Genomic DNA, 57,671 nt, shown 5'->3' with positions numbered 1-57,671 from the left:
ACTAACACGACGTGCATGGCGAACAACAACACTGTCGAACCAACCAACACGTCTTGGTCGTCCTGTCGTTGTCCCATATTCACGACCAACTTCACGGATTTGATTGCCTATATCGTCATGTAATTCGGTAGGGAATGGACCATCTCCTACACGAGAAGTATATGCTTTTGCTACACCGACTACATGATTAATTTTTGTCGGACCAACACCGGAACCGATTGTTACTCCACCGGCAATTGGATTGGATGATGTAACAAACGGATATGTACCTTGGTCAATATCCAACATAACTCCTTGTGCCCCTTCAAATAGAACACGGCGCCCTTCATCTAAAGCATCATTTAAAACAACAGACGTATCACAAACATATTGCTTAATTTGTTGTCCGTACTCATAGTATTCATCCAAAATTTCCTCTAATGAAAATCCATTCGTTTCATAGAAACGTTCCAATAAACGGTTTTTCTCTTCTAAATTACGAGCCAATTTCTCTTCAAATATTTCTCGATCAAGAAGATCAGCCATACGAATACCAACACGAGCAGCTTTATCCATATAGGCTGGTCCAATTCCTTTTTTCGTCGTACCTATTTTATTCGCACCTTTTCGTTCCTCATCCATCTCATCAATTTTCAAATGATAAGGAAGTATTACATGTGCACGATTACTAATTCGTAAATTATCTGTGGAAATTCCTCTTTCGTGCAATCCTTTTAATTCTTGAACAAGCGCTTTCGGATCAACCACCAAACCATTTCCGATAACACTGATCTTTTCTTTATAAAAAATCCCAGATGGAATTAAGTGTAATTTATATGTTTCACCATTAAAACGAATCGTGTGACCCGCATTATTTCCGCCTTGGTATCGTGCAATGACTTCTGCATTTTCAGAAAGAAAGTCTGTAATCTTTCCTTTTCCTTCATCGCCCCATTGTGTTCCGACAACAACTACTGATGACATTAATAAGGCACCTCCAAATAATTTTTACGTTCTATATTTTATACCCTACTTATTTTAACAATTTATATAAAAAAGTCAATCCAAACACGAACATTTAGTAGGTGTTTAATCTACTTTATTCGTAATTATGTAAAATATAAAAAAAGAGAACTGGTAAACTCCAATTCTCTTTATCTACTATTATTAATTCAGAAATCTTCTTAAGCTCCCGCCGGAACTTGAGCATCATCAAATCGACGTTCCAAATTAACAAACTTATTATATTCTTTTACAAAAGCTAATGATACGGTTCCAACTGGGCCATTACGCTGTTTAGCAATTATGATTTCGATAATATTTTTGTTTTCACTTTCCTTATCATAATAATCGTCCCGATAAAGGAAGGCAACAATATCCGCGTCTTGCTCAATACTTCCTGATTCACGGATATCTGACATCATCGGACGCTTATCCTGACGTTGTTCAACACCACGAGAAAGCTGAGAGAGGGCGATAACCGGAACTTCTAACTCACGTGCGAGTGCTTTTAACGAACGTGAAATTTCGGAAACTTCCTGTTGTCGGTTTTCACCTGAACGGCCATTCCCTTGGATCAACTGCAAATAATCAATTAATATCATTCCGAGACCATGTTCTTGCTTTAACCTTCGACACTTGGAGCGGATCTCGCTAATCCGAATACCTGGCGTATCATCAATAAAAATACCTGAATTCGAAAGACTTCCCATCGCCATCGTCAGCTTTCGCCAGTCTTCGTCGGTTAATGAACCGGTCCGCAAGTTTTGCGCATTAATATTCCCTTCTGCACAGAGCATACGCATTACTAATTGTTCCGCTCCCATCTCGAGACTAAAAATTGCCACATTTTCGCCAGCCTTTGTTCCGACATTTTGGGCAATGTTTAAAGCAAAAGCCGTTTTACCTACTGAAGGACGTGCAGCGACAATAATTAAATCATTCCGTTGGAAACCTGCCGTCATCCGATCAAGCTCGGTGAAGCCAGTAGGAATCCCAGTAATATCGCCAACACGGTTATGCAGTAATTCAATATTATCATAGGTTCTTACAAGCACATCTTTAATATTATGAAAGGAACCCGCATTTTTCCGTTGGGCAACTTCCATAATGCTTTTTTCAGCCTCATTTAACAATGCATCTACTTCATCTTCACGAGAATAACCTTCCTGGGCAATCGTTGTTGCCGTTCGAATTAATCGGCGCAAGAGAGATTTCTCTTCTACAATTCTCGCATAATATTCAATATTTGCTGCTGTTGGAACAGATGCAGCTACTTCACTTAAATACGATATACCACCAACATCTTCTAATTGTTTAGCAGCAGCTAGTTCTTCAGTAACTGTAACTAGATCAACCGCTTTGCCCTCATCATTTAGCTTTAAAAAAACACTAAATATCTTTTGATGAGCACTGCGATAAAAATCCTCCGGAATCAATGTTTCCGAGGCCAAGATCAATGAAGATGGTTCCAAAAAGATAGCCCCTATAACTGCTTGTTCTGCTTCTATATTTTGAGGCGGCATGCGATCCGCAAATAAATCACTCATTGAAATAAAACCTCCCATTTATGAGCTATACATACTCAAAATAAATCCATAGAAAAAAAGTGATCAATTATATTCGATCACATTTAATTCTTTCTTTATTTCCACTCTTAAAAGAGAGATTGTCATATCAAACATTCACCTTACTTAACTATTTTATCACGAAGTTATTTCTTGTGAAGCTGGCAAATTTAACAAGACGTGTTTTTATTTTTCTTCTTTTACATGGACATTTAATGTTGCTGTTACTTCAGAATGAAGTTTAACAGGTACTTTAGTAACCCCTAGAGTACGAATGGCATCGTCCATTTCTATTTTGCGTTTATCAATTTTAATATCGTGTGCCTTTTTTAATTCCTCTGAAATTTGTTTGCTTGTAATCGAACCGAAAAGGCGACCACCTGTACCAGATTTTGCTTTCAATTCTACAGTAATTTGTTCTAGTTTTTCTTTCAACTTTTTCGCTTCTTGAAGCTCTTCTGCAGCTAATTGCTGTTCCTTTTTCTTTTGTGCATCGAGACCTTTTAAATTTCCTGGAGTTGCCTCTACAGCCAATCCTTGCTTAAGTAAAAAGTTGTGAGCATATCCATCCGCTACATTTTTTGTTTCTCCCTTTTTTCCTTTTCCTTTAACATCTTTTAAAAAAATTACTTTCATGATTGCTGTCTCCCTTCTAAATAATCATCTATTGCTTTCAACAGCGCCTTTTCTGCTTCTGCAATTGTCGTGTTTTGAAGTTGCGTGGCGGCATTCGACAAATGACCACCGCCGCCTAGACTTTCCATTATAATTTGAACATTTACTTTTCCTAATGAACGTGCGCTTATTCCTATCTCTTCTTCTGATCGTTTAGAAATAACGAAAGATGCCTGTACTCCATCCATTGTTAGTAGAGTGTCTGCAGCTTGTGCAATTAATACCGAATTATAAATCTCTTCATCGGTACCTTTTCCAATAGCGATTCCATCACGAGAAAATTTTACACTCTCAATTAATTTTGACCGTTTAATATACGTTTCCAAATCTTCTTTCAAGAACTTCTGGACTAAGATAGTATCTGCACCTTGGGCACGTAAATAGGAAGCAGCATCGAATGTTCTTGAGCCCGTTCTTAACGTGAAGCTTTTTGTATCAACGATTATTCCGGCTAATAGGGCTGTTGCTTCAAGCATATTAATTTTTTCATTTTTTGGTTGGTATTCTAATAACTCAGTGACAAGTTCGGCAGTGGAAGAAGCATATGGTTCCATATACACTAAAAGTGGATTTTTTATAAAATCCTCACCGCGTCGATGATGGTCGATAACAACAATATTATCCATCCTCTTAATGAGTTTTTCTTCGATGACAAAGGACGGCTTATGCGTATCCACAATGACCAGTAGGGACTCTTCCGTCGCCATTTCCATTGCGTCTTCCGGTGAAATAAAGCGAGAATATAAATCCGGATATTGCTTCACTTCATCAATTAATCGCTTTACCCCGGTATCAATCTCAGAAAAATTGATAACAATATAACCTTCTATTTGATTCATTTCCGCTACTTTACGTACACCGATAGCTGATCCAACGGCGTCCATATCAGGAAATTTATGCCCCATTACAAAAACTTTATCGCTCTCAATCATCAATTCTTTTAATGCATGAGAAATCACTCGTGCACGTACTCTTGTACGCTTTTCCATCGGGTTTGTCTTCCCGCCATAAAACTTCACTTTTCCATTCATTTGCTTAATGGCTACTTGATCTCCCCCTCTGCCAAGTGCTATGTCCAAACTTGATTGGGATAAAGTACCTAAATCAGGCAAGGTTGGTCCATCAGCACCAATACCAATACTTAATGTTAGCGGGATATTCTGCTTCGTTGTTGTTTCACGTACTTCATCTAAAATAGAGAATTTATTCTCTTCCAACTCATTAAGAATTTTCTCATTAAAAACACCGATAAATCGTTCAGCGGACACTCTTTTTAGAAAAATCCCGTACTCAGTTGCCCATTTATTCAGAATTGACGTCACTAAACTATTGAGACTACTCCGTGTTTGGTCATCCATTCCTTGTGTCACTTCATCATAATTATCTAAAAAGATGATGGCAATAACTGTTCTTTCCTCATTATACAGTTTTACAACTTCAGCCATTTCTGTAACATCTAAAAAGTAAAGTAATCGTTCCTTATGTTTTAAGGTAACGCGGTATTTTCGCCCATTTAATGATATTAGCTCAGTATCTACTTCTTGCTTAATTAACGGAACTAAATCTTCTGCAACATCATATAATGATTCCCCGACTAGTGTATCTTCATTAAAGCATGAAGCCATATAATGATTTGTCCATTCAATAAAGTAATCATCATTGATCAGCATAATTCCAATTGGCATTTCTAATAATGCCTCTTCACCAACCCTTTTTATTCGGTGGGATAAGGTGGAAATATACTCAAGAGTTGCTTTATTTGACCTTTGTTCAAGAAAAAGGGCTAGATAAAACAAGGTCCCTATCAGTAGAAGCCCAATAACCGTAATCCACCAATGGTAAAAAGCAATGAGTCCTAAAAGGGCTAAAGAAACCGCCAGCAGTCCATATAGTGGATAACGTACCATTCGATTTTTATAATATGAAGGCATGTTTATTCTCTCCCATTTAATTCAAAACTCCCAGTGATTATTCCGTTCCCATCATTCAAAACAGGGGTCATGATGATTTTCGTTTAATTATTTGTCGTAAATTAAACCCTAAATCCATTATACCTAATATTCTTACTAGATATTGAAGAGGGAAGAGTAAAAATGAAAAAATAATAATCAAAACCGGAATTGCTTTTGGCCACTTTTTTTCATAGCTATAAAAATAAAGGAAAGAAAATCCTTGAAGTAACATTAATAATTGTAAAACAAAATTTAAGTTAGCTAATGCTGTGTTTGCAAAACTGCCTTGTTCAGGCTTTAAAATAAGCGTCAATATAATTGTTATTAAATAATACCATAATATGCTTCTTGGTAATTGTAAATCCCCAAATGAATTCCACTTCGGAGTATCGATTTGAAAACGCCTAACTATTGGCAAATTAATCGATAACAATATCCAAATAATAAGGAAGGATGCAGTTACAAGCAGACTCGGCAATAGAATTGTAAACGAATTCAGAACGGTATTGAATTGATCCATCAGTTGATCAGAAGATCCTTTGTCTACTGCTTCAAAAATTTGCATGGACTTATTCATTGATTCACGGACCATTTTGATTGTGTCTTTTAAAATGTCTATCTTAAAAAAGACGACCGAAACAACATATTGACCGATTGTATTTAGTAAAAACATGATACTTGCAGCTATGTATAGAAATGTTTTGGACTTTTTCCTTTGAATGCTGTAACCGATAACCATTCCTGTCGTACCGTAGGCGATTGCTACCGGAATTAATAACAATGTTCCTACTAATGCTGAAATAATAATTCCTCCAATTAATAACACAAACGAATATTTTAAAGGATATTTAGCACTATAGAGGATGAACGGTAACAATAGAAAGGCAACCGCAATTAAAGACAAAAATGGGATATAGTTGAAAATCAAAAGTAAAATCGTGAAAACAGCGAGCATTAAAGCTCCTTCTGTTAACATTTTTGTGTTTTTCATTCTTTCACCTCATGTATCTATTAGGTTTATACTACCATATGAAGGAAGTCTAGACAAAAAAAACAGTGCCCTTCAAAGACACTGTTTATTAGAACAATTAACCTGTTTATTAGCTATTCAACTTAAAATGGCTAATTACATTTTGTAAATCATAGCTTAATTCCGTTAAGTTACTGGCTAATTCCGCAACAGATTGAATGGCTCTTAATTGTTCATCCGTCGAAGCGCCAACTTCTTCACATGCTGCAGCCGTTTGTTCTGACATTGCCGCCATGTTTTGGATAATATTTACGACCTCATCTTTATGAGTAGATACTTCTTGTATCCCATTATATACAGAAGTGATTGATTGCTGCATAACATTCATAAGCTTTGTTATTTCCTCAAAGGTTTGATTCGTTTCATTAACTACTTCTGATTGTTGCATCCACGTTTCCTTTGTTTTCTTCATTTCATCTACTACATGATGTGTTCCTTCTTGTATATTTAGTATCGTTTGCTTTACTTGGTCTGTTGCCTTTACTGACTGTTCTGCCAGCTGCCGAACTTCTTCAGCTACTACCGCAAATCCCTTTCCGTGCTCACCGGCACGTGCCGCTTCGATACTAGCATTTAATGCTAATAAATTCGTTTGAGAGGCAATCGATGTAATTGTTTGAATTACTGTCTCAATTGAGTTAATTTTCATCGATAAATCTAAAACTACTGAAGACATCGATTGGATATATTGATCTGCTGTATTAAAGGAAATCTTTAAATCTTGCATTTTACTTATACCTAAATGATTCATTTCATTTGTTTTTAAGGCAAGATTACTCATTTGTTCAGATTTCTCATGAATATCATTAATTTGTGAACTTAAATTTGTAGAATTAATATTGGCCACTTCAGCATCCTCTGCTGATTTAGATGCGCCTTGGGCAATCTCATTTACAGCTAGTGCCATTTGTTCACTTGACGCATTCGTTTCTTCCGAACTTGCACTTAAGTTTTCAGCTGATTCCCTAACTTTTGAAATGGACTCATTTACAACTATAATTACTTGTTTAATTTTTTCAATCATTGAGTTAAAGCTATTCGCCAACTCTCCAATTTCATCATTTGAATTTACATTAGCGTATGCTTGCAAATCCCCATCTGATAATTGGCCCATTGCCGCTTTTAATTTCTTTATCGGCTTAGTAATACGAATTGAAACATATGCTAACACAATAACTGAAAGGATAAGCGTTGATACACCAATAATGATTAGAATCGTTTGTAAATCTTTTGCCAAAACTAATAAATTACCTTGATTGTATACTGCGCCTATTTTCCAACGGTTCGTTAAATTAGTACTATATACGAGCACTTTGCTATTTTTGCCTTCTTGATAGTTAATAATTCCTCTATCCTTATTTTCCTTCATCATTTGCTTAATAAAAGGAATCGTTGTTAAATCCTCGCCATGTGTATCTTTATATATAATTGACTTTCCATCAGAATTGACGATAAACGGGATCCCTTTGTATCCAAGTTTCATATTAGATATCCGGTTGGTAATTTCAGACATTTTAATATTTGCTCCAATTACACCAACGATCATACCTTTATTTATAACAGCTTTTGAAGCGGTAATAATATATTCATTTGTTGCAGGATCTTTATATGGTTCAGTCCAAACGACTCTCCCTGTGGTGGTAATCGCATTTTTATACCAATTTTGTGTAGTTGGATCCGCATCCGCTGATAAATTAGCTTTTGGTAAAGCAACAATTTTTTTATTTGTTGTTGCGAAGTATGTTGAAGTTGCTTCCTTATATGTATTTAAATAACCTGTTAATATGTCTTTAATTACTTGGTCATCTTGCTTTCCCTTCTCTTTGTTATTAATGGAAAGTCCCTGATAACCATATTCCCCAATCTTTTCATACGTACTAATTTGTTCAATGCTTTTTTCGTATTGATTAAAATACAACTGGATTGAGTAGTTTAGTTCATTAACCATTCTATCTGTTTCAGAAATGACATTTTCTTTTGTTTTTTTACTCGCTTGCCATGTTGTAATTGCAATCATTGCTGTAAACGAAACAATTAACAAAATGGTCACAACAAAAATAAACTTAAATTTTATAGATTTAAACACTATCTTTTTAGCACCTACCTATAAGATTACCCTATAATATTGAAACTACTTTTAATTTCGACATATTTCATCAATAGTTTAGAAAATCGGAATTTGTTGTAATATTCAAATTACCAAAACCTACACAAAGCCATAATAGGCAAAAAAAGAAAGCTACTGGTCAAACAGACCAATAGCTTTCTTTCTTCTTATTATTCACCAGATACGTATGGTAATAAAGCCATAGTACGTGCGCGTTTGATAGCAATCGTTAATTTACGTTGGTATTTTGCGCTTGTTCCAGTTACACGACGTGGAAGAATTTTTCCACGTTCAGAAATAAACTTTTTCAAAAGATCTACATCTTTGTAGTCGATATGTGTGATTCCGTTAGAAGTAAAGTAACACACTTTACGACGTTTACGTCCGCCTCTGCGTCCACCTGCCATGTTATTTCCCTCCATTTCTTAATTAGCTATCGTTAGAATGGAAGATCATCATCTGAGATGTCAATCGGTTGACCATCATTTGAAAATGGATCTTCATCTACTCGTGTATATCCTTGGTTTCGTTGATTCTGATTTTGGTTGAATGGTGTGTTTTGATTTCCTTGACCACCGCCATAAAAATCATTGTTGCCGCCACGATTAGGGTTAGCATTAGCATTTCTTGGTTCTAGGAATTGAACACTTTCTGCCACTACTTCAGTAACATATACGCGTTTTCCATCTTGTCCTTCATAATTACGAGTTTGCAAACGACCGTCAACACCTGCTAGACTTCCCTTTTTCAAGAAGTTCGCAACGTTTTCCGCCGGTTTACGCCATACTACACAATTAATAAAGTCTGCTTCCCTTTCACCTTGTTGATTCGTAAACGTACGATTCACAGCAAGAGTAAAAGTGGCAACAGCAACCCCACTTGGAGTATATCGTAAGTCTGGATCTTTCGTTAATCGACCTACTAATACGACTCGGTTCATCATCAGAATCAACCCCTTCCTTTTTAAAAACTATGTTCCACGTGAAACATAGCTATCATTTATATAATTACTCTTCTTCTTTAATGACGATGTGACGGATAATGTCGCCACTGATCTTAGCAAGACGGTCAAATTCTTGAACCGCTTCTGGGTTAGCATTTACAGTTACGAGACGGTAAAAACCATCACGGAAGTCTTCGATTTCATACGCAAGACGACGCTTACCCCAGTCTTTAGATTCGATGATTTCCGCACCTTGAGTTGTTAAAACGTTATCGAAACGTTCAACGAGAGCTTTTTTAGCTTCATCCTCAATATTTGGACGGATAATGTACATAATTTCGTACTTTTTCATCTTTCTGTCACCTCCTTATGGACTATGCGGCCCTTTTAATAAGGGCAAGGAGCAATGTTTAATATACGTTCATTACTCACAAGTAGTAATTATAGCACATCAACTAGCCATGTGCAACGGATGTCCAATCTTTTATATCAATCTTGTTTCAATTATCATAACACAAACATTTGTTCGCGTAAAGTGTTTATCATACTTTTCCTTTGAAAATATCTTTTACAAAAAAAGGCAGTGCAAAAAGCACCACCTTACTTTTTTATTCTTACACATTAAATCTAAAATGCATAACATCTCCATCTTGTACAAGGTATTCTTTTCCTTCTAGACGAACCTTTCCAGCCTCTTTTGCTGCAGTCATTGAGCCGCCAGCAATTAGATCGTCAAATGAAACTGTTTCCGCACGAATGAAACCTTTTTCAAAATCAGTATGAATAATACCCGCACATTGTGGTGCCTTCATTCCTTTTTTAAATGTCCAGGCACGAACTTCTTGGACTCCGGCTGTAAAATAAGTCGCCAATCCAAGTAAGCTATAAGCAGCTTTAATTAATTGGTCCAACCCTGATTCTTCAATTCCTAGCTCTGAAAGGAACATTTCCTTTTCATCATCGTCTAATTCAGCAATCTCCTCTTCAATTTTTGCACAAATGACTATTACTTCTGCACCTTCATTAGCTGCATAGTCACGTACCTTTTGAAGATTTTTATTACTAGAAGGATCCGCAACCTCATCTTCTCCGACATTAGCAACATAAAGAATTGGTTTGCTCGTTAACAAATGAAGGCCTTTTACAAGTTTTAATTGCTCATCCGTAAATTCAACTGAACGAGCAGGTTTGTCCGATTCAAGTGCCTCTTTTAATTTAGTTAGCACTTCAAACTCTGCCACAGCTTCTTTATCCTTTTGCTTTGCCAATTTTTCAACACGAACAATTCGTTTGTCTACTGTCTCTAAATCAGCTAAAACCAGTTCTAAGTTAATTGTTTCAATATCATCAATCGGATCGACTTTTCCGGATACGTGTGTAATATTTCCGTCCTCAAAGCAGCGAACAACATGACAAATAGCGTCTACTTGACGAATATGAGAAAGAAATTTATTTCCTAGTCCTTCTCCTTTACTTGCACCTTTTACAATTCCCGCGATATCAGTAAATTCAAATGCTGTTGGAACAGTTTTCTTTGGTTGAACGAGTTCTGTTAATTTATTTAAACGTTCATCTGGAACTTCTACGATCCCTACGTTTGGGTCAATTGTACAGAATGGATAGTTGGCAGATTCTGCTCCAGCTTTCGTAATTGCATTAAATAAAGTAGACTTACCGACATTTGGCAATCCTACGATCCCTGCTGTTAGTGCCATTATGGGTCACTCCTCTTGAAAGAATATCTATATTATTAGATTGAATTTATCGTTTCTGCATACCTTTCACAATTATATGGATTATCCTAAAAAAGCGCAAGCATCATAGAATGTCCCATAGAAAAAAGCATGAATCTATTCTTCATGCTTTACTAATACTTTCTTCATTTTTCTAGAAAATTCCCTTCTAGGGATCATCACACTATGTCCGCATCCTTCACATTTAATACGGATATCCATTCCCATTCGAATGATTTTCCATCGGTTTGTTCCGCACGGATGCTGCTTTTTCATTTCGACAACATCATTAAGTCCAAATTCCTTTGGTTCCATCATTTACTCTCCCCTTACTTCTTCATTATTTCGTGAATACATGACAAGCTTCGGAAACGGAGCATGAATCCCATGCTGATCGAGAGTCTGTTTGACTTCCTTTCTAATCGCTCTAGCTATATACCAGTGCATCATTGGGACCGTTTCGGCTATTATCCTTAATTGTATATCAGAAGTTCCTAATTTTTGAACACCGAGCAATTCCGGTTTATTAATGATTTCTTCATACTTATCTTGAAGTCCTTCCAGTAACTCTTCGATAATTTCTTCCGCTCTTTCAATGTTTTGTTCATAAGGAATATTAATATCAACAACAGAAATACTGTTATTGATCGAGTAATTTGTAACTTCGGTTATATTTCCGTTTGGAAGAATATGAACTTCCCCTGTCCAGCTTTTGATCTTTGTCGTTCGTAATCCAATTTCATCAACGGTTCCCATAAACTTACCAACACCAACATAATCCCCAACCGAAAACTGATCTTCAAAAATAATGAAAAAACCGGAGATAATGTCTCGCACCAGACTTTGAGCACCAAATCCAACTGCTAAACCAACGATTCCTGCTCCCGCTAACAATCCTTTTACATCAATATTTAATGAAGATAGAATTGTTATTAAGGCAATAAAATAAATCAAATAGGTTAAAACATTTTCCAAAAGCTTTAAAAGTGTGTTCTCCCTTCGCTCCGATACTCGTATTGGCGATTTAGCCCTTACTTTAAACACGTTTCGTATCGTTGCTCTTCCTATTCTAATCACAATAGATGCAACTACGAGAATAATAAATATTTTTAGAATCAATTCTCCTAAATGTATCCACAGTTCTCGATCAAACAACTCTCCTGCAACTTTTTCAGTGGATTTTTCCAATGAATTCAATTCAAACACCAACCTAAAAAAGATTCGATTCTAAAAAAATAGCATAAAAAGACATGCAGATAAACTAATAATCATAATAATTTTTTATTTTCCCCAAAACCTCTTCCTTTATGTATAGAAAAATAATTTCCTCCGTATACTGTTAATACTATTAACGAGGAGTGGACGAAATGAAACTAGGGAAAAGGTTTTTTGAACAAAAAGTGGATGAAAGAAAAATCCCTCATGATGAACCGCTTGCAAAAGAAATCATCTCAACGCAAATTTTATCAATGCTTCCGATAAAAGACGATCAGCCTGTTATCATTGTCTGCATTGGAACAGACCGTTCCACTGGTGATTCATTAGGACCACTCACCGGAACATTTCTTCAAGAAAAAGGGCCATCTATATTTTCAGTTTATGGGACATTAGATGATCCAATCCATGCCGTCAATTTAGAAGAAAAGTTAAAAGCCATCCATGAAATGCATGAAAATCCATTCATTATTGCTATCGATGCATGTCTTGGAAAATTGAAAAGTGTCGGCATGATTCAAATTATGGATGGACCTGTAAAACCCGGAGCTGGAGTCAAAAAAGAATTACCGAGTGTCGGAGATATGCATATTACCGGGATCGTTAATGTTAGCGGCTTCATGGAATTCTTTGTTCTGCAAAATACACGATTAAATTTAGTCGTCAAAATGGCAAAGACAATTGCAGGAGGCATCTACCGTGCAAGTCGTGCCTACCAACAACCTCATATCCATGAACTAGATTGGGATAATAATCATGAACGGACAATCTAACTAAACAGGGAAAGTTAACCTTTCCCTGCCAACTCAAATACTACAAAATTTAAATAAAGAGATTTTTATAAAAATAAATAACTGTAACAATAATAGCAACTACCAAAATTCCCGGAAGCAAATTTGCCACCCGAATCTTCGTTATCCCCGCGATATTTAAACCTATCGCAACGATCATAATCCCACCAGTCGACGTCATTTCGACAATAAAGGAATTCATTAGCGCATCTGGAATAACCCGATCAATTTGCGTTGCAAAAATAGCGATAAGCCCTTGATAAAGAAACACCGGAATGGCTGAAAAAATGACACCAATCCCTAATGTTGTGGTTAAAATTAAGGCTGTAAACCCATCAATAATTGCCTTTGTATATAATACATTATGATCCCCACGTATCCCGCTATCCAATGCACCGATAATTGCCATTGCTCCAATGACGAATATTAGTGTTGCTGTAACAAAACCTTCAGAGATATTCCCTTGTTCATTTGAACCAACCCTTTTTTCCAGCCAGTTCCCAAGTTTATTTAATTTCTCCTCTATCATCGTCATTTCACCAATGACAGCGCCAAATACTAAACTCAAAATAACTATTAAAAAATGCTCGCTTTTTAACCCCATTTGCAGTCCTAAAACAATAACTGCAAGTCCAATGGCATACATAACTGTTCCTTTTACTCTTTCAGGAATTTTATGTAAAAGTTTACCAAGTAGAGATCCGATAACGATGCAAATTCCATTTACAATAGTTCCTAAAAGTACCATAGATCCACCTGCCATATGAAAAAATAAACCATCTACATAGATGGCCTATCAGTCATTATTTTTATCTAATAGCTCTAATATCCGTTCTAAATCTTCATCCGAGAAAAACTCAATCTCTATTCTACCTTTTTTCTTTGATTTTTTGATGGATACTGTCGTGCCAAATCTTTCTCGCAATGCACTTTCAGTTTCACGGATAAATACATTTTTTTCCTCTTTTGGTTTCTTTGTTTCACGTGAAACATTATCATTTAATTGCTGAACCAATTTTTCCAGTTGGCGAACATTTAATCCATCATTTATTACCTTTTCGGCAACTGGTAAAAATTTATCCTTTTTCTTAAGACCTAAAAGGGCACGCCCATGTCCCATAGAAATTTTCCCATCCGTGATAAAAGCTTGGATCTTTTCCGGTAATGCCAGTAATCTTAAATGATTCGCTATATGGGGGCGGCTTTTACCAAGTCGCTTTGATAACTCCTCTTGTGTTAAGTTTAATTTATCCATTAACATCTGATACGCATTTGCTTCCTCAATCGGAGATAAATCTTCCCGTTGTAAATTTTCAAGAACAGCTAGCTCCATCATTTGTTGCTCAGTTAAATCACGAATAACGACAGGTACTGTCTGAAGTTTTGCTTCTTTAGCTGCACGAAAACGTCTTTCTCCTACAACTATTTCATACCCTTTAATGCTTTTTCGAACGATAATTGGTTGTAGAATTCCATGTTGTAGAATTGAATCTTTTAATTCCTCAATCGCTTCAGGTTGAAATATTTTCCGTGGTTGATAAGGATTCGGTCTGATTTCCTTTAGCTTAATCTCTTGAACAGAATCCTCTTTATTTACATCAACATTAGCAAATAATGCATTAATGCCCTTTCCAAGTCCTTTAGCCATTCATAGCCACTTCCTTTGCTAAATCTAAATAGACCTCAGCCCCTCTGGATTTAGAATCATAAATAATAATCGGTTCTCCATGGCTTGGTGCTTCGCTTAATCGAACATTACGAGGAATAATCGTCCGATAGACTCTATCTTGGAAATACTTTTTCACTTCTTCAATAACTTGGATACCTAGATTCGTCCGAGCATCCAACATTGTAAGAAGTACTCCTTCTATTTTTAACTCTTGATTTAGATGTTTCTGAACTAACCGGACAGTACTTAGTAACTGACTTAATCCTTCAAGTGCGTAGTACTCACATTGAACAGGAATTAATACAGCATCCGAAGCGGTTAGTGCATTAAGAGTTAATAATCCTAAAGATGGTGGACAGTCAATCAGAATATAATCGTAATCATCCTTCACTGCCGCTAATGCGCGTTTTAGCCGCACTTCTCTAGATATAGTTGGGACTAGCTCAATTTCTGCACCTGCTAATTGGATTGTTGCAGGAACTGAATCTAATCTTTCTACTCCCGTAGCTTTGATTACTTCTTTTATATCAATATCATCAACTAGAACATCATAAATACACTGCTGGACATCACCTTTATCAATACCTGCTCCACTAGTTGCGTTCCCTTGTGGGTCAATATCAACTAACAGCACCTTTTTCCCAATATGTGCTAAGCAGGCACCCAAGTTTACTGATGTAGTCGTTTTACCGACCCCACCTTTTTGGTTGGCAATTGAAATAATTTTGCCCAAGCGTGTCACCTACTTTCAACTTCCTATTAAATTGGCAATCATATTATCTATTTTAACAAAATTTCAATTAGAAGGTTTAGTTTTTATAAAAAAAAAGAGAAACTTACAAGAACAAGCTTCTCCGAATCTAGTTATTTATTATTTTTTCGGGATTTTAATCGTAATTTGATAGTATTCATCAAACTCTTCTTCTTCTGAGTTTAGTTTGATTCCATTATCCTCAACCATTGTCAACGATTGCCGAATGGTATTAACGGCAATTCTCATATCTTTACTAAATGCCTGACGACGCGGCTTTTGTTTCCGTTCTTTTTTATTTAATAATCGTTCTACATAATCTTCTGTTTGCTTTACATTTAAGTTTTTTTCAATAATATTTGTCAATAGATTTATTTGCTTTTCCGGATCTTTCAATGGAATTAATGCACGAGCATGGCGTTCAGAAATCAATTTTTGCAATAATGCATCTTGAACTTCTTGCGGAAGTTTTAATAAGCGTAATTTATTTGCAACTGTTGATTGCCCTTTTCCTAAACGTTGTGCTAACGCCTCTTGAGTTAAGTTATGTAATTCCAAAAGTTTCCCATAAGCAATCGCTTCTTCAATTGGTGAAAGTTCTTCACGTTGAAGATTCTCTATTAAAGCAACTGAAGCTGTCTCCGTATCATTTAAGTTTTTTATTATTGCAGGGACAGTATCCCATCCAAGCAATTGCATAGCCCTATATCTCCGCTCACCAGCAATGATTTCAAATTGACCGGAACTATACTCACGAACAACTATTGGCTGAATAATACCATGTGTATGTATGGTGCGTGCTAATTCTTCAATTTTATTCTCATCAAATACTGTTCTTGGTTGAAAACGATTGGGGACTATGCTAGAAATAGGAATCTTCCTAACTTCTTCATTTTCATTTACTATTTCTGTTTCCGACTCTTCCACCTTTTCGCCCACACCAAAAAAACGAGAGAAAGGATGCTTCATCGACCGACACCACCTTTAAGAGACTCCCTATCTACCTATTCTTTATTATAAGACAAGTTCCTGCATTTTCGTTGGTTAATTTTCGAGTTTTTCTTACATGATTAAACAAAAACTTGTTAAGTAATTTAAATTTCCCGTAGAAAATTCGCAAATAAACAAGAAGATTTGATTATTATGGCAAAAAACTTATTATTATTTCCTCATTCTAATGGCATTTTATTTGGCGTTCCCGGTTTTCTCGGATATTTCTTAGGAGTCTGTTTGCTTTTTTTAATCACAATAATATTTCTTTCGCTTTCTTCATACGGCAAAGTGAAAGAGTAAGTATTCTCCACATCTGCGCCAAGTAAACGGATTGCCTTATTAGCACTAGTTAACTCTTCCTTCGCATTTGCCGCCTTCATTGCAATAAATAACCCACCTTGTTTTACCAATGGAATACATAATTCACTAAGAACTGACATTCTAGCCACAGCCCTAGCTGTTACAATATCGTACTTTTCCCTATGCTCCGTCCTTTTTCCAAAAGTTTCAGCACGATCATGATAAAAGAAAGTTTCCTTTAATTCCAACTCTTTTGCAAGGTGCTCTAAAAAGGTTATTCGTTTTTGGAGCGAATCAACAATTGATACCTTTAACTCTGGGAAACAAATTTTCAAAGGAATACTAGGAAAGCCCGCACCCGCTCCTACATCACAAATATGATAAGGCTTGTTTAAATCAACATAAAAGGAAGCGGTAATAGAATCAAAAAAGTGCTTTAAATACACATCACCTTTTTCAGTTATTGCTGTTAAATTCATCTTTTCATTCCATTCCACAAGCAACTCAAAATACCGATTAAATTGTTGTAATTGCTTAGAGGAAAGAGAGATTCCCTTTTCCTCTAAGAGAGTTGTAAATTGCTCAATATTCATAAATTTATTCCATCCTTACTGGTTATTCTTTCGCAACCTTTGCAATCCGCCCTTGTTCAATATAAACAAGTAAAATGGAAATATCAGCTGGATTTACACCAGATATTCTAGATGCCTGCGCAATTGATAATGGCCGAACTTTACTTAATTTCTGTCTAGCTTCCGTCGCTATTCCATTAATTGCATCATAATCAATGTTTTCAGGAATCTTTTTATCTTCTAGTTTCTTTAACCGCTCTACTTGCTGTAATGACTTCTCAATATAGCCTTCATACTTAATTTGTATTTCGACTTGTTCGGTCACTTCTTCTGGTAAATCTTGTTCAGCTGGAATTAATTCATGGATATGACTGTAAGACATTTCAGTACGTTTTAATAAATCTGAAGCACGTATTCCGTCTTTTAGTTCACTTCCTCCTGCTTGTCGGATTAATTCCTGTGTTTTTTCATTTGGTTTTATAATAATGGAACGCAATCTTTGCTTTTCTGCTTCAATTTTTTCCTTTTTAGCGACAAATTTTGCATATCTTTCTTCTTTAATTAAACCAATTTGATATCCTAAATCTGTTAAACGTAGATCTGCATTATCATGTCTAAGCAATAGACGATATTCCGCACGGGAAGTTAGTAAACGATAAGGTTCGTTTGTTCCCTTCGTGACTAAATCATCCAATAAAACACCAATATAAGCATCTGATCTGCTTAAAATAACTTCTTCTTGTCCTAATGCATTTCTAGCTGCATTTATACCGGCCATGAGCCCTTGACCAGCAGCTTCTTCATATCCGGATGTACCATTTATTTGTCCCGCGGTATAAAGGTTTTTCACTCGTTTTGTCTCTAATGTAGGCCATAATTGTGTAGGGACGATGGCATCATATTCAATGGCATAGCCCGCACGCATCATTTGTGCTTTCTCTAATCCCGGAACGGTTGCCAGCATTTTTAGTTGAACTTCTTCAGGTAAGCTTGTTGATAGTCCTTGTACATAAACTTCCTGTGTGTTTCTTCCTTCAGGTTCTAAGAAAATTTGATGACGCGGTTTATCTGCGAATCGAACAATTTTATCCTCAATAGATGGACAATACCGCGCACCTGTTCCTTTCACCATTCCGGAAAACATTGGTGATCGGTGTAAATTTTCATCAATAATATGATGTGTCTGTTCATTTGTGTACGTTAACCAGCATGGAAGTTGATCCGTTATATATTTTGTTGTTTCGTAGCTAAACGCTCTTGGTTTTTCATCACCCGGTTGAATTTCAGTTTTACTATAATCGATTGTATGGCTGTTAATTCTTGGTGGTGTACCTGTCTTAAATCGAACTAATTCAAAACCTAATTTCTCTAAATGCTCGGAAAGCTTAATAGATGGCTGTTGATTATTAGGTCCACTTGAATATTTTAAATCACCGATAATGATTTCTCCTCGTAAAAAGGTTCCCGTCGTAATTACTACCGTTTTCGCACGATAAACCGCACCTGTTTTTGTAACTACACCGTTACAAACTCCGTCTTCGACGATAAGTTCTTCAACCATACCTTGAAGCAGTGTTAAATTAGGTTCATTTTCAAGTGTTTTTTTCATTTCATTTTGATATTGGAATTTATCAGCTTGAGCTCGTAAAGCTTGAACTGCAGGCCCTTTACCGGTATTTAACATTCTCATTTGAATATATGTTTTATCAATATTTTTACCCATTTCTCCGCCGAGTGCATCAATTTCCCGAACGACGACTCCTTTTGCGGGACCCCCTACTGATGGATTACAGGGCATAAATGCAACCATATCTAAGTTAATGGTCACCATTAAGGTTTTTGCGCCCATTCTTGCAGCAGCTAAACCTGCTTCACAGCCTGCATGTCCAGCCCCGACAACAACGACGTCAAATTCCCCAGCATCATACTTTTGCATAGTAAATCCCTCCTTACTTTTATTTGTCCAGCTCCAGCGCCTAACGGCTAGCGTATTTCTACGTCTTCCCCTTACGCCGATGACCAAGGCGCCTCCGCTTCTCTTACTTCCCTAAGCAAAATTGCGAGAACAGTTGATTAATCAAACTTTCTTGGACGGTATCTCCGATAATTTCCCCTAGTAATTCCCATGTTCTTGTTAAGTCAATTTGGATAATATCTATTGGTGTACCCATTTCAATTCCGGAAATTACTTCCTCGATTGAATCTAATGCCTGCCCAATTAATGCGATATGGCGACTGTTTGAAATATAGGTTATATCGGATGCTTCAATAGAGCCTTGAAAATACATAGAAGAAATAGCTTCCTCAAGCTCGTCTACACCTTTTTCTTCCAATAGGGAAGTAGAAATAATCGTATGTTTATCAGCTAATTGCTTTACTTTGTCCATATTTATTCTTTTTTGTAGGTCAGTTTTATTTATTATAACAATAACGTCCATACCTTTAACGGCTTCGAAAAGTTTCATATCTTCAGTCGTTAAATCATCCGCATAATTCAATACGAGAAGAATTAAATCTGCCTCTTTTAACACTTTTCGTGATCGTTCCACACCAATCCGTTCAACAATATCTTCCGTCTCACGAATTCCGGCGGTATCAACTAAGCGTAGAGGAACCCCTCGTACATTGACGTACTCTTCAATGACATCCCGTGTTGTCCCAGGAATATCCGTTACAATCGCTTTATTCTCTTGTACTAAACTATTTAATAAAGAAGACTTTCCAACATTCGGTCTGCCAATAATGGCCGTAGATAAGCCTTCTCTTAATATTTTCCCTTGGTGGGCCGTTTGTAAAAGTTTCTTCAATTCATCTCTTATATATTCTGCTTTCTCCTTCAGCATCCGATGTGTCATTTCCTCCACATCATCATACTCGGGATAATCAATATTTACCTCGACATGCGCGACAACTTCTAATATTTCTTGACGGAACTTTTTCACTAGTTTAGAAAGTCTTCCTTCCATCTGACCTAAAGCTACCTTCATTGCTCGATCCGTTTTCGCACGAATTAGATCCATGACAGCCTCTGCTTGAGACAAATCAATTCGTCCATTTAGAAACGCTCTTTTCGTGAACTCGCCAGGTTCGGCTAATCTCGCCCCATGCCTCAACACCAATTGTAAAACACGATTTACCGATACTAGTCCACCATGACAGTTTATTTCTACAACATGTTCCCGCGTAAATGTTTTTGGAGCCTTCATCACACTTACCATAACTTCTTCTACTAGTTCCTTCGTACTCGGATCGATGATTTTCCCATAATTTATCGTATGTGATTGGACATTCCTTAGTTTCTTCCCATTTACCCCTACGAAAATTTTGTCAGTTATTTCAATAGCTTGATCGCCACTTAACCGAACGATAGCAATGGCCCCCTCGCCCATCGGCGTCGATATAGCCGTAATTGTATCAAATTCCATCCTTCCTCACCTCAATTCCATATTTGTTTAGTCTATATATCAAGCTTTATTTACGAATTAATCCCAAAATATTAGAATAACAAATTCTAATCTAATTAAAAATAATAAAGTATTTTGTATTCGAAAAAATTATCCACAGTACACAAAGTCAATGATATATATTTTAACTTATCCACATGTGAATAACAATATTTGAAGCAACTACTCTCTTTAGATAAAAATAAACCAAGCGAAATTCGCTTGGTTTATTAATTAGTAGGTTTGATAACTAAATAACGATTCGGTTCTTCCCCTTCAGAATGTGTTTGGATTTTCTTGTTACGGGCTAAAGCGCTATGAATAATTTTCCTTTCAAAGGAAGGCATCGCTTCAAGAGTTACAGCTTTATTCGTATAAATAGCTTTTTCGGCCAATCTTTCTGCTAATTGAATAAGAGAATTTTCCCTTCGCTTTCGATAATCTTCTGCATCCAAAACGATAGTTAAAAATTGATTTTTATATCGATTAGCTATCAATTGCGTTAATAATTGTAAAGAATTAAGTGTTTGTCCTCTTTTTCCAATTAACAAGGCCATTTTTTCACCGGATAGTTTAAATTCAGCTGTATTTCCTTCGATCTTAACTTCAATTTTTGCATCGATCCCCATTTGTTTCACTATTTCCAGCAAATATATTTTAGCTTCTTCAATCGGATCGGGCTTTAATTGAACATGAACGATTGCAGGACGTGAACCAAATATTCCAAACAATCCTTTTTTTCCTTCATCAATTATTTGATATTCAATTCGTTCTTTCGTTACATTTAATTTTCCAAGGGCTACCTCAACTGCTTCTTCGACACTTTGTCCTGTAGCAGTAACTTCCTTCACTTTTTAGCTCCTCCCGCTTTTCCCCCAGTTGATGGACCATTTTGGATTTCTGGAGTTTTAATAAAATACGTTTGAATAATCATGAAGATGTTACCGACTACCCAATATAGCGGCAGTGCTGCTGGTAAACTGATTCCTATTACAATGATCATAATTGGCATTACCCAAAGCATAATTGACATTTGTGGATTTTGGTTTTCTGTTCCTGCCATCATTACTTTTTGTTGAAGGAAAGTCGTTACTCCCGCAATAACTGCCAATATATAATCTGGTGATCCTAAATCGAACCATAGGAACATCGATTCTCTAATTTCTGGTGTTCGATTAATTGCATGGTAGAATCCAATTAGTATAGGCATTTGAATAATTAACGGAAGACATCCTGCTAATGGATTTACCCCATACTTTTGAAATAATTGCATTTGTTCTTGCTGTAATTTTTGTTGTGTAACCGCATCTTTGGAACTATATTTTTCCCTTAGCTTTTTAATCTCAGGTTGAATTAATTGCATTGCTTTTGAACTTTTTGTCTGCTTAATCATTAATGGAAGGATGATTAAGCGAATAATGATTGTTACAAAAATAATCGATAACCCATAGCTATTTCCTAGAAATACTGCAACCTTTTTAATGATCCAGGATAGTGGAAAGACGATATATTCATTCCAAATCCCTTTACTTTCTGGAGTAATGTCTTTATTGAACTCCGTACATCCTGAAAGGACGGCTGCAAGTCCCACTATTGCAATAATTAAAAATATTCTTTTTCTCAAACCGCTGTTTCCTCCCTGCTTTCTAAGTATCAATTTTTTATGTAGATTAAGGCATCCATATTACATTACAGCAATTGGACACCCTTACAAACAATAAAAAAAAATTAATCAACTAGAACTTTTGCTACTTTTAACACATGTTGCAAGCTTTTATTTACTTCATGGAAATTCATTTCGGCCGCTGGTTTTCTAGCGATGATCACATAATCATTATCTTTTTTGATATTTTCTTCTAATTCGTGGAAACATTGACGAAGATAACGTTTAATTTCATTTCTTTTAACTGCATTTCCTATTTTTTTACTGACTGACAAACCTATACGGAAATTTTTTTGATTTTCCTTTTTTAAAACATATATAACAAATTGGCGATTCGCATACGATTTTCCTTGTTTAAAAACTTTTTGGAAATCAACATTTTTTTTAATTCGATACGATTTTTTCATTTCTATCACTCGCAATACGAAAGTTTACGAAAAGGTGGTAAGAAAAAAAACCACTGAGACGTTTCAGTGGTCTACGCTGATAATACTTTTCTTCCTTTACGACGACGAGCAGCTAAGACTTTACGTCCATTTTTTGAACTCATACGTGCACGGAATCCATGAACTTTACTTCTTTTACGAGCGTTTGGTTGATATGTTCTTTTCATTTATGACACCTCCCTCGAGGATCTTTTGTAACAGTAGAAGACAGTCCTACTAATTATAATGATCATCAATAATAATTGTCAACTCTTTATAGCAGAATACTTTTTCCAATAATCGCTATTTAAATATCGTCTAGTTTTTAAAAATTGGATAGGTAAATCTAATAATATATGTTGTGGATAATTTTCGACAGCATTTTCACTATCCACAACAATTATTGACAGGTTTTTCACAAATTAATAACCTGTGAATAAATTTATTCCTCAGGCTACGGATGGTGTGGATAATTTTTAAAATGCATTGCAACGCCTATAATTATTTGTTATGATTATTGTGTTTTCACTCTGAATATATATTTGTGCATAACTTATTTATCCACAAATTGTGGATATCGTGTGGATAGTTTATGTACATGCTTTGTATAAACTTGTCCACAAACAGTGGATGGTGTCGAAAATCTACTTTCTTTCCTTATTATAAGTTTTTCCACAATCATAGTTATGTATATTTATTAATTTTAACATCTCTAAGACGAAACATTGTTACGTTGTTTCTCACATACACGTCAAAAATACTGATATTACAAAGGAGGGTATGGTGTTGGAAAATATAGCTGATCTTTGGAATAAAGCACTAACTATTATTGAAAAAAAGATCAGTAAGCCTAGCTTTGAAACATGGTTAAAGTCTACCAAGGCACATTTATTACAAGGCGATACGTTTATCGTTTCGGTGCCTAATGATTTTGCTAGAGATTGGCTAGAAGGGCGATATGTCACGCTAATTTCAGATGTCCTCTATGACATAACTGGTGAAAAACTCACAGTAAAATTTATCATCCCTCAAACTCAAGAGGATGAAGAATTTCAATCAAAGGTTCCGCCTCAAAATAAACCTAAAATAGAGGATTCAACAGAATTATTCCAAAACGTACTGAATCCAAAATACACGTTTGATACTTTTGTTATTGGTTCTGGAAATCGCTTTGCACATGCTGCTTCGCTTGCTGTAGCAGAGGCTCCCGCTAAAGCCTATAATCCGCTTTTTATTTATGGGGGGGTTGGCCTCGGAAAAACGCATTTAATGCATGCCATTGGACATTATGTAATTGAGCATAATCCTACTGCGAGGGTCGTTTATTTGTCCTCCGAAAAATTTACGAACGAATTTATTAATTCCATTCGAGATAATAAAGCTGTCGATTTCCGTAATAAATACAGGAATGTTGACGTGCTATTAATAGATGATATTCAATTTCTTGCTGGAAAAGAATCAACTCAAGAAGAATTTTTCCATACTTTCAACGCCTTACATGAAGAGAGTAAACAGATTATCATTTCTAGTGACCGTCCTCCAAAGGAAATTCCAACATTAGAGGATCGTCTACGATCTCGTTTTGAATGGGGTTTAATTACTGATATTACCCCGCCGGATTTAGAAACTCGGATTGCTATTTTGCGAAAAAAGGCAAAGGCAGATGGACTTGATATCCCAAATGAGGTTATGCTGTATATTGCTAATCAAATTGATTCAAATATTCGAGAGCTAGAAGGAGCGTTAATTCGAATCGTAGCCTATTCATCCTTAATCAATAAGGACATAAATGCAGATTTGGCTGCTGAAGCATTGAAAGATATTATTCCTAGCTCGAAGCCAAAAGTGATTACGATTCAAGATATTCAAAGAACAGTTGGACAAGAATACAATATTAAATTAGAGGATTTTAAAGCAAAGAAAAGAACAAAATCTGTTGCTTTTCCGAGGCAAATTGCTATGTATTTATCAAGAGAATTAACTGACTTTTCTCTACCGAAAATTGGTGAGGAATTTGGCGGGCGAGATCATACGACTGTTATTCATGCCCATGAAAAAATATCTAAACTACTTCTAACGGATGCTCAACTGGAAAAAAGCATTCAAGAGATTAAAAGTCTACTAAAAGGGTAACCTGGGAAATTGTGAATAACTTTTTACTGTATATGCACAGTCTGTCCACATGTGGATAGGCTGTGTTTCCTTTCGATTTTTAAGTTATCCACATGTTCACAGGCCCTACTATTATTACTACTATTTTTTAAAAGATTAATTATATATAAATCACCATAAATTAGAACAATATTAAACAAGTTGACAGTTACGTATTTGCAATCCATTTTTCCAAAGATGAATGGTACAATAATTAATTAAACAAGTCTCGGGGGGAAAATCATGAAATTTTCGATACAACGTGATCGACTTATCCAAAGTGTACAAGATGTAATGAAAGCAATTAGTTCTAGAACTACGATTCCCATATTAACTGGAATAAAAATTGTAGCGACAAATGAAGGCGTAGCATTTACAGGAAGTGATTCAGATGTATCCATTGAATCATTTATTCCAAAAGAAGAAGATGGAAATGAATTAGTGGAGATTTTTGCTCCTGGTGCCATCGTTCTACAAGCTAAGTTTTTTAGTGAAATTGTTAAAAAGTTACCTATGGATTTCGTTGAAATTGAAGTAATCAATCATTTGCAAACCGTTATTCGTTCAGGTAAATCTGAATTCAATCTAAATGGATTAGATCCTGAAGAATATCCACATCTACCTCAAATTTCTGAAGAGAATGTATTTAAAATTCCAACAGATATTGTTAAAAACCTTATTCGCCAAACCGTTTTTGCTGTATCTACGTCTGAAACTCGCCCAATTCTAACCGGGGTAAATTGGAAAGTTGAATCAGATCGATTAACATGTATTGCTACGGATAGCCACCGCTTAGCAATGCGTTCAGCAGCCATCGATTTTGTAAATGAGGCGAAATATAACATTGTCATTCCTGGAAAAAGCTTAAATGAATTAAACAAAATTTTAGATGACACAAATGAACCAGTAGAAATTGTTATTACCGAAAATCAAATTTTGTTTAGAGCAAAACATTTACTATTTTTCTCAAGACTTTTAGAAGGTAATTATCCTGATACTTCAAGATTAATACCTACTGAAAGCAAAACAGACATTGTTATTAATACAAAAGAGTTTTTACAAGCCATTGATCGTGCCTCTCTATTAGCAAGAGAGGGTAGAAATCCCAATGTTGTTAAATTCTCTACGCTAACATCAGGAATCATTGAAATTTCATCTAACACTCCTGAAGTTGGGAAAGTTGTTGAACAAGTTCAAAGTCAGTCAATTGAAGGCGAAGATTTAAAAATTTCATTCAGTGCAAAATATATGATGGATGCCCTAAAAGCATTGGAAGGTTTAGAAATTCGTATTAGTTTTACTGGGGCAATGAGGCCATTTATCATTCGACCAATTAATGACGAATCGATCTTGCAACTTATATTGCCAGTCCGCACTTACTAAATAAAAGTTCCTGTCTTAGACAGGACTTTTTTCACATTTATCCACAATAAACATCTAAAAATATTTATAAAAAAATCATCCACATGTTAATAACTTTGAAACGAAGTGACGTTGTATTAATTAAAATTATTTAGTAAAATTATATATTAGAGAATTATGAAGCGGAAAAGAGTGAATGTATGGAAAAGAACGTATCAATTGAGACGGAATTCATTACTTTAGGCCAATTTTTAAAATTAGCTGATGTTATTCAAAGTGGTGGCATGGCCAAATGGTTTTTAAGTGAACATGATGTATTTGTTAATGGTGAACAAGACCAAAGAAGAGGGCGAAAACTTTCAGTAGGTGATCGAATAGAAATTCCGAGCGTTGGTAATTTTGTTATATCCCGATAGATAATTTTTGGGAGAAAAAGGATGTTACTGAATGTATATTGAAGAGTTAGAACTGAAAAATTACCGTAACTACGAATCACTATCTATTTCCTTTGAAAATAACGTAAATGTGATTTTAGGTGAAAATGCACAAGGAAAAACTAATGTTATGGAATCTATTTACGTTTTAGCTATGGCAAAGTCCCATCGAACATCAAATGATAAAGATTTAATCCGTTGGGATGAGGAATATGCTAAAATAAAAGGTAGGATAAAAAAACATAGTGGATCAACACCGCTAGAACTAGTTATTTCAAAAAAAGGGAAAAAAGCAAAATATAATCATATTGAGCAATCTAAATTAAGCCAGTATGTAGGAAATATGAATGTTGTCATGTTCGCGCCTGAAGATCTCCATCTTGTTAAAGGGAGCCCTCAAGTTAGGCGTCGTTTTATTGATATGGAGATTGGACAGGTATCACCCGTATATTTACATGACATCAGTCAATATCAAAAAATTTTACAGCAACGGAATCATTATTTAAAACTGCTGCAACTCCAAAAGCAAAAAGATGAAACGATGCTTGATGTACTAACCGACCAATTTATACAAATGGCCGTTAAGATCATAAAAAAGAGATTTGAGTTTATTCAACTGCTAGAAGAATGGGCAAGACCAATCCATACGGGGATATCCCGGGGCTTAGAATCGTTAAAAATTCAGTATAAACCGTCCATTGATGTATCAGAAGACATGGATTCGTCAAGCCTATTAACGAAGATGGAGGAAAAATTTTCTATTAATAAAAAAAGGGAAATTGAACGAGGTGTTACATTATTAGGTCCACATCGTGATGAGCTTGTATTTTTTGTGAATAATCGTGACGTGCAAACATTTGGTTCACAAGGACAGCAACGAACAACTGCTCTTTCATTAAAATTGGCTGAGATAGAATTAATCCATTCAGAAATAGGGGAATACCCCATTTTACTCCTTGATGATGTTTTATCTGAACTAGATGATTACCGCCAATCCCACCTGTTGAATACGATTCAAGGAAAAGTCCAAACTTTTGTTACAACTACAAGCATTGATGGAATCGACCATCAAACACTGAAAGAGGCATCGACCTTTTCTGTAGAATCCGGGATTATGTTTCCGGTGAAATGAGGTGTAAAACATGTACCTACATGTAGGCGAAGATGTGATGGTTCGAGCAGATGAAATTATTGCTATTATAGATAAAGGTTCAGTTAATCAGTCTGTTATTATGCAAGAATTTTTCCAATCAAAGAAAAAGGGCATGATTAACTTGTCAAAAGGAAAGTTTAAATCCTTAGTCATTACTGACCATCAGCACTATCTTTCACCTTTATCCTCTAGTACGCTTTTAAAGCGATTAAATTAAAACTATTTTTGTTTTTTTATGACTAGAGAAAATAACTAGGAATTTTAATTGTTTTTCAGTAACCCCTATGAAGAATATTTATTTATTTTGATACGTTATAAATACATGTTTAACTAATTTATTTTTAAAAAGTGTAGGTGAATTCAAGTGCCAATGGAACAAGATCAAGTTCAAGGTCAAAGCTATGATGAAAATCAGATACAGGTTCTTGAAGGACTGGAAGCTGTTCGGAAGCGTCCAGGTATGTATATTGGATCCACAAGCAGCAAAGGGCTACATCATCTTGTTTGGGAAATTGTAGATAATAGTATTGATGAAGCACTTGCCGGATTTTGTGACGAGATAAATATTGTCATTGAAAAGGATAATAGTATTAAGGTTGTCGATAATGGACGCGGTATTCCGGTTGGGATACAGGAAAAAATGGGAAGACCCGCAGTTGAAGTCATCCATACTGTCCTTCATGCCGGAGGAAAATTTGGTGGCGGAGGATATAAGGTATCTGGTGGTTTGCACGGAGTAGGTGCTTCCGTAGTTAATGCCTTATCAAGTGAATTTGAGGTTTATGTCCATCGTGATGGGAATATATATTATCAAAAATATGAACGTGGAGTTCCTTGCTTTGATTTAAAGATCATTGGGGAAACAGACCATACCGGAACGACTAGCCACTTCGTACCGGACAAGGAAATATTTACAGAGACTACGGTCTTTGATTACGATATTCTTGCAACACGCGTTCGTGAACTTGCATTTTTAAATCGGGGATTAAAGCTTACGATTGAAGATAAAAGAGACGAATCGAAAAAAAATGAATATCACTATGAAGGTGGAATAAAGTCATACGTTGAACATTTAAACCGTACAAAAGAAGTCATCCATGAAGAGCCAATCTATGTAGAAGGCGAAAAGGATGGGATTTCTATTGAGGTTTCAATTCAATATAATGAGGGCTTCACAAGTAGCATTTATTCTTTTGCCAATAATATTCATACGTATGAAGGTGGTACACATGAATTTGGCTTTAAGACAGCCCTAACAAGAGTTATTAATGACTACGCTCGCAAAAATGGCCTAATTAAGGAAAGTGATTCTAATTTATCGGGTGAGGATGTTCGTGAAGGATTAACTGCGATCGTTTCAATTAAACATCCTGATCCACAGTTCGAAGGGCAAACAAAAACAAAATTAGGTAATTCAGAAGCTAGAACAATTACCGATGCTATTTTCTCCGAGCATTTTGATAAATTTATGTTAGAAAACCCAACAGTTGCTAAAAAAATTGTTGAAAAAGGTTTAATGGCAGCACGTGCACGTTTAGCAGCGAAGAAAGCAAGGGAACTTACTCGTCGAAAAAGTGCATTAGAAGTTTCAAGCCTTCCCGGGAAATTAGCGGATTGTTCATCTCGTGATCCGAAAATCAGCGAATTATTTATCGTTGAGGGAGACTCTGCCGGTGGCTCTGCGAAGCAAGGTAGGGATAGACATTTTCAAGCGATTTTACCTTTAAGAGGGAAAATCCTCAATGTTGAAAAAGCACGGTTAGATAAAATTTTAACTAATAATGAAATTCGAACCATTATTACTGCATTAGGTACAGGGATTAGTGAGGATTTTGACATTTCAAAAGCTCGCTATCATAAAATAGTCATCATGACTGATGCCGATGTCGATGGCGCACATATTCGAACATTATTATTAACATTCTTCTATCGCTATATGCGACAAACAATAGAGGCGGGATACATTTATATTGCACAGCCGCCCCTTTATAAAATAGCTCAAGGCAAACGCGTTGAATATGTATATAGTGACAAGGAATTAGAACAAGCATTAAGTCAAATGCCACAGCAACCGAAACCCGGAATTCAACGATATAAAGGTCTTGGTGAAATGAATCCTGAACAATTATGGGAAACAACAATGGATCCAGAGCGTAGAACTTTACTTCAAGTAAGCTTAGAAGATGCAATAGAAGCGGATGAAACATTTGAAATGCTTATGGGAGATAAGGTTGAACCACGACGTAATTTTATCGAAGAAAATGCAATTTATGTAAAGAACTTAGATATTTAATCGGGAAAGTACAAGCAACAAGATAGGTTAAGCACTTTTGTGCGTTAGTAATGTTAACTTTTCATCTTTACAAGAGGGGCAATCAGTCATTACTGATTGCTTCATTCTCTTAAGGGAGGTTCCAGTATGGCTGAAACACCAAGTTCAAATATTAAAGAAATAAATTTAAGTCAGGAAATGCGTACATCTTTCTTAGATTATGCGATGAGTGTAATTGTTTCACGTGCACTTCCAGATGTGCGTGATGGATTAAAACCAGTACATCGCCGAATTCTTTATGCGATGAACGATTTAGGTATGACATCGGACAAAGCATTTAAGAAGTCGGCACGTATCGTTGGAGAAGTAATCGGTAAATACCATCCACATGGTGATTCGGCCGTTTATGAGACGATGGTTCGTATGGCTCAAGATTTCAGTTATCGCTATATGCTTGTAGATGGACATGGTAACTTCGGTTCTATTGATGGTGATTCTGCGGCTGCAATGCGTTATACAGAAGCTCGTATGTCTAAAATATCAATGGAATTACTTCGCGATATTAATAAGGACACAATTGATTATCAAGATAACTATGATGGTTCTGAGAAAGAACCCGTTGTGTTGCCATCAAGATTTCCGAATTTATTAGTCAACGGTACTTCGGGTATCGCTGTTGGTATGGCGACTAATATTCCACCACATCAACTTGGGGAAGTAATTGATGGAGTATTGGCTTTAAGTAAGGATCCTGATATTACCATCCAAGAATTGATGGAATTTATACCAGGACCGGATTTCCCTACTGCAGGATTAATTGTGGGAAGAAGCGGAATTAGACGTGCTTATGAAACCGGGAAAGGATCAATTACATTAAGGGCACGAGTAGAAATTGAACAAAAGGCAAATGGCAAAGAGACCATTATTATTAAAGAAATTCCTTACCAAGTGAATAAAGCAAAGCTTGTGGAAAGAATTGCTGAACTTGTACGTGATAAAAAAATTGATGGAATAACAGATTTAAGAGACGAATCTGATCGTACTGGTATGCGCGTAGTTATTGAAGTACGAAGAGATGCCAATGCGAATGTTCTTTTAAATAATTTATATAAACATACAGCATTACAAACAACATTCGGAATCAATACGTTAGCACTTGTTGATGGTCAACCGAAAGTATTAAATTTAAAACAATGTTTATATCATTATTTGGAACATCAAAAAGTCATTATTCGTCGTAGAACGGAATTCGAATTAAGAAAAGCTGAAGCTAGGGCACATATTTTAGAGGGATTACGTATTGCTCTTGATCACATTGATGAAATAATTAGTTTGATTCGTTCTTCTCAAACAACAGAAATTGCAAGAAATGGTTTAATGGAACAATTTTCATTATCTGAGAAGCAAGCTCAGGCTATTCTTGATATGCGTCTCCAACGTTTAACAGGATTAGAACGTGAGAAGATTGAAGAAGAGTATCAAGAATTGTTAAAACTAATCGCTGAATTAAAAGCTGTTTTAGCAGATGAAGAAAAGGTACTGGAAATTATTCGTGAAGAATTAATAGAAATTAAAGAACGCTTTAATGATAATAGGAAAACTGAAATTGTTTCAGGCGGTATTGAACAAATCGAAGATGAGGATTTAATTCCTCGAGAAAATATTGTCATTAGTTTAACCCATAATGGATACATTAAACGTCTGCCAATTTCCACATACAGAAGTCAAAAACGTGGAGGACGCGGGGTCCAAGGAATGGGAACAAATGAGGACGACTTTGTTGAGCATTTATTAACAACTTCAACCCATGATACGATCCTATTTTTCACTAATAAAGGAAAAGTTTTCCGATCTAAAGGATATGAAATTCCTGAGTTTAGTCGAACAGCTAAAGGGATTCCAATAATAAATCTCCTTGGAATTGAAAAGGACGAAGAAATTAATACGATGATTCGTGTCGAAGAATTTGTGGAAGATTCGTTCTTATTCTTTACTACGAAACGTGGAATATCTAAACGAACTCCACTAACTGATTTTGCAAACATACGAACAAATGGATTAATTGCTATTCATCTTCGCGATGAAGATGAACTGATCTCTGTTAAATTAACTGATGGAAATAAAGATATGATCATTGGTACTAAAAATGGTATGTTAATTCGCTTTCCGGAAGTTGATGTTCGATCCATGGGAAGAACTGCTACCGGTGTTAAAGGAATCACGCTAACGGGTGATGACGAAGTCGTTGGAATGGAAATTCTCGAAGATAATGACGATGTTTTAATTGTCACTATTAATGGTTACGGAAAACGCACTAATTCTTCAGAGTATCGCATTCAAAGCCGTGGTGGTAAAGGGTTAAAAACATGTAATATTACAGAAAAGAATGGAAACTTAATTGCAGTAAAAACCGTTACTGGGGAAGAGGATCTTATGCTGATAACCGCCGGAGGAGTTCTTATACGGATGGCAGTCGGTGATATTTCCCAACTTGGACGTAATACTCAAGGAGTCAAATTAATTCGCCTTGGTGAAGACGAACATGTGGCAACCGTTGCAAAAGTCGAAAAGGAAGAAGAGGAACCTTCAGATCAAGAAGAATTAGAAGTAGTTAATGACAATAATCAAGAAGCTGAAGAGGAATAATAGGTTTTTTTGCAATTTTTAAAAGAGACATCGATTCGATGTCTCTTTTTTGATAAAATTGAAAATAAATAGAAATAAAATAGATACTATTACTTATATGGAGTGGTCATATGAAAATAAATATAGACGGATTACGTGTAGGATCTATATTAGCTGAGGATGTAATGGGAATGACTAGTTCCCCAATTATCCCTAGAGGGACGGTTATATCAATAGAACATATTGATGTTTTAAAAGCATTTTTTATTAGAGAAGTAGAAATAGAAAGTATATCTAATGGTCAAAAGAGACAAAAGGGAGCTAACAAAAACCATTCTGAAGTGAATGTAACTAAAGCGGAACAAGTAAAAGTCCACTCCATCTTTCCTTTTTTATTTTCTGAATCAGTAAAAAAGTACAAAGCTGATTTTCAAAAATGGCAATCCGGAACTATAATTGATATAGCAAATGTGAGAGACTATTTATACCCTTTATTGGAAATAGCTGAGGAGGAAAACATCGCTCTTAACTCTCTTTTTGTAAATAATCCGGAAGATTATATTTACTATCATTCTATTTCAGTTGGAATTCTTAGTGGATTAATTGCTAAAAGAATGGGGGATAATAAAGGCCGCTATTATCAAACGGCTCTAGCAGGCTGCTTAGCAAATGCAGGTATGGCAAAGATTTCACCAAGAATCATTTCTAAACAAACAACTTTAACTAACAGTGAAAAGGCTGAGATTCAAGAACATCCAAATTATAGTTTGAAAATGGTGCAAAATAGTCCACTACTCAAATCAGAAACGAAATTAGCAATCTTTCAACATCATGAGAGACTTGATGGAAGCGGTTATCCAATGGGGGTAAAAGGGAAACAATATTACTCTATGTCTAGAATTATTACAGTAGCTGATGTATTTCATGCACTAGTATCTGATCGCCTTTATAAGAAGAAAATAGCACCTTTAAAGGCCCTAGAGATAATGAAAATAGATGAATTTGGTAAATTTGATTTAGAAGTGATAAACACTCTATTATCGATGATTGCCAATTTTTCAATAGGAACAAAGGTTAAGATATCAAACGGCTCTTTCGGAGAGGTGATCTTTATTAAACAAACTGCACCAATTAGACCGCTTATAAGGTTGAATGATGGAGAAATCATCGACCTTGAAAAGGAAAGAAATTTATATATAGAAGAGGTATACTAGTTTCGATATTACTATTGTATTTTCCTTATTCGTTTGATATAATAAATTTCGTTGGCTTTTTAATAAATATATAAAAGTATTTTAAAATAGTAATTGACATTACATGATGAAATATGCTATTATATAAAAGTCGCAAATAACAATTGATCTTTGAAAACTGAACAAAACGAAACGTCAATTAATTTATTTTTTAACTAGAGCTATTTCAAACATCTTTTTGGAGAGTTTGATCCTGGCTCAGGACGAACGCTGGCGGCGTGCCTAATACATGCAAGTCGAGCGAATCTGATAGGAGCTTGCTCCTTTTCAGATTAGCGGCGGACGGGTGAGTAACACGTGGGTAACCTGCCTGTAAGACTGGGATAACTCCGGGAAACCGGGGCTAATACCGGATAACTTTTTCCTTCGCATGAAGGAGAATTGAAAGGTGGCACTAGCTACCACTTACAGATGGACCCGCGGCGCATTAGCTAGTTGGTGAGGTAACGGCTCACCAAGGCGACGATGCGTAGCCGACTTGAGAGGGTGATCGGCCACACTGGGACTGAGACACGGCCCAGACTCCTACGGGAGGCAGCAGTAGGGAATCTTCCGCAATGGACGAAAGTCTGACGGAGCAACGCCGCGTGAGTGATGAAGGTTTTCGGATCGTAAAACTCTGTTGTTAGGGAAGAACAAGTATCGTTCGAATAGGGCGGTACCTTGACGGTACCTAACCAGAAAGCCACGGCTAACTACGTGCCAGCAGCCGCGGTAATACGTAGGTGGCAAGCGTTGTCCGGAATTATTGGGCGTAAAGCGCGCGCAGGCGGTTTCTTAAGTCTGATGTGAAAGCCCACGGCTCAACCGTGGAGGGTCATTGGAAACTGGGAGACTTGAGTGCAGAAGAGAAGAGCGGAATTCCACGTGTAGCGGTGAAATGCGTAGAGATGTGGAGGAACACCAGTGGCGAAGGCGGCTCTTTGGTCTGTAACTGACGCTGAGGCGCGAAAGCGTGGGGAGCGAACAGGATTAGATACCCTGGTAGTCCACGCCGTAAACGATGAGTGCTAAGTGTTAGAGGGTTTCCGCCCTTTAGTGCTGCAGCTAACGCATTAAGCACTCCGCCTGGGGAGTACGGCCGCAAGGCTGAAACTCAAAGGAATTGACGGGGGCCCGCACAAGCGGTGGAGCATGTGGTTTAATTCGAAGCAACGCGAAGAACCTTACCAGGTCTTGACATCCTCTTGCCCTCCCTAGAGATAGGGATTTCCCTTCGGGGACAAGAGTGACAGGTGGTGCATGGTTGTCGTCAGCTCGTGTCGTGAGATGTTGGGTTAAGTCCCGCAACGAGCGCAACCCTTGACCTTAGTTGCCAGCATTCAGTTGGGCACTCTAAGGTGACTGCCGGTGACAAACCGGAGGAAGGTGGGGATGACGTCAAATCATCATGCCCCTTATGACCTGGGCTACACACGTGCTACAATGGATGGTACAAAGGGTTGCTAGACCGCGAGGTTACGCCAATCCCATAAAACCATTCTCAGTTCGGATTGTAGGCTGCAACTCGCCTACATGAAGCCGGAATCGCTAGTAATCGCGGATCAGCATGCCGCGGTGAATACGTTCCCGGGCCTTGTACACACCGCCCGTCACACCACGAGAGTTTGTAACACCCGAAGTCGGTGAGGTAACCTTTTGGAGCCAGCCGCCGAAGGTGGGACAGATGATTGGGGTGAAGTCGTAACAAGGTAGCCGTATCGGAAGGTGCGGCTGGATCACCTCCTTTCTAAGGAATATGGAAGACCACTAACGTGGTTACAAAAAAGACGTTTTCCGTTTTGTTCAGTTTTGAAGGATGAATTCTTCAAAAAAATATGCAATAGATAAAAACAACGACAAGGAGTTCTTCTTCCATATCGATGTTTTTTATTTCCGAAAATGTGGGCCTATAGCTCAGCTGGTTAGAGCGCACGCCTGATAAGCGTGAGGTCGATGGTTCGAGTCCATTTAGGCCCACCATATAACATATTCGGGGCCTTAGCTCAGCTGGGAGAGCGCCTGCTTTGCACGCAGGAGGTCAGCGGTTCGATCCCGCTAGGCTCCACCAAAAGATAAAGTCAATAAAGATATTATTTTTAGATAATTTCTAAATTGCACTTTGGGTAAAATTGCTCCTGCGGCAATGCTTATTCGAGGAAGATTAGGTTCACCTCGGAGCAAGGCAGCACGAAGCAAATGCTACGATGATTAATCATGATGTGATTGAAATCAGTAGCCTTGTTCCTTGAAAACTAGATATCATGAGAAATAACCAAGTAATAACCGAGAATCGCCACTTTATGGATGAATCCATTTAAGTAGTTTTAAAAATAAACCTTATTTTAGGTTAAGTTAGTAAGGGCGCACGGTGAATGCCTTGGCACTAGGAGCCGATGAAGGACGGGACTAACACCGATATGCTTCGGGGAGCTGTAAGCAAGCTTTGATCCGGAGATTTCCGAATGGGGGAACCCACTGCCCGTAATGGGGTAGTATCCTTACTTGAATACATAGAGTATGGAAGGCAGACCCGGGGAACTGAAACATCTAAGTACCCGGAGGAAGAGAAAGCAAACGCGATTTCCTGAGTAGCGGCGAGCGAAACGGAAGAAGCCCAAACCAAGAGGCTTGCCTCTTGGGGTTGTAGGACACTCTATACGGAGTTACAAAGGAACGGAGTAAATGAAGAGGTCTGGAAAGGCCCGTCAAAGAAGGTAACAACCCTGTAGTTGAAACTTCGTTCCCTCCAGAGTGGATCCTGAGTACGGCGGGACACGTGAAATCCCGTCGGAAGCAGGGAGGACCATCTCCCAAGGCTAAATACTCCCTAGTGACCGATAGTGAACCAGTACCGTGAGGGAAAGGTGAAAAGCACCCCGGGAGGGGAGTGAAAGAGAACCTGAAACCGTGTGCCTACAAGTAGTTAGAGCTCTGTGCGTCTTTCCTTCGGAAAGACGCCGAGTGATAGCGTGCCTTTTGTAGAATGAACCGGCGAGTTACGATTTCAAGCGAGGTTAAGCTGAAGAGGCGGAGCCGCAGCGAAAGCGAGTCTTAATAGGGCGAATGAGTTTGAGGTCGTAGACCCGAAACCAGGTGATCTACCCATGTCCAGGGTGAAGGTAAGGTAACACTTACTGGAGGCCCGAACCCACGCACGTTGAAAAGTGCGGGGATGAGGTGTGGGTAGCGGAGAAATTCCAATCGAACTTGGAGATAGCTGGTTCTCTCCGAAATAGCTTTAGGGCTAGCCTTAAGGTAAGAGTCTTGGAGGTAGAGCACTGTTTGGACTAGGGGCCCTCATCGGGTTACCGAATTCAGACAAACTCCGAATGCCAATGACTTATCCTTAGGAGTCAGACTGCGAGTGATAAGATCCGTAGTCAAAAGGGAAACAGCCCAGACCACCAGCTAAGGTCCCAAAGTATACGTTAAGTGGAAAAGGATGTGGAGTTGCTTAGACAACCAGGATGTTGGCTTAGAAGCAGCCACCATTTAAAGAGTGCGTAATAGCTCACTGGTCGAGTGACTCTGCGCCGAAAATGTACCGGGGCTAAACGTATCACCGAAGCTGTGGATGGACACCGTTGGTGTCCGTGGTAGGAGAGCGTTCTAAGGGCTGAGAAGCTAGACCGTAAGGACTGGTGGAGCGCTTAGAAGTGAGAATGCCGGTATGAGTAGCGAAAGAAGGGTGAGAATCCCTTCCACCGAATGCCTAAGGTTTCCTGAGGAAGGCTCGTCCGCTCAGGGTTAGTCGGGACCTAAGCCGAGGCCGAAAGGCGTAGGCGATGGACAACAGGTTGATATTCCTGTACCACCTCTTCACCGTTTGAACGATGGGGGGACGCAGGAGGATAGGGTAAGCGCGCTGCTGGAATAGCGCGTCCAAGCAGTTAGAGGGGTGACGAGGCAAATCCCGTCACCATGTACCTTGAGCTGTGATGGCGAGGGAAATATAGTACCGAAGTTCCTGATTCCACACTGCCTAGAAAATCCTCTAGTGAGGTGAAAGGTGCCCGTACCGCAAACCGACACAGGTAGGCGAGGAGAGAATCCTAAGGTGAGCGAGAGAACTCTCGTTAAGGAACTCGGCAAAATGACCCCGTAACTTCGGGAGAAGGGGTGCTCTGTTAGGGTGCAAGCCCGAGAGAGCCGCAGTGAATAGGCCCAGGCGACTGTTTAGCAAAAACACAGGTCTCTGCGAAGCCGTAAGGCGAAGTATAGGGGCTGACGCCTGCCCGGTGCTGGAAGGTTAAGAGGAGAGGTTAGCGTAAGCGAAGCTTTGAATTGAAGCCCCAGTAAACGGCGGCCGTAACTATAACGGTCCTAAGGTAGCGAAATTCCTTGTCAGGTAAGTTCTGACCCGCACGAAAGGCGCAACGATCTGGGCACTGTCTCAACGAGAGACTCGGTGAAATTATAGTACCTGTGAAGATGCAGGTTACCCGCGACAGGACGGAAAGACCCCGTGGAGCTTTACTGCAGCCTGATATTGAATTTTGGTACAGCTTGTACAGGATAGGTAGGAGCCTTTGAAGCCGGAGCGCCAGCTTCGGTGGAGGCGTCGGTGGGATACTACCCTGGCTGTATTGAAATTCTAACCCGCACCCCTGAATCGGGGTGGGAGACAGTGTCAGGCAGGCAGTTTGACTGGGGCGGTCGCCTCCTAAAAGGTAACGGAGGCGCCCAAAGGTTCCCTCAGAATGGTTGGAAATCATTCGCAGAGTGTAAAGGCACAAGGGAGCTTGACTGCGAGACCTACAAGTCGAGCAGGGACGAAAGTCGGGCTTAGTGATCCGGTGGTTCCGCATGGAAGGGCCATCGCTCAACGGATAAAAGCTACCCCGGGGATAACAGGCTTATCTCCCCCAAGAGTCCACATCGACGGGGAGGTTTGGCACCTCGATGTCGGCTCATCGCATCCTGGGGCTGTAGTCGGTCCCAAGGGTTGGGCTGTTCGCCCATTAAAGCGGTACGCGAGCTGGGTTCAGAACGTCGTGAGACAGTTCGGTCCCTATCCGTCGTGGGCGTAGGAAATTTGAGAGGAGCTGTCCTTAGTACGAGAGGACCGGGATGGACGCACCGCTGGTGTACCAGTTGTCTTGCCAAAGGCATCGCTGGGTAGCTATGTGCGGAAGGGATAAGTGCTGAAAGCATCTAAGCATGAAGCCCCCCTCAAGATGAGATTTCCCTTAGTTTATCTAAATAAGACCCCTGAAAGATGATCAGGTTGATAGGTTCGAGGTGGAAGTGTGGCGACACATGGAGCTGACGAATACTAATCGGTCGAAGACTTAACCAACAATAGATTCAAGGTTATTACGAAGTATTTCTCATCTATCTAGTTTTGAGGGAACAAACCCTTAAATAAATAGTCTGGTAATTATGGCGAGAAGGTCACACCCGTTCCCATCCCGAACACGGAAGTTAAGCTTCTCAGCGCCGATGGTAGTTGGGGGCTCTCCCCCTGCAAGAGTAGGACGTTGCCAGGCAAATGAAAAACACAGAGTGTATGCTCTGTGTTTTTTTGTCTATATTCATATAACGAATATTATCGTTGTTCTCTTAAATATTGATAAACTAAATAGGGCGTTTTTTGAGCAGTTATAGATAAAAAGGATTTTATTAATGAATAGTCATTGGTCGGTGTTGTTTTTAAAAGCTCACACCACCATTCCGTTTCATATCTGGCAATCATACTTAAGTTATATAGCAATAAATAATGCACCAATAGGTCCGGATAATTAATATATTTCGATTGCTTGAAAGGCAAGCAATATTCCTGTTTAAATAAATGAAATCGAAAGGGAAGTAACGGACGAGAATTATTATTTGTTTGTATCATAATATTTTCCCCCTCTGTATAGACCGTTTGTATTTCGATACAACTTTTTTGCTCAATAAATCGAGCAAAACTGTCTAACGTAAAGTGATACTTGTCCAATATAGAAATTGGTATTTTATAGGTCTGATCAAGTTTATGTACTACAAAAATATTTTGTTGCTGGTTAAATAAAAAATAATCGTCTAGTTCCGGAATTTGCTCTAATAAGTTCTTCATTATGATTTTTTCCCCATCCAGTCGTTCCACGTGAAACATTTGCTTAGCAAAGTGAGTACACAATCCTAGTTTTTGAATCTTTATTTCATCATTAATAAATTGATACTGTTGCTTCTTCCTCTTTCTCGAAGAAACCCCATGGGCCAATACGGAGGTTGTTGCGGGATAATTTGGATCTACAGTAAGTAGACAAGCCTTTATTAAGTGTATAAGGCCATAAAAAAGTAATACTGGTTTAATAGCCATTGGAGCTATTGAGGATTGATTATAGTAAATCTCCCCATGTTGCAAATAATATATAAAAGGGTAACAATTTTCATAGCTCTTTATTTCAGCTTTATCATAAAGAGAATCCTTGTAACAGTGATGCAGAAACTTTTGGGCGTTTTCCGCGGAGTGAAAATATGTTAGATTTTGCCAAATATCTTGCAAAATAATCACCTCCGAATTATTAGAAAAGTTGGACATATCGTGATTTCCTTGACAGTAGTTTAACCAATTGATAACCTACTAATAATATTTTTGGAGCAGGAGGAATAGAAATGTGGGAAACTAAATTTGCTAAAGAAGGTTTAACGTTTGATGACGTGTTACTAGTTCCAGCTAAATCTGAAGTATTACCAAAGGATGTTAATCTACAAGTAGAACTAACTAAATCTTTGAAGTTAAATATTCCAATTATCAGTGCTGGAATGGATACTGTTACTGAAGCTGAAATGGCTATTTCAATGGCAAGACAGGGTGGATTAGGAATTATCCATAAAAATATGAGCATTGAACAACAAGCTGAGCAAGTTGATAAAGTTAAACGTTCTGAAAGTGGAGTCATTACAGATCCCTTTTTTCTAACCCCTGATCATCAGGTTTTCAGTGCAGAACATTTGATGGGGAAATATCGAATTTCAGGTGTTCCGATTGTAAATAACGAAGAGGAACTAAAATTAGTAGGAATTCTTACAAATCGCGATTTGCGTTTTATTGAGGACTTTTCCATACAAATCTCTGATGTGATGACTAAAGAGAATTTAGTTACTGCTCCAGTAGGGACAACATTAAGCGAAGCGGAGAAAATCCTTCAAAAACATAAGATAGAAAAACTTCCTTTAGTAGACGAAAATGGTGTGCTTAAAGGTTTAATTACAATTAAAGATATTGAAAAGGTAATTGAATTTCCAAATTCGGCAAAAGATAATGTAGGCAGACTTCTCGTTGGTGCTGCTGTAGGTGTTACAAAAGATACGATGAAACGTGTGGAAGCACTTGTAAAAGCGAATGTAGATGTGATTGTGATTGACACAGCACACGGCCATTCTAAAGGCGTTACTGATACAGTTCGTGAAATTAGAGATGCATATCCTAATTTAAATATTATAGCAGGGAATGTGGCAACTGCAGATGCTACAAGGGAACTAATTCTTGCAGGGGCTGATATTGTAAAAGTTGGTATCGGACCTGGTTCTATTTGTACAACGAGAGTAGTTGCCGGTGTAGGTGTACCGCAAATTACAGCTATATACGATTGTGCAACAGAAGCAAGAAAACATGGAAAGGCAATTATTGCTGATGGAGGAATAAAATATTCCGGAGATATCGTTAAAGCTTTGGCTGCGGGCGGACATGTTGTTATGTTAGGAAGTTTACTTGCAGGAACATCTGAAAGTCCCGGAGAAACGGAGATATTCCAAGGCCGTCGTTTTAAAGTATACCGTGGAATGGGATCAGTTTCTGCGATGGAACAGGGTTCTAAAGACCGTTATTTTCAGGAAGATGCGAAAAAATTTGTTCCCGAAGGCATTGAAGGTCGACTTCCATATAAAGGTCCACTTTCAGATGTAATTTTCCAATTACTAGGAGGAATTCGTTCTGGGATGGGATATTGTGGAACAAAAGATTTGCAGGCATTGCGTGATGAAGCTCAATTTATCAAGATGACAGGAGCCGGCCTTCGAGAAAGTCATCCACATGACATCCAAATAACAAAGGAAGCACCAAATTATTCCTTATCATAAGCATTGGTGAACCTATATATACCAAAATGGCAGGAACATATACCTAAAGTATAGTTCCTGCCACTTTTTGTTACTAAGAGCATACTTAACATAGCTACTATTATACAAAAATTTATGATAAAATAACGAAAGTGTATTAAAAATTGATGGAGGGCATGTTAGTGAAGAATAAGAGATTGAAAAAAGTAATAGCCTTTATAATGGCTTTTTCATTGATATTTGGTATTATACAATTGCCAAAAACAGCTTTAGCTGCCGAAGATGTATTAGATATACACGCGGATGGAGCAATTTTAGTAGAAGCTAGTACAGGAAAAGTATTATATGCAAAAAATGCAGATACAGCACTAGGTATCGCCTCAATGTCTAAAATGATGACCGAATATATCCTTTTGGATTCAATTAAAAAAGGAAAAGTGAAATGGGATCAAGAATATTCTCCAAGTGACTATGTTCAAAAAATCTCACATGATACGAATCTATCAAATGTACCATTAAGAAAAGATATGAAATATAAAATTAAGGACCTTTATCAAGCAATGGCAATGTACTCCGCTAATGCTGCTACAATTGCAATTGCGGAAACGATTGCTGGATCTGAAACTAACTTTGTTAAACTTATGAATGAAAAGGCGAAGGAATTAGGTCTTAAAGATTATAAGTTTGTTAATAGTACTGGACTTAATAATAAAGATTTAAAAGGAATGCAACCAAAAGGATCAGGTCCAACAGATGAAAACATTATGTCTGCTAGAGCAACCGCAAAATTAGCATCCCATTTAATTAATGATTTTCCAGAGGTATTAAAAACGTCTAGTATTCCAAAAGCAAAATTCCATGCAGGCCCAGACGAAGATATTAATATGGAAAATTGGAACTGGATGCTTCCTACACTAGTATATGGAACAAAGGATAGTGGTGTAGATGGTCTAAAAACTGGAACGACTAAATTTGCAGGATATTGTTTTACAGGTACTGCTCAAAAAAATGGCATGCGTGTAATTACAGTTGTACAAAATGCGACGAATGGAAAAGGTAAGGGCGGCTATAAGGCAAGATTCGACGAGACGAAAAAGATGATGGATTATGCCTTTGCGAATTTTTCTGTTAAAGAAATTTTTCCAAAGGGATATAAAGTTAAAAAACATGAATCAATTCCTGTAGTAAAAGGGAAGGAAAAGAAAGTTAACATTCAAACACAAAATCCATTAGAAGTTGTTATAAAAAATGGTGAAGAAAAGCTTTATAAGCCTTCTTTTAATATTGATAAGGACAAGCTTAATAAATCGGGTGAACTAACCGCCCCTGTTAAAAAAGGTGAAAAGGTTGGAACATTGACTGCAGAATATAGTGGCAAAAATGATTTCGGTTATTTGGATGGACATAAATATGCTACTGTAAATGTTGTTACGGCTGATAAAGTTGAGAAGGCAAATTGGTTTGTACTAATGATGCGTGGGGTCGGCGGTTTTTTTTCTGATGTTTGGAGTGGGATTACTTCCACGGTAAAAGGCTGGTTTTAAGAATTAAATAAAATTTATTGGGGACACCTGTCTTGACACGGTGTCCTTTTTGCTGTTTATTTAAAATAGGCTTTAAAGAATTAAAATGTTTTGTATTTTACAACTATGGTAAGGGGCTGAGGATTGTGGAATTTGGTACAGATCGAGTTAAACGTGGAATGGCTGAGATGCAAAAAGGCGGCGTAATTATGGATGTAATTAACGCTGAACAGGCAAAAATTGCTGAACAAGCTGGTGCGGTTGCAGTTATGGCACTTGAAAGAGTTCCTGCTGATATACGTAAAGCTGGAGGAGTAGCAAGAATGGCTGACCCTCGCATTGTTGAAGAAGTAATGAATGCTGTTAGTATACCAGTTATGGCGAAGGCTAGAATTGGTCATATAGTTGAAGCGCGTGTTCTTGAATCGATGGGTGTAGATTATATTGATGAGAGTGAAGTTTTAACTCCAGCCGACGAAGAATATCATTTAAACAAAAAAGATTTCACTGTTCCATTTGTTTGTGGTTGTAGAGATTTAGGGGAAGCGGCACGTCGTATTGGAGAAGGAACTTCTATGCTTCGGACAAAAGGAGAACCAGGAACAGGAAATATTGTTGAAGCTGTTCGTCATATTCGAAAGGTGAATGCCCAGGTTCGTAAAGTAGTAGGCATGAATGAGGATGAGCTTATGACTGAAGCTAAATTATTAGGTGCTCCATACGAAGTATTACTTGAAATTAAAAAACTTGGGAAATTACCTGTCGTAAATTTTGCTGCAGGTGGGGTAGCAACTCCTGCTGATGCAGCATTAATGATGCAATTAGGTGCAGACGGTGTATTTGTTGGATCAGGTATTTTCAAATCAGATAACCCTGAAAAATTTGCTAAGGCAATTGTTGAGGCAACGACACATTATCAGGATTATGAACTAATTGCTAATCTTTCAAAAGATCTTGGAACTGCTATGAAAGGTATAGAAATTTCAACATTAACACCGGAAACACGTATGCAAGATAGAGGTTGGTAAGGAGTTTTGGGAATGATTAAAGTTGGAGTATTAGGCCTACAAGGTGCTGTTAGAGAGCATGTTCAGGCTATTCTAAACTGTGGCGAAGAAGCTGTCGTAATAAAAAAAAGGGAACAATTAGATGAGATAGATGGGTTAATTCTTCCGGGTGGAGAAAGCACGACAATGCGCCGTTTACTTGATAAGTATGACTTTATGGACAAGCTGTGTGAATTTGGCCAACAAAACAAGCCAATTTTCGGGACTTGTGCGGGACTAATATTGTTAGCAAGGGAAATTAAAGGCTATGATCAACCTCATCTGGGTCTTATGGATGTTATCGTTGAAAGAAATTCATTTGGCAGGCAGGTTGATAGTTTTGAGGCGGATCTTGCTATTGCGGGTGTGACAGATCATTTCAATGCTGTGTTTATTCGTGCTCCGCACATCTTGGAGGTTGGTGAGGATGTTGAAATTCTCGCAAAGCATAATGGAAGAATCGTCGCAGCACGTGATGGACATATTTTAGGGTGCTCTTTTCATCCCGAATTGACAGATGATCTTCGATTGACACAATACTTTATTAATATGGTAAAAGAATATAAAAAACGTAATAAATAGTTGCAAATAGGGTATAATTGTAGTAAATTAATTGTTAAAATCTTGACTAAAGCAGTGAGAGGAAATAGTAACAAGATTGACTTCTCTAGAGAGTCGGTGGTTGGTGTAAACCGATGAAGGAAGCTTGTGAATCCATCCTTGAGTAAAGTACTGAACGAAATAAGGTAAGGTGGCCGCCTAAGGCGCTTTTGTCTTTCTTATTAGTAAGTACTTTCGGGTAAAACCGTTATCGATTAAGTGGAAAGTATTTATACTTTCAAACTGGGTGGCAACGCGGGTAACTCTCGTCCCTTTTTAGGGACGGGAGTTTTTTATTTTTTAATAAGGAGGAGTTATAAATGCTTGATATCAAATATTTACGAGCTAATTTTAATGAAGTAAAAGAGAAGCTACAACACAGAGGTGAAGATCTTTCAGATTTTGATAAATTTGAGGAACTTGATACGAAGAGGAGGGAACTAATTGTTGCGACGGAGGATCTAAAAAGCAAACGTAATGAAGTAACACAAAAAATTGCTCAATTAAAAAGAGAAAAACAAAACGCGGATGATTTAATTGCAGAAATGCGTGCGGTTGGGGATCAAATTAAACAATTCGATGATGAATTACGAGTTGTTGAAGAACAATTAGATCATTTACTGTTGTCTATTCCTAATATTCCTCATGAAAGTACGCCTGTCGGGGAAACAGAGGATGACAATGTGGAAATCCGCAAATGGGGAGAGATTCGTGAGTTCGACTTTGAACCAAAACCACATTGGGATATAGCTACTGATTTAAATATTTTGGATTTTGAACGTGCTGCAAAAGTAACGGGCAGCCGGTTCGTATTTTACAAAGGTTTGGGTGCTAGACTGGAAAGAGCATTATTTAATTTTATGTTGGATTTACATGTCGAAGAGCATGGCTATGAAGAAATTTTACCACCTTATATGGTGAATCGTACAAGTATGACAGGGACAGGTCAATTACCTAAATTTGAAGAGGATGCTTTTTTGATTGATAGCGAGGATTATTTCCTTATTCCAACTGCTGAAGTTCCAGTGACAAATTTACATCGTGATGAAATATTAAACAATGATCAATTACCGCTTAACTATGCTGCATTTAGTGCATGTTTCCGATCTGAAGCTGGATCTGCCGGTCGTGATACGAGGGGCTTAATTCGTCAGCATCAATTTAATAAAGTGGAGCTGGTAAAGTTTGTAAAGCCGGAAGATTCATATGATGAATTAGAAAAGCTAACAGGAAATGCTGAGAAGGTTCTCCAATTGCTTGGTCTGCCATATCGAGTGATGAGTATGTGTACAGCTGATCTAGGGTTTACAGCTGCAAAGAAATACGATATTGAGGTTTGGATACCAAGCTATAACACATATCGGGAAATTTCATCTTGCAGTAATTTTGAGTCTTTCCAAGCGCGTCGAGCAAATATTCGCTTCAGAAGAGATGCCAATGCTAAGCCTGAACATGTCCATACATTAAATGGTTCTGGATTGGCTATTGGCCGAACTGTTGCGGCTATTTTGGAAAATTACCAACAGGCGGACGGCAGTGTAGTTATCCCCGAAGTTTTACGCCCATATATGCGTAATGTAGATAAAATTAGCTTAAAATAAGGCTAGTAATAAAGAGGAGGATTTTCCTCCTCTTTTAAAAGTTTTAAATGAATGTTGACACGGTTATTATTCCATGATATATTATTTCTTGTCGATACGGAGGAATACCCAAGTCCGGCTGAAGGGATCGGTCTTGAAAACCGACAGGCGGGTTAAACCGCGCGGGGGTTCGAATCCCTCTTCCTCCGCCATTAATAAAACAAAACGCGCATAAATCATTGGAGATTTAATGAAATTCGTTACCTAGTAACGGATTTTTTGTTATCATGAACAAATGGAGTGCAAATAGAAAGTCGTCAACCAATTTGGTTGACGACTATTTTTTTGCTTAGAAAATCTTTTTTACTTTTGTAATTCCTTCGTTTGTTTGAGGAAAAAGCTAATTTTTTCAATGATCGGTTCTATGCTTGTCCCATCATTCATTAAATCATAGTCTTTAATATTGATTCGTAAAACAGGACATGCATTAAAGGAATTAATCCAGTTTTCATAACGTTTATGCATTTCAATCCAATATTCAACAGGGGTATTCTGTTCCATTAATCTTCCACGCTTTTGAATACGCTCCAAAATATCTTCGATCGAACCCTCTAGATAAATAAGTAAATCAGGGTGAGGAAAGTAAGGAGTCATAATCATTGCCTCAAATAGGCTTGTATATGTCTGATAATCAACTTCAGACATGTTTCCTTTTTCATAATGCATTTGTGCAAAAATCCCTGTATCTTCATAAATGGAACGGTCCTGTATGAATCCTCCTCCATATTCAAACATTCTTTTTTGCTCCTTAAATCGTTCAGCCAAAAAGTAAATTTGCAGATGGAAGCTCCAACGTTTAAAATCTTGATAAAATTTATCTAAATATGGGTTTGTATCAACTTTTTCTAATGAGGTACGAAATCCTAATGTATTTGCTAATGTATTCGTCATCGTTGATTTCCCAACTCCAACTGTTCCTGCAACTGTAATAACCGTATTTTTAGGGATTGAATATTTATTTCGAAGTTCCATTGATTTTTACCCCTTTTTGTAATAATAACGTGATTTTTTCAATTATATAATTTAAGTCATATGAATTTTTCACAAAATCTAGGTCATCCCCATTGATCTGAAGGACAGGAATATTAGGATGGGTGTGCATAAAATCCTCCATAAATTTTTCGTAATCAGAGGATAGTTGTTTAATATAGTCGGGACTTATGTTTTTTTCAAAGTCCCGCCCCCGCATCCTTATTCGTTTCATAACAGTATCTAAACTCGCATGAATATAAATGACTATGTTTGGTTGAGGCATACCATCTGTTAAAATGTTATAAATCTTTAAGTACTTAAAATACTGATCTTCTTTTAGTGTTCTCTTTGCAAAAATGAGATTTTTAAATATATGATAATCTGCTACGACAGGTTGATTAGCATTTAGATAATTGTTCTTGATGTCTTCGAGCTGTTTATAGCGATTACAGAGGAAAAACATTTCTAATTGAAAGCTCCACTCTTCTATATTTTGATAGAACTTTTCCAAAAACGGATTTTCATCTACAATTTCCTTTAAAAGATGGTAATGAAAATGTTCTGAGATTGCTTTCGCTAGAGAGGTTTTTCCTATTCCAATTGGTCCTTCAACCGTAATAAACGGTAAATTCTCCATTTATTTTCCTCCTCATGGTTGACCATTCATATAACTCTGTTCTTTTTTACATTTTATATGGAATAGAAATTTAAATTAAAATTAAGCCAATAGCTATTTTATCACATGTTTTTATATGAGGGATAAATAAAAGAAAATGATCAATATTTGTAGATAAATGAAAAAAATCCCTTTCTTATTTGAAAGGGGTGGGTTTTATTTTTTTACAATATGGAAATTTTCAACAATGAGGAGCCAGTTTTGTGGAAAGGAAAGTCCAAGTTTCCAATAACTCATTCCACGAAGTTTTAATTCTTTTATCAAATCAAATTTAGCCTGAATAGAGCGAGCATCTTCAAACCACACTTTATGTTTTTTGTTATTTTCATCTACATAATCGATGGTAGGAGCTTGTGCAGTCGAATCATAATTAATGGGAACATTGTATTTTGCTGCAAGTTGGATTGCTTGTTGCGGACTAATAGCTTTTGCTGTATCTTTTCCGGGGGTGAAGGGAAGTGTCCAATCATATCCATATAAATTTTGTCCCATTAAAATCTTGTTCGAGGGCATTTCTGTTATTGCATATTCTAAAACATCCCGAACAGGGCTGATAGGAGATACTGCCATTGGAGGACCTCCACTATAGCCCCATTCATATGTCATAATAACAACAAAATCAACGATTTCCCCAATTGCTTTGTAATTATGTGCTTCATACCAAAGTCCCTTTTGTGTCGCACTTGTTTTTGGTGCCAGTGCCGCTGAAAGCATCCAATTCTCTTGATTAAATCTCGCCTTTGCTTTTCTTAAAAACCGAGTGTATGCTTCCTCGTCAGCTGGCCGTAAAAATTCAAAGTCGATATGAATATCACGAAATTCATATTGCCTAGCTGTTTTTACGATATTATTCAGGAAGTTATTTTGAATTTCTTGATCGTTTAATAAGATCCTTCCTAATTCATCACTAAATTGCCCGTTTTCTTGGTTGTTAATCACCATCACTAATATATTTTGATTTGCATTTGCAATAATTGCGAGATTACCGAGCGGTGGTGCCACTAATGATCCATCGCGATTTACTTGAAAAGCAAATGGTGATAAATACGTTAAATAGGGTGCAGCTTTTCGCGCACTGTTCTCTAATGCTTGGGAAACTTTATTACCAAAAGGTTCGATATATGCATTGAATTCAGCATCTACTTTTTTCTTCGGTGGGATATATAATTGCATACCAACGTGTAAAGGATGGTTTACTGATATTCCATTTATTCGTGCTAACTCCGTATAAGACAAATTAAACTTTTGTGCAATTCCCCATAAACTATCCCCTTGTTTCACCCAGTAAAAACGTCCAACTATTGGAATGACAATTGTTTGCCCAATGACCAAATCATCAGGGTTTGGAATTTCATTAGCGACTATTAATTCCTCTCTTGGGACTCGGTAGGTACTAGCTATACCTGCCAATGTCTCATTTTGTTTTACTACATGGATTTGCATACGTACCCTCCTTCGAACAGATAGGCTCTACTACCATTCTATGATCCTATTTAGAAAGTCATGTTGAATTACACACTTTTTCTAAAATCTTTTTTCTAATATATAATGAGGAATAAGTAAATAATGCAAAGGTTGGTTTGAATGTGAAAAATAATGATGAATATTATATGAATTTAGCTATAAAGGAAGCAATCAAAGCTAAAGAAAAAGAAGAAGTACCGATTGGTGCGGTGATTGTTTTGAATGGTGAGGTTATTGCCTCTGCGCATAATTTAAGGGAAACAACCCAAAATGCAATTACCCATGCAGAAATATTAGCGATCCAAGAGGCATGCAACAAAGTGGAGTCTTGGCGATTAGAAGATGCAGATCTATATGTAACGTTGGAACCGTGCCCGATGTGTAGCGGGGCAATTATTCTGTCAAGAATAAAAAGGGTTGTTTATGGAGCTAGCGATCCAAAGGCTGGTTGCGCCGGTACATTAATGAATCTCCTAAATGATTGTCGTTTTAATCATCAAAGCGAAGTTGTGAGTGGTGTACTTGAAAACGAATGTAGTGAAATGTTAAGTAATTTTTTTAAAGAAATACGCCTGCGAAAGAAAAGCGAAAAGAAAAAAGGTAACTTGAGTAAATCCACTAATTAACAATTACAATCCATTGCTTTTTTTTATGAAAAATAGTATACTTTATCTTGCGTTGATAAAACGCATTTATATTTGGTATCAATTTTGCCGTGCTAGGTGGGGAGGTAGCGGTGCCCTGTACTTGCAATCCGCTCTAGCAAGACTGAATCCCTTCTTGAGGCTAGTATCCTGTAGGGCCTGCCTTGAGTAAGTGGTGTTGACGCTTGGGTCCTGCGCAATGGAAATCCATGAACCATGTCAGATCCGGAAGGAAGCAGCATTAAGTGGACTCTTCCATGTGCCGCAGGGCAGCCTGAGCCGAGCTAACTGCTTAAGTAACGCTTATGGGAGCTAGTCGAGGGAAGGTGCACGGCAGTTTACTCTACATAATTAAACTCATCCTAATGGATGGGTTTTTTCTTTATTTTTTGTTTAACACCGTCATAAATATGAATTAAAGTATAAGCATATAATCAATAACTATTTTATTCGTTTTCACAATGTTAAATTAGTGATGGATAAGGTATAATATGAGAAAAGTAAGGCTTTTTGTACTAATTAAGTGCAGGAGAAGAAGAAAAAGGAGGAGGGTAAATGAGCTACCAAGCATTATATCGCGTTTGGCGTCCGCAAATCTTTGAGGATGTTGTGGGACAAGAACATGTAACAAAAACATTGCAAAATGCCCTCCTGCAACAAAAGACTTCACATGCGTATCTTTTTTCCGGTCCAAGAGGTACGGGGAAAACAAGTGCTGCAAAAATTTTGGCTAAAGCTGTCAATTGTGAAAAGGCACCAGTTAGCGAGCCTTGTAACGAATGTGATGCTTGTAAGGGAATAACAAATGGATCAATTCCGGATGTTATTGAAATTGATGCAGCTTCTAATAATGGTGTTGAAGAAATACGCGATATTAGAGACAAAGTGAAATTTGCACCGAATGTTGTTCCGTACAAAGTATATATCATTGATGAGGTACATATGCTCTCTATTGGAGCGTTTAATGCTCTCTTAAAGACTTTAGAGGAACCGCCAAAACATGTTATATTTATTTTGGCAACAACTGAACCGCACAAAATTCCATTGACTATTATTTCACGTTGTCAACGTTTTGATTTTAAAAGAATCACTGCTCAAGATATTACAGGGCGAATGGCACGTATAGCAACTGAGTCTGGTATTCAATTTGAAGAGTCTGCATTAACGATCATAGCTCGCGCTGCTGAAGGCGGAATGAGGGATGCACTAAGCTTGATGGACCAAGCGGTTTCCTTTGGTCAAGAGAAAGTGACAGTAGATGATGCGTTAACGGTAACCGGGTCAATTTCCCAATCTTATTTAAATAAATTAGCGCAGGCTATTTATGAACAAAATATTGCAGATGCACTTCATGTGTTTGAGGAATTATTGTATCAAGGAAAAGATGCGACACGTTTTGTTGAAGATTTAATTTTATATTTCCGTGATATGCTTCTATATAAGACAGCCCCAGCACTTGAGGAAGCGATTGAAAGGGTCATGCTTGATGAAGAGTTTCGTCAGCTTTCTGATCAAATTTCCTCAGAACAAATTTATGAATACATTGATATATTAAATAAAACTCAACAAGAAATGAAATTCTCAAACCTTGCTCGAATTTATTTAGAAGTTTCATTAATAAAACTATGTGAAACCCGAATCAAAAATCAATCAGGTACTCATGCTGATGTACATCAATTAGTAGAACAAATTGAAAAACTGCAAAAAGAAGTACAGGACCTTAAAACTAATGGAGTTCAGCAAACAGAATCAGTAAATAAGCAGCCTGTAAAAAAGGCTTCTCGAACTGGGAAGGGATTTAGGGCACAAACAGGAAGAATAAATGATATATTAAAAGTAGCAACAAAACAGGATTTAAATTTAATTAAAAGTCGATGGGGTGACATGCTTGTTCAACTGAATGAACGTCAAATGCGTTCTCAATCCGCACTTTTAAATGATGCAGAGCCAGTTGCTGCTTCAACTAATGCTTTTGTGTTAAAATTTAAATATGAAATTCATTGCCAAATGGCGATGGAGAATCAAAAGTTTTTAGAAGCGATTACATCTGTTTTGAAAGAATTAACAGGAATCGGTTATCAAATGATCGGAGTACCTGAAGATCAATGGAATTCAATCCGCGAAAGTTTTATCCAAAGTCAAAAGACTTCTCCAAAAGAACAGGATGAAACAGCGGAAGACCCATTTATAGCAGAAGCTAAAAAACTAGTTGGTATGGATTTAATTGAAATAAAGGATTAGAAATCTTATCTTTAAAAAGCAAATTAAGCTGCAAAGGTACGCCTTTCAATCCTAAATAATAAATATAATAATCTTGCGAATCAGTCGGGATTAATACATGGAGGGTAAATATAATGCGTGGAATGGGAAATATGCAAAACATGATGAAACAAATGCAAAAAATGCAAAAGAAAATGGCGGAGGCTCAAGAGGAATTAGGTGAAAAGCGTATTGAAGGTACTGCTGGCGGCGGTATGGTTACGGTAATTGTCTCCGGGCATAAAGAAATCGTAGAAGTAAATATTAAAGAGGAAGTAGTTGATCCTGAAGATATCGAAATGCTTCAAGATTTAGTACTTGCTGCAACGAATGATGCATTGAAAAAAGCGGAGGAACTAACAAATCAAACAATGGGACAGTTTACCAAAGGTTTAAACATTCCAGGTTTTTAAGGGGAAAAAAGCATGCATTATCCAGAACCAATAACGAAACTAATGGATAGCTTTATGAAATTGCCAGGTATTGGGCCGAAGACCGCAGCCCGACTGGCATTTTTTGTGCTAAGCATGAAGGAAGATACTGTCCTCGACTTTGCAAAAGCACTTGTCGATGCGAAACGAAATTTAAGTTATTGTACGGTATGTGGTCACATCACTGATCAAGATCCTTGTTATATTTGTGAGGATCCACGCCGAGATAGAAGTATTATATGTGTTGTTCAAGACCCGAAAGACGTAATAGCTATGGAAAAAATGAAAGAATTTAATGGGTTATACCATGTACTTCATGGAGCGATTTCACCGATGGATGGAATAGGACCTGAAGATATTAATATTCCTGATTTACTAAAAAGACTACAAGATGAAACTGTGCAAGAAGTTATTTTAGCAACAAACCCTAATATTGAAGGGGAGGCTACTGCCATGTATATTTCCCGTCTTCTTAAGCCATCAGGTATAAAAATAACAAGAATCGCCCACGGCTTACCGGTTGGTGGCGATTTAGAATATGCTGATGAAGTAACTTTATCTAAAGCTTTAGAGGGACGAAGAGAAGTATAATGAAAAACGAGGTGTATTCACATGTTCAATAGAAAGTTAAAATTGCGTAATGAATATGACCAAAAATTAATTGATTTAATGGCAAGAGCTAGGAAAAACTGGCTTCAACAAAAATCTTTAGTTGAAATGAGCTTTGAATATGATGAAGAACTTCATTTCCAAAGGAAAATAGCTGAAATGAAATACTTCTTTTTATTTCGTGAGGCGAAAGCTAGAAATATCAGAATAAAAAAGTAAACCACACTAATTTTACATTGTGTAGTTCTTTTTGGACAATCTGTTCATAAAATGGATAGTACAATGTAAGGTAAGGGGTGGTACGATGAACCCAATAATAATCATTGCGGTTATTTCTGGATTAATTCTTCTCTTATTAATAGCGGGATTCACAGGAAAGCCGTTTCGGATTATCGGGCAAATATTTATTAGACTTGCGATTGGTGCATTGTTTTTATTCTTTTTAAATCAGTTCGGTGGACAATTTGGTATTCACGTTCCGATTAATCTTGTAACTACATCAGTATCAGGTTTATTAGGAATCCCTGGAGTAGTAGGTTTAACGATTATTCAAACGTGGATAATAGGTTAAAAATCCGCATTTTGCGGATTTTCCTATTTTCTATTGATATATTCAGGAAATTATTTTAAGAAAAAGGGTTGACTATTATTCTGAAATAGTGATATTATAATACATGTCGCTGAAACAAGTGATATTGAAAAAGAAAAAACATTTGACACTTAATATTGAGTCTGATAATATTAATAAGTCGCAAAGAACAATTGATCTTTGAAAACTGAACAAAACGAAACGTCAATTAATTTATTTTTTAACTAGAGCTATTTCAAACATCTTTTTGGAGAGTTTGATCCTGGCTCAGGACGAACGCTGGCGGCGTGCCTAATACATGCAAGTCGAGCGAATCTGATAGGAGCTTGCTCCTTTTCAGATTAGCGGCGGACGGGTGAGTAACACGTGGGTAACCTGCCTGTAAGACTGGGATAACTCCGGGAAACCGGGGCTAATACCGGATAACTTTTTCCTTCGCATGAAGGAGAATTGAAAGGTGGCACTAGCTACCACTTACAGATGGACCCGCGGCGCATTAGCTAGTTGGTGAGGTAACGGCTCACCAAGGCGACGATGCGTAGCCGACTTGAGAGGGTGATCGGCCACACTGGGACTGAGACACGGCCCAGACTCCTACGGGAGGCAGCAGTAGGGAATCTTCCGCAATGGACGAAAGTCTGACGGAGCAACGCCGCGTGAGTGATGAAGGTTTTCGGATCGTAAAACTCTGTTGTTAGGGAAGAACAAGTATCGTTCGAATAGGGCGGTACCTTGACGGTACCTAACCAGAAAGCCACGGCTAACTACGTGCCAGCAGCCGCGGTAATACGTAGGTGGCAAGCGTTGTCCGGAATTATTGGGCGTAAAGCGCGCGCAGGCGGTTTCTTAAGTCTGATGTGAAAGCCCACGGCTCAACCGTGGAGGGTCATTGGAAACTGGGAGACTTGAGTGCAGAAGAGAAGAGCGGAATTCCACGTGTAGCGGTGAAATGCGTAGAGATGTGGAGGAACACCAGTGGCGAAGGCGGCTCTTTGGTCTGTAACTGACGCTGAGGCGCGAAAGCGTGGGGAGCGAACAGGATTAGATACCCTGGTAGTCCACGCCGTAAACGATGAGTGCTAAGTGTTAGAGGGTTTCCGCCCTTTAGTGCTGCAGCTAACGCATTAAGCACTCCGCCTGGGGAGTACGGCCGCAAGGCTGAAACTCAAAGGAATTGACGGGGGCCCGCACAAGCGGTGGAGCATGTGGTTTAATTCGAAGCAACGCGAAGAACCTTACCAGGTCTTGACATCCTCTTGCCCTCCCTAGAGATAGGGATTTCCCTTCGGGGACAAGAGTGACAGGTGGTGCATGGTTGTCGTCAGCTCGTGTCGTGAGATGTTGGGTTAAGTCCCGCAACGAGCGCAACCCTTGACCTTAGTTGCCAGCATTCAGTTGGGCACTCTAAGGTGACTGCCGGTGACAAACCGGAGGAAGGTGGGGATGACGTCAAATCATCATGCCCCTTATGACCTGGGCTACACACGTGCTACAATGGATGGTACAAAGGGTTGCTAGACCGCGAGGTTACGCCAATCCCATAAAACCATTCTCAGTTCGGATTGTAGGCTGCAACTCGCCTACATGAAGCCGGAATCGCTAGTAATCGCGGATCAGCATGCCGCGGTGAATACGTTCCCGGGCCTTGTACACACCGCCCGTCACACCACGAGAGTTTGTAACACCCGAAGTCGGTGAGGTAACCTTTTGGAGCCAGCCGCCGAAGGTGGGACAGATGATTGGGGTGAAGTCGTAACAAGGTAGCCGTATCGGAAGGTGCGGCTGGATCACCTCCTTTCTAAGGATATAAGGAAAACCACTATCGTGGTTACAAAAAAGACGTTTTTCGTTTTGTTCAGTTTTGAAGGATGAATTCTTCAAAAAAATATGCAATATATAAAAACAACGACAAGGAGTTCTTCTTCCATATCGATGTTTTTTATTTCCGAAAATGTGGGCCTATAGCTCAGCTGGTTAGAGCGCACGCCTGATAAGCGTGAGGTCGATGGTTCGAGTCCATTTAGGCCCACCATATAACATCTTCGGGGCCTTAGCTCAGCTGGGAGAGCGCCTGCTTTGCACGCAGGAGGTCAGCGGTTCGATCCCGCTAGGCTCCACCAAAAGATAAAGTCAATAAAGATATTATTTTTAGATAATTTCTAAATTGCACTTTGGGTAAAATTGCTCCTGCGGCAATGCTTATTCGAGGAAGATTAGGTTCACCTCGGAGCAAGGCAGCACGAAGCAAATGCTACGATGATTAATCATGATGTGATTGAAATCAGTAGCCTTGTTCCTTGAAAACTAGATATCATGAGAAATAACCAAGTAATAACCGAGAATCGCCACTTTATGGATGATATCCATTTAAGTAGTTTTAAAAACAAACCTTATTTTAGGTTAAGTTGTTAAGGGCGCACGGTGAATGCCTTGGCACTAGGAGCCGATGAAGGACGGGACTAACACCGATATGCTTCGGGGAGCTGTAAGCAAGCTTTGATCCGGAGATTTCCGAATGGGGGAACCCACTGCCCGTAATGGGGTAGTATCCTTACTTGAATACATAGAGTAAGGAAGGCAGACCCGGGGAACTGAAACATCTAAGTACCCGGAGGAAGAGAAAGCAAACGCGATTTCCTGAGTAGCGGCGAGCGAAACGGAAGAAGCCCAAACCAAGAGGCTTGCCTCTTGGGGTTGTAGGACACTCTATACGGAGTTACAAAGGAACGGAGTAAATGAAGAGGTCTGGAAAGGCCCGTCAAAGAAGGTAACAACCCTGTAGTTGAAACTTCGTTCCCTCCAGAGTGGATCCTGAGTACGGCGGGACACGTGAAATCCCGTCGGAAGCAGGGAGGACCATCTCCCAAGGCTAAATACTCCCTAGTGACCGATAGTGAACCAGTACCGTGAGGGAAAGGTGAAAAGCACCCCGGGAGGGGAGTGAAAGAGAACCTGAAACCGTGTGCCTACAAGTAGTTAGAGCTCTGTGCGTATTTCCTTCGGAAAGACGCCGAGTGATAGCGTGCCTTTTGTAGAATGAACCGGCGAGTTACGATTTCAAGCAAGGTTAAGCTGAAGAGGCGGAGCCGCAGCGAAAGCGAGTCTTAATAGGGCGAATGAGTTTGAGGTCGT

Annotated in this window: 47 protein-coding genes, 5 tRNA genes, 5 rRNA genes, 1 other RNA gene and 1 other annotated feature (2 of these 59 only partly in view); of the genes, 31 read left to right on the top strand and 27 right to left on the bottom strand. The window is 37.9% G+C overall.

The window, feature by feature from the left end; translation table 11 throughout:
• The 12 genes from MKY81_RS04825 to MKY81_RS04770 all read right to left on the bottom strand — a co-directional run.
• Positions 1-963: the 5' portion of an adenylosuccinate synthase gene (locus MKY81_RS04825; RefSeq protein WP_108072519.1), read on the bottom strand. It extends 324 nt beyond the left edge of the window; the window shows 963 of its 1,287 coding nt (coding positions 1-963); its start codon is at positions 961-963; its stop codon lies beyond the left edge, outside the window.
• A 200-nt stretch (positions 964-1,163) separates the two neighbouring features.
• Complete coding sequence (gene dnaB, locus MKY81_RS04820) at positions 1,164-2,528, bottom strand: replicative DNA helicase (RefSeq protein WP_066235818.1); 1,365 nt, start codon at positions 2,526-2,528, stop codon at positions 1,164-1,166.
• Between the two features lie 204 nt (positions 2,529-2,732).
• Positions 2,733-3,182 carry a 50S ribosomal protein L9 gene (gene rplI / locus MKY81_RS04815; RefSeq protein WP_066235817.1) on the bottom strand — a complete coding sequence of 150 codons (450 nt, stop codon included), beginning with the start codon at positions 3,180-3,182 and terminating at the stop codon, positions 2,733-2,735.
• Entirely contained in the window at positions 3,179-5,152 is a 1,974-nt protein-coding gene (locus MKY81_RS04810; protein WP_066235816.1) for a DHH family phosphoesterase, read from the bottom strand. The genes rplI and MKY81_RS04810 overlap by 4 nt, the downstream gene beginning before the upstream one ends.
• A gap of 67 nt (positions 5,153-5,219) precedes the next feature.
• The gene (locus MKY81_RS04805) at positions 5,220-6,164 is read right to left on the bottom strand and encodes a YybS family protein (protein ID WP_066235815.1); all 945 of its coding nucleotides are present in this window, start codon (positions 6,162-6,164) and stop codon (positions 5,220-5,222) included.
• A 109-nt stretch (positions 6,165-6,273) separates the two neighbouring features.
• A complete protein-coding gene (locus MKY81_RS04800) occupies positions 6,274-8,289 on the bottom strand; it encodes a methyl-accepting chemotaxis protein (RefSeq protein WP_108072518.1) in 2,016 nt (671 codons plus the stop codon).
• A gap of 191 nt (positions 8,290-8,480) precedes the next feature.
• Positions 8,481-8,717, bottom strand: a complete 237-nt coding sequence (rpsR, locus tag MKY81_RS04795) for a 30S ribosomal protein S18 (RefSeq protein ID WP_058005131.1) — start codon at positions 8,715-8,717, stop codon at positions 8,481-8,483.
• Between the two features lie 32 nt (positions 8,718-8,749).
• Positions 8,750-9,253 carry a single-stranded DNA-binding protein gene (gene ssb, locus MKY81_RS04790; protein WP_066235813.1) on the bottom strand — a complete coding sequence of 168 codons (504 nt, stop codon included), beginning with the start codon at positions 9,251-9,253 and terminating at the stop codon, positions 8,750-8,752.
• A 64-nt stretch (positions 9,254-9,317) separates the two neighbouring features.
• Complete coding sequence (gene rpsF, locus MKY81_RS04785; protein WP_066235812.1) at positions 9,318-9,605, bottom strand: 30S ribosomal protein S6; 288 nt, start codon at positions 9,603-9,605, stop codon at positions 9,318-9,320.
• 262 nt (positions 9,606-9,867) lie between these two features.
• Positions 9,868-10,968 (bottom strand): redox-regulated ATPase YchF, encoded by a 1,101-nt coding sequence (gene ychF / locus MKY81_RS04780; RefSeq protein ID WP_107920279.1) that lies wholly within the window; start codon positions 10,966-10,968, stop codon positions 9,868-9,870.
• A 135-nt stretch (positions 10,969-11,103) separates the two neighbouring features.
• A complete protein-coding gene (locus MKY81_RS04775) occupies positions 11,104-11,301 on the bottom strand; it encodes a DUF951 domain-containing protein (protein WP_066235822.1) in 198 nt (65 codons plus the stop codon).
• A gap of 3 nt (positions 11,302-11,304) precedes the next feature.
• A complete protein-coding gene (locus tag MKY81_RS04770; RefSeq protein ID WP_066235810.1) occupies positions 11,305-12,183 on the bottom strand; it encodes a mechanosensitive ion channel family protein in 879 nt (292 codons plus the stop codon).
• A 170-nt stretch (positions 12,184-12,353) separates the two neighbouring features.
• Here MKY81_RS04770 and yyaC point away from each other — a divergent pair, with 170 nt between their 5' ends.
• Positions 12,354-12,974, top strand: coding sequence for a spore protease YyaC (yyaC, locus tag MKY81_RS04765; protein WP_066235809.1), 621 nt, complete (start codon positions 12,354-12,356; stop codon positions 12,972-12,974).
• Between the two features lie 49 nt (positions 12,975-13,023).
• Here the strand turns inward: yyaC and MKY81_RS04760 are convergent, their stop codons facing one another.
• The 11 genes from MKY81_RS04760 to rpmH all read right to left on the bottom strand — a co-directional run bounded on the left by MKY81_RS04760 (position 13,024) and on the right by rpmH (position 22,996).
• Positions 13,024-13,740 (bottom strand): DUF554 domain-containing protein, encoded by a 717-nt coding sequence (locus MKY81_RS04760; protein WP_066235808.1) that lies wholly within the window; start codon positions 13,738-13,740, stop codon positions 13,024-13,026.
• A 48-nt stretch (positions 13,741-13,788) separates the two neighbouring features.
• On the bottom strand, positions 13,789-14,640 hold the full coding sequence (locus MKY81_RS04755; RefSeq protein WP_066235807.1) for a ParB/RepB/Spo0J family partition protein: 852 nt from the start codon (positions 14,638-14,640) through the stop codon (positions 13,789-13,791).
• Positions 14,633-15,394, bottom strand: a complete 762-nt coding sequence (locus MKY81_RS04750) for a ParA family protein (RefSeq protein ID WP_066235821.1) — start codon at positions 15,392-15,394, stop codon at positions 14,633-14,635. The genes MKY81_RS04755 and MKY81_RS04750 overlap by 8 nt, the downstream gene beginning before the upstream one ends.
• 138 nt (positions 15,395-15,532) lie before the next feature.
• Positions 15,533-16,381 (bottom strand): nucleoid occlusion protein, encoded by an 849-nt coding sequence (noc, locus tag MKY81_RS04745; RefSeq protein ID WP_066235806.1) that lies wholly within the window; start codon positions 16,379-16,381, stop codon positions 15,533-15,535.
• Between the two features lie 200 nt (positions 16,382-16,581).
• Complete coding sequence (gene rsmG, locus MKY81_RS04740; RefSeq protein WP_066235805.1) at positions 16,582-17,298, bottom strand: 16S rRNA (guanine(527)-N(7))-methyltransferase RsmG; 717 nt, start codon at positions 17,296-17,298, stop codon at positions 16,582-16,584.
• A 22-nt stretch (positions 17,299-17,320) separates the two neighbouring features.
• Positions 17,321-19,213, bottom strand: a complete 1,893-nt coding sequence (mnmG, locus tag MKY81_RS04735) for a tRNA uridine-5-carboxymethylaminomethyl(34) synthesis enzyme MnmG (protein ID WP_066235804.1) — start codon at positions 19,211-19,213, stop codon at positions 17,321-17,323.
• 103 nt (positions 19,214-19,316) lie between these two features.
• Positions 19,317-20,702: a tRNA uridine-5-carboxymethylaminomethyl(34) synthesis GTPase MnmE gene (gene mnmE / locus MKY81_RS04730; protein WP_066235803.1), complete on the bottom strand. Its 1,386-nt coding sequence runs from the start codon at positions 20,700-20,702 to the stop codon at positions 19,317-19,319.
• A 248-nt stretch (positions 20,703-20,950) separates the two neighbouring features.
• Entirely contained in the window at positions 20,951-21,571 is a 621-nt protein-coding gene (gene jag / locus MKY81_RS04725; RefSeq protein ID WP_066235802.1) for an RNA-binding cell elongation regulator Jag/EloR, read from the bottom strand.
• Positions 21,568-22,344, bottom strand: coding sequence for a YidC family membrane integrase SpoIIIJ (spoIIIJ, locus tag MKY81_RS04720; protein ID WP_066235801.1), 777 nt, complete (start codon positions 22,342-22,344; stop codon positions 21,568-21,570). Before spoIIIJ ends, jag begins: the two co-directional genes overlap by 4 nt.
• 104 nt (positions 22,345-22,448) lie before the next feature.
• Positions 22,449-22,790: a ribonuclease P protein component gene (gene rnpA / locus MKY81_RS04715; protein WP_066235800.1), complete on the bottom strand. Its 342-nt coding sequence runs from the start codon at positions 22,788-22,790 to the stop codon at positions 22,449-22,451.
• A gap of 71 nt (positions 22,791-22,861) precedes the next feature.
• A complete protein-coding gene (gene rpmH, locus MKY81_RS04710; RefSeq protein WP_066235799.1) occupies positions 22,862-22,996 on the bottom strand; it encodes a 50S ribosomal protein L34 in 135 nt (44 codons plus the stop codon).
• Positions 22,997-23,594: 598 nt separating this feature from the next.
• On the opposite strand from rpmH, the gene dnaA reads away from it, so the two are divergent.
• The 13 genes from dnaA to rrf all read left to right on the top strand — a co-directional run bounded on the left by dnaA (position 23,595) and on the right by rrf (position 39,529).
• Positions 23,595-24,941 carry a chromosomal replication initiator protein DnaA gene (dnaA, locus tag MKY81_RS04705; protein ID WP_066235798.1) on the top strand — a complete coding sequence of 449 codons (1,347 nt, stop codon included), beginning with the start codon at positions 23,595-23,597 and terminating at the stop codon, positions 24,939-24,941.
• A gap of 261 nt (positions 24,942-25,202) precedes the next feature.
• Positions 25,203-26,342, top strand: coding sequence for a DNA polymerase III subunit beta (dnaN, locus tag MKY81_RS04700; RefSeq protein ID WP_066235797.1), 1,140 nt, complete (start codon positions 25,203-25,205; stop codon positions 26,340-26,342).
• Between the two features lie 179 nt (positions 26,343-26,521).
• Positions 26,522-26,737 carry a S4 domain-containing protein YaaA gene (yaaA, locus tag MKY81_RS04695; RefSeq protein ID WP_066235796.1) on the top strand — a complete coding sequence of 72 codons (216 nt, stop codon included), beginning with the start codon at positions 26,522-26,524 and terminating at the stop codon, positions 26,735-26,737.
• Positions 26,738-26,768: 31 nt separating this feature from the next.
• Positions 26,769-27,887, top strand: coding sequence for a DNA replication/repair protein RecF (recF, locus tag MKY81_RS04690; protein ID WP_066235795.1), 1,119 nt, complete (start codon positions 26,769-26,771; stop codon positions 27,885-27,887).
• 10 nt (positions 27,888-27,897) lie between these two features.
• Positions 27,898-28,125: an extracellular matrix regulator RemB gene (gene remB, locus MKY81_RS04685; protein WP_066235794.1), complete on the top strand. Its 228-nt coding sequence runs from the start codon at positions 27,898-27,900 to the stop codon at positions 28,123-28,125.
• A 153-nt stretch (positions 28,126-28,278) separates the two neighbouring features.
• Positions 28,279-30,201, top strand: coding sequence for a DNA topoisomerase (ATP-hydrolyzing) subunit B (gene gyrB / locus MKY81_RS04680; RefSeq protein ID WP_066235820.1), 1,923 nt, complete (start codon positions 28,279-28,281; stop codon positions 30,199-30,201).
• Between the two features lie 126 nt (positions 30,202-30,327).
• Positions 30,328-32,826, top strand: coding sequence for a DNA gyrase subunit A (gyrA, locus tag MKY81_RS04675; protein WP_108072515.1), 2,499 nt, complete (start codon positions 30,328-30,330; stop codon positions 32,824-32,826).
• Between the two features lie 110 nt (positions 32,827-32,936).
• A complete protein-coding gene (locus MKY81_RS04670) occupies positions 32,937-34,019 on the top strand; it encodes an HD-GYP domain-containing protein (RefSeq protein WP_341116906.1) in 1,083 nt (360 codons plus the stop codon).
• Positions 34,020-34,233: 214 nt separating this feature from the next.
• Positions 34,234-35,787 (top strand): 16S ribosomal RNA (locus tag MKY81_RS04665).
• Positions 35,788-35,943: 156 nt separating this feature from the next.
• Positions 35,944-36,020, top strand: a tRNA-Ile gene (locus MKY81_RS04660).
• A 12-nt stretch (positions 36,021-36,032) separates the two neighbouring features.
• A tRNA-Ala gene (locus MKY81_RS04655) sits at positions 36,033-36,108 on the top strand.
• A gap of 277 nt (positions 36,109-36,385) precedes the next feature.
• Positions 36,386-39,339: ribosomal RNA gene (locus MKY81_RS04650) — 23S ribosomal RNA — on the top strand.
• A 73-nt stretch (positions 39,340-39,412) separates the two neighbouring features.
• A 5S ribosomal RNA gene (rrf, locus tag MKY81_RS04645) occupies positions 39,413-39,529 on the top strand.
• Together the 16S, 23S and 5S rRNA genes with 2 tRNA genes alongside form the textbook arrangement of a ribosomal RNA operon.
• Positions 39,530-39,588: 59 nt before the next feature.
• Here the strand turns inward: rrf and MKY81_RS04640 are convergent.
• Entirely contained in the window at positions 39,589-40,566 is a 978-nt protein-coding gene (locus MKY81_RS04640) for a YaaC family protein (protein ID WP_445663924.1), read from the bottom strand.
• A gap of 74 nt (positions 40,567-40,640) precedes the next feature.
• On the opposite strand from MKY81_RS04640, the gene guaB reads away from it, so the two are divergent.
• The 6 genes from guaB to MKY81_RS04610 all read left to right on the top strand — a co-directional run bounded on the left by guaB (position 40,641) and on the right by MKY81_RS04610 (position 47,047).
• Positions 40,641-42,107, top strand: a complete 1,467-nt coding sequence (gene guaB, locus MKY81_RS04635; RefSeq protein WP_108070104.1) for an IMP dehydrogenase — start codon at positions 40,641-40,643, stop codon at positions 42,105-42,107.
• 155 nt (positions 42,108-42,262) lie between these two features.
• Entirely contained in the window at positions 42,263-43,630 is a 1,368-nt protein-coding gene (locus tag MKY81_RS04630; protein WP_280523947.1) for a serine hydrolase, read from the top strand.
• A gap of 125 nt (positions 43,631-43,755) precedes the next feature.
• Positions 43,756-44,637 carry a pyridoxal 5'-phosphate synthase lyase subunit PdxS gene (gene pdxS / locus MKY81_RS04625; RefSeq protein ID WP_066235416.1) on the top strand — a complete coding sequence of 294 codons (882 nt, stop codon included), beginning with the start codon at positions 43,756-43,758 and terminating at the stop codon, positions 44,635-44,637.
• Positions 44,638-44,649: 12 nt separating this feature from the next.
• A complete protein-coding gene (gene pdxT / locus MKY81_RS04620) occupies positions 44,650-45,237 on the top strand; it encodes a pyridoxal 5'-phosphate synthase glutaminase subunit PdxT (RefSeq protein WP_108070108.1) in 588 nt (195 codons plus the stop codon).
• 45 nt (positions 45,238-45,282) lie between these two features.
• Positions 45,283-45,532 (top strand) — a binding site (T-box leader).
• Between the two features lie 43 nt (positions 45,533-45,575).
• Entirely contained in the window at positions 45,576-46,856 is a 1,281-nt protein-coding gene (gene serS / locus MKY81_RS04615; protein ID WP_327990407.1) for a serine--tRNA ligase, read from the top strand.
• 98 nt (positions 46,857-46,954) lie between these two features.
• Positions 46,955-47,047 (top strand) — tRNA-Ser (locus MKY81_RS04610).
• Between the two features lie 151 nt (positions 47,048-47,198).
• Here the strand turns inward: MKY81_RS04610 and MKY81_RS04605 are convergent.
• The 3 genes from MKY81_RS04605 to MKY81_RS04595 form a co-directional block, all read right to left on the bottom strand.
• Positions 47,199-47,867, bottom strand: a complete 669-nt coding sequence (locus tag MKY81_RS04605) for a deoxynucleoside kinase (RefSeq protein ID WP_107921033.1) — start codon at positions 47,865-47,867, stop codon at positions 47,199-47,201.
• Complete coding sequence (locus tag MKY81_RS04600; protein WP_066235423.1) at positions 47,851-48,504, bottom strand: deoxynucleoside kinase; 654 nt, start codon at positions 48,502-48,504, stop codon at positions 47,851-47,853. The genes MKY81_RS04605 and MKY81_RS04600 overlap by 17 nt, the downstream gene beginning before the upstream one ends.
• Positions 48,505-48,699: 195 nt before the next feature.
• Complete coding sequence (locus tag MKY81_RS04595; protein WP_066235425.1) at positions 48,700-49,986, bottom strand: glycoside hydrolase family 18 protein; 1,287 nt, start codon at positions 49,984-49,986, stop codon at positions 48,700-48,702.
• A gap of 143 nt (positions 49,987-50,129) precedes the next feature.
• Here MKY81_RS04595 and tadA point away from each other — a divergent pair, with 143 nt between their 5' ends.
• The 11 genes from tadA to MKY81_RS04540 all read left to right on the top strand — a co-directional run.
• A complete protein-coding gene (gene tadA, locus MKY81_RS04590) occupies positions 50,130-50,633 on the top strand; it encodes a tRNA adenosine(34) deaminase TadA (RefSeq protein WP_066235427.1) in 504 nt (167 codons plus the stop codon).
• An 87-nt stretch (positions 50,634-50,720) separates the two neighbouring features.
• Positions 50,721-50,985: signal recognition particle sRNA large type (ffs, locus tag MKY81_RS04585), an RNA gene on the top strand.
• A 221-nt stretch (positions 50,986-51,206) separates the two neighbouring features.
• Positions 51,207-52,892, top strand: a complete 1,686-nt coding sequence (dnaX, locus tag MKY81_RS04580; protein ID WP_108070112.1) for a DNA polymerase III subunit gamma/tau — start codon at positions 51,207-51,209, stop codon at positions 52,890-52,892.
• A 113-nt stretch (positions 52,893-53,005) separates the two neighbouring features.
• Positions 53,006-53,323 (top strand): YbaB/EbfC family nucleoid-associated protein, encoded by a 318-nt coding sequence (locus MKY81_RS04575; RefSeq protein WP_108070114.1) that lies wholly within the window; start codon positions 53,006-53,008, stop codon positions 53,321-53,323.
• 12 nt (positions 53,324-53,335) lie between these two features.
• Positions 53,336-53,932 (top strand): recombination mediator RecR, encoded by a 597-nt coding sequence (gene recR, locus MKY81_RS04570; protein WP_108070116.1) that lies wholly within the window; start codon positions 53,336-53,338, stop codon positions 53,930-53,932.
• Positions 53,933-53,953: 21 nt separating this feature from the next.
• Positions 53,954-54,169 carry a YaaL family protein gene (locus MKY81_RS04565; RefSeq protein ID WP_066235436.1) on the top strand — a complete coding sequence of 72 codons (216 nt, stop codon included), beginning with the start codon at positions 53,954-53,956 and terminating at the stop codon, positions 54,167-54,169.
• 85 nt (positions 54,170-54,254) lie between these two features.
• Positions 54,255-54,521, top strand: a complete 267-nt coding sequence (locus MKY81_RS04560) for a pro-sigmaK processing inhibitor BofA family protein (protein WP_066235438.1) — start codon at positions 54,255-54,257, stop codon at positions 54,519-54,521.
• A 262-nt stretch (positions 54,522-54,783) separates the two neighbouring features.
• Positions 54,784-56,337, top strand: a 16S ribosomal RNA gene (locus tag MKY81_RS04555).
• Between the two features lie 157 nt (positions 56,338-56,494).
• Positions 56,495-56,571: transfer RNA gene (locus tag MKY81_RS04550), tRNA-Ile, on the top strand.
• Positions 56,572-56,583: 12 nt separating this feature from the next.
• Positions 56,584-56,659: transfer RNA gene (locus tag MKY81_RS04545), tRNA-Ala, on the top strand.
• A gap of 278 nt (positions 56,660-56,937) precedes the next feature.
• A 23S ribosomal RNA gene (locus MKY81_RS04540) occupies positions 56,938-57,671 on the top strand; it runs 2,222 nt beyond the window's last position.

Source organism: Heyndrickxia sp. FSL W8-0423 (genome assembly GCF_038009395.1).
Classification (GTDB): domain Bacteria; phylum Bacillota; class Bacilli; order Bacillales; family Bacillaceae_C; genus Heyndrickxia; species Heyndrickxia sporothermodurans.
Note: the sequence above shows the minus strand (reverse complement) of the source record. Positions and strands in the feature narration are given on the sequence as shown.

Coding starts and splice junctions, on each gene's coding strand:
- rnpA (WP_066235800.1), bottom strand. CDS start 22,790: ATGAAAAAATCGTATCGAATTAAAAAAAATGTTGATTTCCAAAAAGTT.
- MKY81_RS04760 (WP_066235808.1), bottom strand. CDS start 13,740: ATGGTACTTTTAGGAACTATTGTAAATGGAATTTGCATCGTTATCGGA.
- yaaA (WP_066235796.1), top strand. CDS start 26,522: ATGGAAAAGAACGTATCAATTGAGACGGAATTCATTACTTTAGGCCAA.
- dnaN (WP_066235797.1), top strand. CDS start 25,203: ATGAAATTTTCGATACAACGTGATCGACTTATCCAAAGTGTACAAGAT.
- MKY81_RS04595 (WP_066235425.1), bottom strand. CDS start 49,986: ATGCAAATCCATGTAGTAAAACAAAATGAGACATTGGCAGGTATAGCT.
- MKY81_RS04565 (WP_066235436.1), top strand. CDS start 53,954: ATGTTCAATAGAAAGTTAAAATTGCGTAATGAATATGACCAAAAATTA.
- MKY81_RS04605 (WP_107921033.1), bottom strand. CDS start 47,867: ATGGAACTTCGAAATAAATATTCAATCCCTAAAAATACGGTTATTACA.
- mnmG (WP_066235804.1), bottom strand. CDS start 19,213: ATGCAAAAGTATGATGCTGGGGAATTTGACGTCGTTGTTGTCGGGGCT.
- serS (WP_327990407.1), top strand. CDS start 45,576: ATGCTTGATATCAAATATTTACGAGCTAATTTTAATGAAGTAAAAGAG.
- mnmE (WP_066235803.1), bottom strand. CDS start 20,702: ATGGAATTTGATACAATTACGGCTATATCGACGCCGATGGGCGAGGGG.
- ssb (WP_066235813.1), bottom strand. CDS start 9,253: ATGATGAACCGAGTCGTATTAGTAGGTCGATTAACGAAAGATCCAGAC.
- yyaC (WP_066235809.1), top strand. CDS start 12,354: ATGAAACTAGGGAAAAGGTTTTTTGAACAAAAAGTGGATGAAAGAAAA.
- ychF (WP_107920279.1), bottom strand. CDS start 10,968: ATGGCACTAACAGCAGGGATCGTAGGATTGCCAAATGTCGGTAAGTCT.
- gyrA (WP_108072515.1), top strand. CDS start 30,328: ATGGCTGAAACACCAAGTTCAAATATTAAAGAAATAAATTTAAGTCAG.
- rsmG (WP_066235805.1), bottom strand. CDS start 17,298: ATGAATATTGAGCAATTTACAACTCTCTTAGAGGAAAAGGGAATCTCT.
- MKY81_RS04670 (WP_341116906.1), top strand. CDS start 32,937: ATGAAAATAAATATAGACGGATTACGTGTAGGATCTATATTAGCTGAG.
- dnaX (WP_108070112.1), top strand. CDS start 51,207: ATGAGCTACCAAGCATTATATCGCGTTTGGCGTCCGCAAATCTTTGAG.
- recF (WP_066235795.1), top strand. CDS start 26,769: ATGTATATTGAAGAGTTAGAACTGAAAAATTACCGTAACTACGAATCA.
- guaB (WP_108070104.1), top strand. CDS start 40,641: ATGTGGGAAACTAAATTTGCTAAAGAAGGTTTAACGTTTGATGACGTG.
- MKY81_RS04600 (WP_066235423.1), bottom strand. CDS start 48,504: ATGGAGAATTTACCGTTTATTACGGTTGAAGGACCAATTGGAATAGGA.
- MKY81_RS04560 (WP_066235438.1), top strand. CDS start 54,255: ATGAACCCAATAATAATCATTGCGGTTATTTCTGGATTAATTCTTCTC.
- recR (WP_108070116.1), top strand. CDS start 53,336: ATGCATTATCCAGAACCAATAACGAAACTAATGGATAGCTTTATGAAA.
- MKY81_RS04755 (WP_066235807.1), bottom strand. CDS start 14,640: ATGGCTAAAGGACTTGGAAAGGGCATTAATGCATTATTTGCTAATGTT.
- noc (WP_066235806.1), bottom strand. CDS start 16,381: ATGAAGCATCCTTTCTCTCGTTTTTTTGGTGTGGGCGAAAAGGTGGAA.
- MKY81_RS04640 (WP_445663924.1), bottom strand. CDS start 40,566: ATGTCCAACTTTTCTAATAATTCGGAGGTGATTATTTTGCAAGATATT.
- rpsR (WP_058005131.1), bottom strand. CDS start 8,717: ATGGCAGGTGGACGCAGAGGCGGACGTAAACGTCGTAAAGTGTGTTAC.
- rplI (WP_066235817.1), bottom strand. CDS start 3,182: ATGAAAGTAATTTTTTTAAAAGATGTTAAAGGAAAAGGAAAAAAGGGA.
- rpmH (WP_066235799.1), bottom strand. CDS start 22,996: ATGAAAAGAACATATCAACCAAACGCTCGTAAAAGAAGTAAAGTTCAT.
- MKY81_RS04575 (WP_108070114.1), top strand. CDS start 53,006: ATGCGTGGAATGGGAAATATGCAAAACATGATGAAACAAATGCAAAAA.
- remB (WP_066235794.1), top strand. CDS start 27,898: ATGTACCTACATGTAGGCGAAGATGTGATGGTTCGAGCAGATGAAATT.
- MKY81_RS04805 (WP_066235815.1), bottom strand. CDS start 6,164: ATGAAAAACACAAAAATGTTAACAGAAGGAGCTTTAATGCTCGCTGTT.
- pdxT (WP_108070108.1), top strand. CDS start 44,650: ATGATTAAAGTTGGAGTATTAGGCCTACAAGGTGCTGTTAGAGAGCAT.
- dnaB (WP_066235818.1), bottom strand. CDS start 2,528: ATGAGTGATTTATTTGCGGATCGCATGCCGCCTCAAAATATAGAAGCA.
- MKY81_RS04775 (WP_066235822.1), bottom strand. CDS start 11,301: ATGGAACCAAAGGAATTTGGACTTAATGATGTTGTCGAAATGAAAAAG.
- MKY81_RS04630 (WP_280523947.1), top strand. CDS start 42,263: ATGTTAGTGAAGAATAAGAGATTGAAAAAAGTAATAGCCTTTATAATG.
- gyrB (WP_066235820.1), top strand. CDS start 28,279: ATGGAACAAGATCAAGTTCAAGGTCAAAGCTATGATGAAAATCAGATA.
- rpsF (WP_066235812.1), bottom strand. CDS start 9,605: ATGAAAAAGTACGAAATTATGTACATTATCCGTCCAAATATTGAGGAT.
- MKY81_RS04810 (WP_066235816.1), bottom strand. CDS start 5,152: ATGCCTTCATATTATAAAAATCGAATGGTACGTTATCCACTATATGGA.